50 protein-coding genes and 1 pseudogene (1 of these 51 running past the window's edge) are annotated in these 57,671 nt (G+C 66.0%); 38 read left to right on the plus strand and 13 right to left on the minus strand.

Features of this window, described 5'->3' with window-relative positions; translation table 11 throughout:
• The first annotated feature begins 671 nt into the window (after window positions 1-671).
• On the plus strand, window positions 672-2,342 hold the full coding sequence (locus tag AMD30_RS14140) for an HNH endonuclease signature motif containing protein (protein WP_055476054.1): 1,671 nt from the start codon (window positions 672-674) through the stop codon (window positions 2,340-2,342).
• A 39-nt stretch (window positions 2,343-2,381) separates the two neighbouring features.
• Here the strand turns inward: AMD30_RS14140 and tgt are convergent, their stop codons facing one another.
• A complete protein-coding gene (gene tgt, locus AMD30_RS14145) occupies window positions 2,382-3,656 on the minus strand; it encodes a tRNA guanosine(34) transglycosylase Tgt (protein ID WP_010844702.1) in 1,275 nt (424 codons plus the stop codon).
• A gap of 91 nt (window positions 3,657-3,747) precedes the next feature.
• On the opposite strand from tgt, the gene AMD30_RS14150 reads away from it, so the two are divergent.
• The 3 genes from AMD30_RS14150 (at window position 3,748) to AMD30_RS14160 (ending at window position 6,568) form a co-directional block, all read left to right on the plus strand.
• Entirely contained in the window at window positions 3,748-4,254 is a 507-nt protein-coding gene (locus tag AMD30_RS14150; protein ID WP_197282786.1) for a hypothetical protein, read from the plus strand.
• Between the two features lie 79 nt (window positions 4,255-4,333).
• The gene (locus AMD30_RS14155; protein WP_055476055.1) at window positions 4,334-5,098 is read left to right on the plus strand and encodes a MerR family transcriptional regulator; all 765 of its coding nucleotides are present in this window, start codon (window positions 4,334-4,336) and stop codon (window positions 5,096-5,098) included.
• Between the two features lie 45 nt (window positions 5,099-5,143).
• Window positions 5,144-6,568, plus strand: coding sequence for a glutamate decarboxylase (locus AMD30_RS14160; RefSeq protein WP_055476056.1), 1,425 nt, complete (start codon window positions 5,144-5,146; stop codon window positions 6,566-6,568).
• Window position 6,569: 1 nt separating this feature from the next.
• Here the strand turns inward: AMD30_RS14160 and AMD30_RS14165 are convergent, their stop codons facing one another.
• A complete protein-coding gene (locus AMD30_RS14165) occupies window positions 6,570-7,715 on the minus strand; it encodes a UDP-N-acetylmuramoyl-tripeptide--D-alanyl-D-alanine ligase (RefSeq protein WP_231632724.1) in 1,146 nt (381 codons plus the stop codon).
• A 117-nt stretch (window positions 7,716-7,832) separates the two neighbouring features.
• On the opposite strand from AMD30_RS14165, the gene AMD30_RS25275 reads away from it, so the two are divergent.
• From AMD30_RS25275 to AMD30_RS14265, 20 genes are all read left to right on the plus strand, one after another.
• Window positions 7,833-8,588: an alpha/beta fold hydrolase gene (locus tag AMD30_RS25275; RefSeq protein ID WP_055476057.1), complete on the plus strand. Its 756-nt coding sequence runs from the start codon at window positions 7,833-7,835 to the stop codon at window positions 8,586-8,588.
• Window positions 8,588-10,096 (plus strand): Mur ligase family protein, encoded by a 1,509-nt coding sequence (locus AMD30_RS14175; RefSeq protein ID WP_055476058.1) that lies wholly within the window; start codon window positions 8,588-8,590, stop codon window positions 10,094-10,096. The genes AMD30_RS25275 and AMD30_RS14175 overlap by 1 nt, the downstream gene beginning before the upstream one ends.
• Before the next feature lie 42 nt (window positions 10,097-10,138).
• Entirely contained in the window at window positions 10,139-11,263 is a 1,125-nt protein-coding gene (locus tag AMD30_RS14180) for a D-alanine--D-alanine ligase family protein (RefSeq protein ID WP_055476059.1), read from the plus strand.
• A 28-nt stretch (window positions 11,264-11,291) separates the two neighbouring features.
• Window positions 11,292-12,476, plus strand: a complete 1,185-nt coding sequence (locus AMD30_RS14185; protein ID WP_156354259.1) for a hypothetical protein — start codon at window positions 11,292-11,294, stop codon at window positions 12,474-12,476.
• 5 nt (window positions 12,477-12,481) lie between these two features.
• The gene (locus tag AMD30_RS14190; RefSeq protein WP_084817265.1) at window positions 12,482-13,186 is read left to right on the plus strand and encodes a M15 family metallopeptidase; all 705 of its coding nucleotides are present in this window, start codon (window positions 12,482-12,484) and stop codon (window positions 13,184-13,186) included.
• Window positions 13,187-13,266: 80 nt separating this feature from the next.
• Complete coding sequence (locus AMD30_RS14195; protein ID WP_055476062.1) at window positions 13,267-13,674, plus strand: hypothetical protein; 408 nt, start codon at window positions 13,267-13,269, stop codon at window positions 13,672-13,674.
• A 160-nt stretch (window positions 13,675-13,834) separates the two neighbouring features.
• Window positions 13,835-14,239, plus strand: coding sequence for an NADH-quinone oxidoreductase subunit A (locus tag AMD30_RS14200; protein WP_010844709.1), 405 nt, complete (start codon window positions 13,835-13,837; stop codon window positions 14,237-14,239).
• A gap of 40 nt (window positions 14,240-14,279) precedes the next feature.
• Window positions 14,280-14,834 carry a NuoB/complex I 20 kDa subunit family protein gene (locus AMD30_RS14205; protein WP_010844710.1) on the plus strand — a complete coding sequence of 185 codons (555 nt, stop codon included), beginning with the start codon at window positions 14,280-14,282 and terminating at the stop codon, window positions 14,832-14,834.
• The gene (locus AMD30_RS14210; protein WP_055476063.1) at window positions 14,831-15,538 is read left to right on the plus strand and encodes an NADH-quinone oxidoreductase subunit C; all 708 of its coding nucleotides are present in this window, start codon (window positions 14,831-14,833) and stop codon (window positions 15,536-15,538) included. Before AMD30_RS14205 ends, AMD30_RS14210 begins: the two co-directional genes overlap by 4 nt.
• Window positions 15,538-16,851, plus strand: a complete 1,314-nt coding sequence (nuoD, locus tag AMD30_RS14215) for an NADH dehydrogenase (quinone) subunit D (protein WP_055476064.1) — start codon at window positions 15,538-15,540, stop codon at window positions 16,849-16,851. The genes AMD30_RS14210 and nuoD overlap by 1 nt, the downstream gene beginning before the upstream one ends.
• A complete protein-coding gene (nuoF, locus tag AMD30_RS24580) occupies window positions 16,848-18,914 on the plus strand; it encodes an NADH-quinone oxidoreductase subunit NuoF (protein ID WP_084817266.1) in 2,067 nt (688 codons plus the stop codon). The genes nuoD and nuoF overlap by 4 nt, the downstream gene beginning before the upstream one ends.
• Window positions 18,911-21,337, plus strand: coding sequence for an NADH-quinone oxidoreductase subunit G (locus AMD30_RS14225; RefSeq protein ID WP_055476065.1), 2,427 nt, complete (start codon window positions 18,911-18,913; stop codon window positions 21,335-21,337). The genes nuoF and AMD30_RS14225 overlap by 4 nt, the downstream gene beginning before the upstream one ends.
• Complete coding sequence (gene nuoH / locus AMD30_RS14230) at window positions 21,334-22,668, plus strand: NADH-quinone oxidoreductase subunit NuoH (protein ID WP_055476066.1); 1,335 nt, start codon at window positions 21,334-21,336, stop codon at window positions 22,666-22,668. Before AMD30_RS14225 ends, nuoH begins: the two co-directional genes overlap by 4 nt.
• Window positions 22,661-23,224, plus strand: a complete 564-nt coding sequence (gene nuoI / locus AMD30_RS14235) for an NADH-quinone oxidoreductase subunit NuoI (protein ID WP_055476067.1) — start codon at window positions 22,661-22,663, stop codon at window positions 23,222-23,224. Before nuoH ends, nuoI begins: the two co-directional genes overlap by 8 nt.
• Window positions 23,221-24,009, plus strand: coding sequence for an NADH-quinone oxidoreductase subunit J (locus AMD30_RS14240; protein ID WP_055476068.1), 789 nt, complete (start codon window positions 23,221-23,223; stop codon window positions 24,007-24,009). Before nuoI ends, AMD30_RS14240 begins: the two co-directional genes overlap by 4 nt.
• On the plus strand, window positions 24,006-24,305 hold the full coding sequence (gene nuoK, locus AMD30_RS14245) for an NADH-quinone oxidoreductase subunit NuoK (protein WP_010844718.1): 300 nt from the start codon (window positions 24,006-24,008) through the stop codon (window positions 24,303-24,305). The genes AMD30_RS14240 and nuoK overlap by 4 nt, the downstream gene beginning before the upstream one ends.
• 10 nt (window positions 24,306-24,315) lie before the next feature.
• Window positions 24,316-26,229, plus strand: coding sequence for an NADH-quinone oxidoreductase subunit L (gene nuoL / locus AMD30_RS14250; protein ID WP_055476069.1), 1,914 nt, complete (start codon window positions 24,316-24,318; stop codon window positions 26,227-26,229).
• Window positions 26,226-27,830 (plus strand): NADH-quinone oxidoreductase subunit M, encoded by a 1,605-nt coding sequence (locus AMD30_RS14255; RefSeq protein ID WP_010844720.1) that lies wholly within the window; start codon window positions 26,226-26,228, stop codon window positions 27,828-27,830. Before nuoL ends, AMD30_RS14255 begins: the two co-directional genes overlap by 4 nt.
• A complete protein-coding gene (gene nuoN, locus AMD30_RS14260) occupies window positions 27,830-29,614 on the plus strand; it encodes an NADH-quinone oxidoreductase subunit NuoN (RefSeq protein WP_055476070.1) in 1,785 nt (594 codons plus the stop codon). Before AMD30_RS14255 ends, nuoN begins: the two co-directional genes overlap by 1 nt.
• A 396-nt stretch (window positions 29,615-30,010) precedes the next feature.
• Window positions 30,011-30,346 carry a hypothetical protein gene (locus AMD30_RS14265; RefSeq protein ID WP_231632725.1) on the plus strand — a complete coding sequence of 112 codons (336 nt, stop codon included), beginning with the start codon at window positions 30,011-30,013 and terminating at the stop codon, window positions 30,344-30,346.
• Between the two features lie 538 nt (window positions 30,347-30,884).
• Here the strand turns inward: AMD30_RS14265 and AMD30_RS14275 are convergent.
• Window positions 30,885-31,727, minus strand: a complete 843-nt coding sequence (locus tag AMD30_RS14275; protein WP_055476073.1) for an alpha/beta fold hydrolase — start codon at window positions 31,725-31,727, stop codon at window positions 30,885-30,887.
• Window positions 31,728-31,782: 55 nt separating this feature from the next.
• Here AMD30_RS14275 and AMD30_RS14280 point away from each other — a divergent pair, with 55 nt between their 5' ends.
• The 3 genes from AMD30_RS14280 to AMD30_RS14290 all read left to right on the plus strand — a co-directional run bounded on the left by AMD30_RS14280 (window position 31,783) and on the right by AMD30_RS14290 (window position 35,456).
• Entirely contained in the window at window positions 31,783-32,661 is an 879-nt protein-coding gene (locus AMD30_RS14280) for a LysR family transcriptional regulator (RefSeq protein ID WP_014925067.1), read from the plus strand.
• Window positions 32,658-33,584 (plus strand): serine hydrolase, encoded by a 927-nt coding sequence (locus AMD30_RS14285; RefSeq protein ID WP_055476074.1) that lies wholly within the window; start codon window positions 32,658-32,660, stop codon window positions 33,582-33,584. Before AMD30_RS14280 ends, AMD30_RS14285 begins: the two co-directional genes overlap by 4 nt.
• Before the next feature lie 99 nt (window positions 33,585-33,683).
• Complete coding sequence (locus tag AMD30_RS14290) at window positions 33,684-35,456, plus strand: penicillin-binding transpeptidase domain-containing protein (protein WP_055476075.1); 1,773 nt, start codon at window positions 33,684-33,686, stop codon at window positions 35,454-35,456.
• Between the two features lie 70 nt (window positions 35,457-35,526).
• On the opposite strand, the pseudogene AMD30_RS14295 reads toward AMD30_RS14290, so the two are convergent.
• Window positions 35,527-37,125 (minus strand): annotated as a pseudogene (locus AMD30_RS14295) (alkaline phosphatase D family protein).
• 132 nt (window positions 37,126-37,257) lie between these two features.
• Between AMD30_RS14295 and AMD30_RS14300 the strand changes: the two are divergent.
• The 5 genes from AMD30_RS14300 to AMD30_RS14320 all read left to right on the plus strand — a co-directional run bounded on the left by AMD30_RS14300 (window position 37,258) and on the right by AMD30_RS14320 (window position 41,217).
• Window positions 37,258-37,482, plus strand: coding sequence for an amphi-Trp domain-containing protein (locus tag AMD30_RS14300; RefSeq protein WP_010843269.1), 225 nt, complete (start codon window positions 37,258-37,260; stop codon window positions 37,480-37,482).
• A 395-nt stretch (window positions 37,483-37,877) separates the two neighbouring features.
• Entirely contained in the window at window positions 37,878-38,099 is a 222-nt protein-coding gene (locus AMD30_RS14305) for a PASTA domain-containing protein (protein ID WP_055476103.1), read from the plus strand.
• Between the two features lie 744 nt (window positions 38,100-38,843).
• Window positions 38,844-39,362: an OsmC family protein gene (locus AMD30_RS14310; protein WP_055476076.1), complete on the plus strand. Its 519-nt coding sequence runs from the start codon at window positions 38,844-38,846 to the stop codon at window positions 39,360-39,362.
• A gap of 274 nt (window positions 39,363-39,636) precedes the next feature.
• Window positions 39,637-40,128 carry a 5' nucleotidase, NT5C type gene (locus AMD30_RS14315; protein WP_055476077.1) on the plus strand — a complete coding sequence of 164 codons (492 nt, stop codon included), beginning with the start codon at window positions 39,637-39,639 and terminating at the stop codon, window positions 40,126-40,128.
• Between the two features lie 9 nt (window positions 40,129-40,137).
• Entirely contained in the window at window positions 40,138-41,217 is a 1,080-nt protein-coding gene (locus AMD30_RS14320; RefSeq protein WP_055476078.1) for an HNH endonuclease, read from the plus strand.
• A 49-nt stretch (window positions 41,218-41,266) separates the two neighbouring features.
• Here AMD30_RS14320 and AMD30_RS14325 read toward each other — a convergent pair whose 3' ends face one another.
• Window positions 41,267-42,940 (minus strand): alpha/beta hydrolase, encoded by a 1,674-nt coding sequence (locus AMD30_RS14325; RefSeq protein ID WP_055476079.1) that lies wholly within the window; start codon window positions 42,938-42,940, stop codon window positions 41,267-41,269.
• A 5-nt stretch (window positions 42,941-42,945) separates the two neighbouring features.
• Window positions 42,946-43,545 carry an LppA family lipoprotein gene (locus tag AMD30_RS14330; RefSeq protein WP_084817267.1) on the minus strand — a complete coding sequence of 200 codons (600 nt, stop codon included), beginning with the start codon at window positions 43,543-43,545 and terminating at the stop codon, window positions 42,946-42,948.
• A 588-nt stretch (window positions 43,546-44,133) separates the two neighbouring features.
• On the opposite strand from AMD30_RS14330, the gene AMD30_RS14335 reads away from it, so the two are divergent.
• Window positions 44,134-44,460, plus strand: a complete 327-nt coding sequence (locus tag AMD30_RS14335; RefSeq protein ID WP_055476081.1) for a WXG100 family type VII secretion target — start codon at window positions 44,134-44,136, stop codon at window positions 44,458-44,460.
• A gap of 37 nt (window positions 44,461-44,497) precedes the next feature.
• Here the strand turns inward: AMD30_RS14335 and AMD30_RS14340 are convergent, their stop codons facing one another.
• Window positions 44,498-45,097: an LppA family lipoprotein gene (locus AMD30_RS14340; protein WP_084817271.1), complete on the minus strand. Its 600-nt coding sequence runs from the start codon at window positions 45,095-45,097 to the stop codon at window positions 44,498-44,500.
• 71 nt (window positions 45,098-45,168) lie between these two features.
• Window positions 45,169-45,771: a hypothetical protein gene (locus tag AMD30_RS14345; protein WP_055476082.1), complete on the minus strand. Its 603-nt coding sequence runs from the start codon at window positions 45,769-45,771 to the stop codon at window positions 45,169-45,171.
• Window positions 45,772-46,040: 269 nt separating this feature from the next.
• Here AMD30_RS14345 and AMD30_RS14350 point away from each other — a divergent pair, with 269 nt between their 5' ends.
• A complete protein-coding gene (locus AMD30_RS14350; RefSeq protein WP_055476083.1) occupies window positions 46,041-46,766 on the plus strand; it encodes a GNAT family N-acetyltransferase in 726 nt (241 codons plus the stop codon).
• A 19-nt stretch (window positions 46,767-46,785) separates the two neighbouring features.
• Here the strand turns inward: AMD30_RS14350 and AMD30_RS14355 are convergent, their stop codons facing one another.
• Complete coding sequence (locus AMD30_RS14355; protein ID WP_055476084.1) at window positions 46,786-47,742, minus strand: hypothetical protein; 957 nt, start codon at window positions 47,740-47,742, stop codon at window positions 46,786-46,788.
• 151 nt (window positions 47,743-47,893) lie between these two features.
• Here AMD30_RS14355 and AMD30_RS14360 point away from each other — a divergent pair, with 151 nt between their 5' ends.
• Complete coding sequence (locus AMD30_RS14360) at window positions 47,894-49,645, plus strand: DUF3556 domain-containing protein (RefSeq protein ID WP_055476085.1); 1,752 nt, start codon at window positions 47,894-47,896, stop codon at window positions 49,643-49,645.
• A gap of 35 nt (window positions 49,646-49,680) precedes the next feature.
• Here the strand turns inward: AMD30_RS14360 and AMD30_RS14365 are convergent, their stop codons facing one another.
• Window positions 49,681-50,640, minus strand: coding sequence for a DMT family transporter (locus AMD30_RS14365; protein WP_055476086.1), 960 nt, complete (start codon window positions 50,638-50,640; stop codon window positions 49,681-49,683).
• Between the two features lie 36 nt (window positions 50,641-50,676).
• Between AMD30_RS14365 and AMD30_RS14370 the strand changes: the two genes are divergently transcribed.
• The 3 genes from AMD30_RS14370 to AMD30_RS14380 all read left to right on the plus strand — a co-directional run bounded on the left by AMD30_RS14370 (window position 50,677) and on the right by AMD30_RS14380 (window position 53,661).
• A complete protein-coding gene (locus tag AMD30_RS14370) occupies window positions 50,677-51,273 on the plus strand; it encodes a TetR/AcrR family transcriptional regulator (protein ID WP_055476087.1) in 597 nt (198 codons plus the stop codon).
• 101 nt (window positions 51,274-51,374) lie between these two features.
• Window positions 51,375-51,851 (plus strand): hypothetical protein, encoded by a 477-nt coding sequence (locus AMD30_RS14375; protein ID WP_044507520.1) that lies wholly within the window; start codon window positions 51,375-51,377, stop codon window positions 51,849-51,851.
• A gap of 73 nt (window positions 51,852-51,924) precedes the next feature.
• A complete protein-coding gene (locus tag AMD30_RS14380; protein WP_014925055.1) occupies window positions 51,925-53,661 on the plus strand; it encodes a SulP family inorganic anion transporter in 1,737 nt (578 codons plus the stop codon).
• 22 nt (window positions 53,662-53,683) lie between these two features.
• Here AMD30_RS14380 and AMD30_RS14385 read toward each other — a convergent pair whose 3' ends face one another.
• The 3 genes in view from AMD30_RS14385 to AMD30_RS14395 are tightly spaced (each overlapping or abutting the next) and all read right to left on the minus strand, a layout consistent with a single transcriptional unit that may run on beyond the window.
• The gene (locus AMD30_RS14385; RefSeq protein WP_055476088.1) at window positions 53,684-55,009 is read right to left on the minus strand and encodes a PucR family transcriptional regulator; all 1,326 of its coding nucleotides are present in this window, start codon (window positions 55,007-55,009) and stop codon (window positions 53,684-53,686) included.
• Window positions 55,006-56,427 (minus strand): phytoene desaturase family protein, encoded by a 1,422-nt coding sequence (locus tag AMD30_RS14390; protein WP_055476089.1) that lies wholly within the window; start codon window positions 56,425-56,427, stop codon window positions 55,006-55,008. Before AMD30_RS14390 ends, AMD30_RS14385 begins: the two co-directional genes overlap by 4 nt.
• A protein-coding gene (locus AMD30_RS14395) for a DUF3556 domain-containing protein (RefSeq protein WP_055476090.1) crosses the window boundary here: on the minus strand, window positions 56,424-57,671 show its 3' portion. 615 nt of this gene lie beyond the right edge of the window; 1,248 of the gene's 1,863 nt are visible here — the last part of the coding sequence; its start codon lies beyond the right edge, outside the window; it ends in the stop codon at window positions 56,424-56,426. The genes AMD30_RS14390 and AMD30_RS14395 overlap by 4 nt, the downstream gene beginning before the upstream one ends.

Here is a 57,671-nt window from a genome sequence, read left to right on the forward strand (position 1 = left end):
CCACTACTTGGGACTTGACCGTATCAGCGTGCCCACCTACACAGGGGCCCATGACGGCGGAGACGACATCTAAATGAGAGCCGGAATCGAACTCTCCCAGCAATACGGCACCGACCTGACCCAAGCCGACGTCAACAATAAGATCACCCGAGTGATCGACCGCACATCGAACGAGCACAACTAAACGGCGACAGCACAGGCCAGGCCCGGCACCGATGACTCCCGGCATCCAGCGCACGCCGAGGACCCACTGGCTTCCCCTGTGGATGATGGCCTTCGCAATTGGAATCCCTCTCGGGATCATTAACTTTGAGATCAATGAGGCTGTCCGGGACAAGTGTGCAGACGGTAACTCCAGTGGTTTCGCGTACGGCGCCGACTTCATCCTCCATTCGAGCTTTCGATCGTGATCTCCTGCACCATTCCCGGGATTGCCGCAGTGGCTTATCTCTCGCGGCGCATCAACCTGTGGGTCGCCCTGCTGATCGCAACAAATTGCGGTGTAGGGATGCTGTGGTTCGGAGTAGACAGCATGGAGAGCACGCTATGGCCAACCGGGCTACCCTCAGGATGGCCAACCTGGTTGGCCTAAATCCACGCCCGATGGGCCCCGGGCGAGATTCGGGGTAGAAACCGCTTGACTCGAACGTATATTCGAGTAAAGTGGATTTATGTCATCGGGGGCGGGGGCGGAATCCACCACATCGGTGGATGCATCACGCGATTCCGTCGAACCGCGCCTGCGCGCCGACAATGAGCTTTCTGCCGCCGAACTCGTCGAGGTTCTGAATCACTGTGCGGGACTGGCTGCGTCGGCGGCGCATCGGATGATGACCGTGGCCAGCCTCATTCACGACGAACGTGCGATGGACTACGCCCAGCGGCGCGCCGAGGTGCACAGCGGTGAACTCGACTCCCTCGAAGCGTTCGACGCGTTGTCGGCGCAGGTGGCCGCCGGTGAGGACCCCTACGAACAGTTCGGGCCGGACGGGCTCGAGCAGGCCATCGCCGAAGTCGGCGCCACCCTCGCAGTGACCCCGGCCGAGGCGAAAGACCTCATCATGGCCGGTGACGCCCTGCGCTACCGACTGTCCTTCACCGGACATGCCTTGGCCTGCGGACGAATCGACAAGCGCCGCTTCCTCATCGCACTCAAACGCACCGACCTGATCACCGACGCCGACGAGATGCAAACAGTGGACGCCCACCTCGCCGAGGCGATCTTCGCCCGCGCACCCATGTCCACAGCACGCTTCACCGCCATGGTCGACGCCATCGTCGCCGCGTGGGCACCTGATGCGCTCCGGCGACGCAAAGAGCGGGTGAACGCCGACCGCAACGTGTCGATCACCCCGGATCGGTTCACCCCCGGCCAATCCCGGATCTCGGGTACCTTGCCCGACGCCGACGCCGCCGAATTCAACGCCCGCCTCTCAGCGATGGCCGCAGCGGTGCACCCCGGGGACCCGCGCACCCTGCCCATGCGACGCGCCGACGCCCTCAAAGCACTCGCCCGCGGCGAAGTCGCCCTGACATGCCGCTGCGCCGACTGCGACGCTGCCGCAGCCGAACCCGACACCACTGCGGGACAGGAGCTCGACGAAACCAGGGGCGACACCGACACTCTCGCCGACGCACCAGCCGTCGACGCGATCGTCGCCGAGCCGCACGAGCCGGCCGCTTCGTCGTCCCCGCCGCACGCTCCGCGCGCGACCTTCCACATCGTGGTGAACCTGTCGACGCTGATCGGCCTCGACGACGACCCCGCGTTCCTCGACCGGCACGGCATCATCGACGCCGACACCGCCCGCCGGCTGCTCGCCGAAGCCCGACGCACCTACATCCAGCCCACCCCCGCCGACCCCGACGCGCCACCGGGACCCGCCGCAAACAGTTCAGTGACCCGGTACACCCCGTCGAGAAAGCTCCAGGCTTTGGTGCGGGCGGGCGAGTTGTGCTGCACCTTCCCGGGCTGCAATGCGCCGGTGTGGCAGATCGACCTCGACCACACCGATCCGTTCGACCACACCGACCCACGTCGCGGTGGCCGCACCGAAGCGCGCAACCTCAAACCGCTGTGCCGGTTTCACCACCGGATCAAGACCTTCACCAGCTGGCAGGACCACCAGGACGAGTTCCTGACGGCCTGGTTCACCACACCCACCGGCCACATGTTCGTCGGCAACGCCTACAACGGACGCGACCTGTTCAACCGGCTCGCTCCCGGCCGGCCTCCCGACCACCCGGCACGCGACACACTGAACCAGTTGCGCACCAACGACTTCCGACGCCAACAGCGCGCCGAGAAGCGCTGGAACGACGCCAACCCGCCACCCTTCTAGACACCGCCGGTCACGACAACACCGACGCGGTGGGCGAGGTCATGAATTCCGGGAAGCTCCGTAGTAGCGGCGCAGGAACTCGTCGCGGTACTCGGTGTAGGTGCCGTTCTCGATGGCTTCGCGGGCACGGTCGACGAGGGTGACGATGAAGGACACGTTGTGCAATGTCGCCAGGGTTGCGCCCAACCCCTCCTTGGCCTTGAACAGATGGTGCAGGTAGGCCCGGCTGTATTGCGACGTGTAGTTCTCGATCTCGGGGTCGAGCGGCCGGAAGTCGCTGCGGTACTTGGCATTGGTGACGTTGTATCGACCGTCGAGTGAATAGATCGCACCGTTGCGGGCGACCCGGGTCGGCGACACGCAGTCGAAGGTGTCCACGCCGTTCTCGATGGCGGTGAAGATGTCGTCGGGTTCACTGATCCCGAGCAGGTGTTTCGGCGAGTCCTCGGGGAGCTCGTCGTTCACCCAGCCGACGATCGTACCGAGGTTGTCCTTCTCGAGCGCCCCGCCGATGCCGTAGCCACCGAAACCCTTTCCGCCGACCGCGCGGTCCGCCTCGCTCAACGCGACGAGATCGCGGGCCGCCTTGCGACGAAGGTCCTCGTACTGGGCGCCCTGGATGACACCCCACAGCGACTGCTGGGGACGATGAGCGCGCTCGACACTCAACCGGTTGTGTTCGTCGAGGCACCGGATCGCCCACAGGCGGGTCCGCTCCAGCGAATTGACCTGGTACTCGCGGGTGTTCATCAGCGTGGTCAGCTCGTCGAAGGCGAAGATGATGTCTGCCCCGAGCTGGTGCTGGATCTGCATCGACACCTCCGGCGTGAACCGGTGGGCCGACCCGTCGAGGTGCGACTTGAAGGTCACCCCGTCGTCGTCGACCCGCGAGAGCCGTTCCTTGCCGTTGGCGGTGAGGTCGTCGTCGGGGGTGCCGGTGGCCTCCATCGAGATGACCTTCTTGAACCCCGCACCCAGCGACATGACCTGGAAGCCGCCGCTGTCGGTGTAGGTGGGACCCCGCCAGTTCATGAACGCCCCGAGCCCGCCGGCAGCGTCGATGATCTCGGGACCCGGCTGCAGATACAGGTGGTAGGCATTGGCAAGCACCGCCTGGGCGCCGAGGGCGGAGACAGATTCCGGCAGGACCGTCTTGACCGTCGCCTTGGTACCGACGGGAACGAACGCGGGGGTGCGGATCGGTCCGTGCGGTGTGGTGATCGTCCCCGTGCGCCCGCGGGTGCCGGCCAGGGTGGTGCCGACGACGTAGGTCGGGTCGGCGATATCGGTTCCGGTACTGCTCACGTCCAGCATCTTCGCAGGTCGAGGGGGCCCACCCCAAACCGGCGCGAGACACCGGCGACCCGTTCGGCCGGTGACATCCCATTCGCTACGGTGGTGAACCATGTCGCGCAGAACTCGTCCCACCGGTGCCACCACGAGCCACTCTCGCCGATCGATCAGGGTTGCCGCGGCGACCGTCGGACTCGCCGCGGCGATGTCGACGCTCCTCGCATGCGGCGCGGAACAGGACATGACCACCGCGTCGTCGACAACTCAGGCCGGCGCCGCGGAGTCGGGACCACAGTCCGCAGAACAACCCGCCACCTCGCCTCCGGTGGTCCCCGGTCGCAAACCCGTGTCGTCGACGCCGACCTCCAGCGCGACGCAGTCCGACGACTCCGACACCACCTGCGGCACCATCCCCGGCCCCGACGGCGCGCTGCGCGTGCTGATCCTCGCCGGCGACGTCGCCTGCGACTCGGCGACGAGCATCGCCGCCCAGTACGGCCCGAAGATCGCGAGCGGCCAGCAGCAGTCGGTGGCCGGATGGACCTGCGCACCATCCCAGCTCGAAGGCGTCCTCGCCGCCTGCCAGAAGGGCACCGCGGTCATCGGTTTCGCACCCTGATCCTCGCAATGGGCTTGACCCTCACGTGACGTCAGGCAGCAGGGTTGTCGGTGTGAGCGAGGAAAAGCACACTTCGAAGATGGATGCCCGGGAGCTGACCGTGGGTGTCGTCGCCGGCATGGTCGGCGTCAGCATCCGCACGCTGCACCACTACGACCAGATCGGTCTGGTGGTGCCATCCGGCCGGACCCCGGCCGGATACCGGGTGTACGACGACACCGACGTCGAACGACTCCACCAGGTACTCACCTATCGAGAGCTGGGCTTTTCCCTCGAGCAGATCGCGACCCTGCTCGACGACCCCGATGCGGACCCGCTGAGTCATCTGCAGACCCAGCGTGCGCTCCTCACCGACCGGATCGACCGCTTGCTCCGGATGGTCGCAGCACTGGAGGAGATGATGAACGCCAAGAACGAGGGCATCTCGCTGTCGGCGAGCGAACAGGCCGAGATCTTCGGGGACGACTGGCTCGGGGACGAGTACGCCGCCGAAGCCGAGGAGCGCTGGGGGAACACCGAGGCGTGGACGCAGAGCCAGAAGCGGTCCGCCCAGTACTCCAAGGACGATTGGCAGCGGATCAAGGACGAGACCGACGATCTCGAGCGCCGTCTCGCCGAGGCGATGCGTCGTGGGGTGACACCCGGCACCGCCGAGGCGAATTCACTCGCCGAGGAGCACCGTGCACAGATCGGCCGCTTCTACGACTGCGACCACGACATGCAGGTCTGCCTGGCCGACATGTACGTCGCCGATCCGCGCTTCACCGAACACTACGACGCCCAGGCTCCGGGCCTGGCTGTGTATCTGCGGGAGGTGATCCGCGCAAACGCGGGCCAAGCGTGAAGATCGCCGCCCGCCGGGCGTCGTGGTCGATTAAGTTACCTGTTCATGACCACTGACGAGGGCGTCCACAACCAATCCGGCGGAGCACGCGCGACGACCAACATCGGCGATGCGATGTCGTTGCGGACCGTCTTCACCCGGACGGGCGAGGCCACCGAGCTCCCCAAGTTCTCCCTCAGTGACTCGATGTTGTTGCCGGAGACGGCATATCAGATCGTCCACGACGAGGCGATGCTCGACGGCAATGCGCGACTGAACCTCGCGACCTTCGTCTCGACGTGGATGGACGGCGAAGCGCAGAAGCTGTACGCCGAGACCGTCGACAAGAACATGATCGACAAGGACGAGTATCCGCAGACCGCCGCGATCGAGGACCGCTGCTGGCGCATCCTCGCCGACCTGTGGCACAACCCCGACGTCGAGAATGCCATCGGCACCTCGACGATCGGGTCGTCGGAGGCGTGCATGCTCGGCGGACTCGCCCTCAAGCGGCACTGGCAGACGCGGCGCCGCGCCGAGGGCAAGTCGACCGAGAAGCCCAACATCGTGCTGTCGACGGCGGTGCAGGTCTGCTGGGAGAAGTTCTGCAACTACTTCGAGGTCGAGCCGAAGTGGGTGCCGATCAGTCCCGACCACCTCGTCCTCGACGGTCACGAACTCGAGAAGTACGTGGACGAGAACACCATCGGGGTCGTCGCCATCATGGGGCAGACCTACACTGGCATGTACGAGCCGGTGACCGCGATCGCGGCCAAGCTCGACGAGATCCAGGCCGACACCGGCCTCGACGTCAAGATCCACATCGACGGTGCGTCAGGTGCGATGATCGCCCCCTTCTGCCAGCCCGACCTCGAATGGGACTTCCGCGTCGACCGTGTCGTCTCGATCAACACCTCCGGCCACAAGTATGGTCTCGTGTACCCGGGCGTCGGGTGGATCGTGTGGCGCGACACCGAAGCACTACCGGAGAGCATGGTGTTCCACTGCTCCTACCTCGGCGGTGACATGCCGACGCTGGCGCTCAACTTCTCCCGACCCGGCGCCCAGGTCCTGCTGCAGTACTACATGTTCCTGCGGCTGGGCCGGGACGGCTTCACCCAGGTCCAGCAGGGCTCCCTCGATGTGGCGCAATGGCTTTCCTCGCAGATCGCCCAGATCGACGGGCTCGAGTTGGTCAGCAAGGGCGACACCATCCCGGTCTTCGCATGGAAACTGAAGGCCGGGCACACCGAGAACTGGAATCTCTACGACCTGTCCGACCGGCTGCGCATGAAGGGCTGGCTGGTTCCCGCCTACCCGATGGCCGACGACCTCGCCGACCTGACCGTGCAACGAATCGTCGTGCGCGCCGGGCTCAGTCACGATCTCGCGCGTGCACTCATCGCCGACATCGAGACCGAGGTGAAGTTCCTCGACCGCCTCGAGAGCCCGATGCCGCGCGAGGGCGACGGGTCACACTTCCACCACTGAGCTAGTCCAGCAGTGCCTGCGCCACGCGCTCGAGCGCGGCGACCCGACTGCCCTTGACCAGCACCGCGGCGCCCTCCTCGAGGGTGCCGAGTTCGGCCGCCACGCCGTCGACGTCGGAGACGTGCCGGGCGGAGTCGCCGTAACCGGCCTCGGCGACCGCGATGACCTCGATCCCGAGGTCACGGGCCTCGAGCGCGATCGCGTGATGCTGGGCGGGTGAGTCGGCGCCGAGTTCGGCCATGGTGCCGAGGACTGCCACCCGTCGCGTCGCGGGCAGGGCGGCCAGCGATCGTAGTGCCGCCGACATCGACGTCGGGTTCGCGTTGTAGGCGTCGTTCAGCACCACCACGCCACGCGACGAGGTCGTCAGTTCCATTCGCAGGCCGGACAACTGCGCACCGAGCAGGCCGGTCGCGATGTCCTCGACAGCGACCCCCAGACCGCCGCCGGCAGCCGCGGCGGCCAGCGCGTTGGGGACCTGATGTTCGCCGCGTGCGCCCAACCGGACATCGGTCGATCCCCACGGGGTGTGCAACCGGAACGACGCGCGTAGTTCGTCGTCCATCACGATGTCGGAGGCGTACACATCGGCGTCCGGTGAGAGTCCGTAACGCAGGACGCGAGCCGAGGTGCGGTCCGCCATCGCCGCGACGTACCGGTGGTCGGCGTTGAGCACCGCGATCCCGTCGGCCGGTAGCGACTCGACCAGTTCACCTTTCGCGCGCGCAACGGACTCGATGTCGCCGAACAGCTCCAGGTGGACGCCCTCGACGCGGGTGATCACGCCGACCGTCGGATGCGCGATGGAACACAGCAGGTCGATGTGCCCGATTCCGCGTGCGCCCATCTCGAGGACCACCGCCTCCACATCGTCGGCGGCCGCGGCGAGGGTGATCGGGAGTCCGAGCTCGTTGTTGAACGACTTCTCGCTGGCTGCGGTCCGGTAGGTGGTGCCGAGAACTCCGGCGAGCAGATCCTTGGTCGAGGTCTTGCCGACCGAGCCGGTGATGCCCACCACGCGATCGGGGATCCGGGTGCGGACGGCCCGCCCGAGGTCGGCGAGCGCGAGTGCGGTGTCGGCGACGCGGATGGCGGTTCCGCCGACCGGATCGTGCCGAGCCCTGGCGACGAGCCTGCGCGAGGTCATCGTCGCGAGCAGCGACGCGCGGCGGGGCTGTCACCGGGTGATTGCAGACCGTCAGTGCCCATCACGACGGGCACACCTCGGGTCGTCTCACCAGCCCTCGGTGTTACCCTATGCATCGTGCTCACGACCCTCCTCGATGGCGAACTCCTGGCTGAACGCCACGGTGACCCATCATTCTCTGTGGTTGCATTACACGGTTGGGGCCGAACGAGAGCAGACTGGAACCCGGTACTCAACGGACTCGACGCGATTGCCATCGATCTGCCTGGGCACGGCGCGACACCGGCTCCAATCACCGCGTGGGGCAGCCCGGAGTACGCCGAACACATCCTGGCGGCGCTCGCTCGAGAGCTCGACGACGAGGACCGCAAGCTCGTCCTGCTCGCCCACTCATTCGGTGGTCGTGTCGGCATTCACATGGCCGCCCGCAGGCCCGACCTGTTTTCCCGGCTCGTCTTCACCGGGGTTCCCTTCATTCGACCAACCGGTTCGGGAAAGTCGCCAGCGCCGTTCCGCATCGCAAAACGACTCCATCGCCTCGGACTGCTGCCCGATTCGCTCATGAACGAATACCGCCAGCGATACGGCTCCGCCGACTACCGGGAGGCCCACGGAATCATGCGTGAGATCTTCGTCAAGGTCGTCAACGAGAACTACGATGCTGAGATCGCGGCCGTCGCAGACGCGCGGATCCCAATGGACCTTGTGTGGGGATCGGAAGATACCGCGGCACCTTTGTCGGTCAACGCCGTCGTAGCCGATCAGGTGCCGAGCGCGCAGCTTGAAGTGATCAACGGCTCCGGCCATCTGCTCGATAACCCCATGCGCGGCGCACTCATCACCGCGGTGAAGAAAGGCGTAGCGGACTCCTGATGGCGACGATCATCACCATGGGCCTGTGGGTTCTGGTTGCTGCCGCGCTCGCCACCTGCAGTTACCGGTGGCTTCGGGTGGCCCAGAGGGAGCACTACGCGACAGGTCGCATGTCGGCGATTATGCTGATCTGGTTTCGCGCCCGGCCGCTCAACGTTGCCCTCGGGATCGCTGCGCTGACCCTCCTGATCGCCGGCCTATTCGCGTGGCCCGCGACGATCGCCGGATTGGTCGTCGCTGTCGCATTCCCTTGGAATCTCGCGATACACCCCAAGGAAAACCGTCTTGTCGTCACCGGCCGAGTGAAACGACTTGTTGTGGTTGCGACCGTACTGCTCGTCGTCGCGTGTGCGTTGTGCTTCAAGCCGGTCGTCGCGGCCATCCTCGTGCCGTTCACCTTCCTGATCATCGACCTCGCCCTGCTCATCACCGGTCCGATCGAACGCGCGGCGGCCAACAAGTACGTGGTGCAGGCTAAGCGGAAACTCGACGACATTGGCGCCGAGGTTGTAGCCATCACCGGCTCGTACGGAAAGACATCCACCAAGAACTACGCCGCACAGATTATCTCCACCACGCGGCCTACCGTCGCGAGTCCCGCTAGCTTCAACAATCTTCTCGGGCTCTCATCGACGGTGAACAATCACCTTCATCGCGGTACCGAGGTGTTCGTCGCCGAGATGGGCACCTACGGACCGGGCGAGATTCGGCGTCTGTGCGAAATATTCCGCCCGCGAATCGCGGCGATCATCACTATCGGCGACGCGCACCTCGAGCGGATGAAGAACCGGGATACCATCGTGCGCGCCAAGAGCGAGATCGTCGAGAACGTCGAGACCGCGGTTCTCAACATCGACGTTCCAGAGCTGGCCGATCTCGCGCAGGTCAGCACAGCGCGGGTCATCGGGGTCAGCGTCGAATCTCCCGAAGCCGAAGTCTACGTCGACGAACGTAACGGCCGGTGGATCGTGCATCATCGGTCCGCCGAGATCGCATCGGTAGAGGCGCCCCCGGCGGGACATCCGATCAACCTCGCGGTCGCCGTCGGCCTTGCCCTTGCTGCCGGGGTGCCCGCCGAACGAATTGGCCCGACCCTGACCCACCTACCCAAGGCGCCGCATCGGGCCGAGGCTATCACCGACGCCACCGGGCGAGTCGTGATCGACGACACATATAACGCGAACCCGGTCGGGGCGGCTGCGGCGCTGCGATCAGCGTCCACCCTCGCGGCCGGCAATCAAGTGTGGACGATTTCACCCGGCATGATCGAGTTAGGCCCCGACCAGCGGGTTCGGAATGAAGAGTTCGCGCGAGCGGCCACGGCGACCGACAATGACCACCTTGTCGTGGTCGGATACACCAACCGTGCCGCGCTGCGGGCCGGCGCCGATCCCGGACGCGTCGAGTTCGTAGAGTCTCGGCGTGCCGCCACCTCGTTCGTGACCAAACGTGCACAGCCCGGCGATGTCATTCTCTACGAAAACGACTTGCCCAGTCACTACCCGTAGGGTGAGCAGCGTTCCAGATGACTGAGTAGAAGGACCTCCTTGGTGACCAATCACGTTTCCATTGTCTTCGGCGGGCCCTCGCCCGAACACGAGATCAGCATCCTCACAGGCCTGCAATGTGAGCGGGTTCTCCGCGGCGCAGGTGCTGAGCAGATCAACCCGATCTACGTCGACCAGGGCGGACGGTGGCACCTCGTGCCGGCAAACACTGAGGCTCGCGATTTCACCGCGGGCGCGCCGGCGGGGAGTCGTGAGCTGGCTGTACAACTCTCACCCGAGCCGGGCGTCTGGACCAAAAAGGGGCTACGCTCCCAGCGGGTCGACCTCGGTGTCGTGATGAATGCCACGCACGGCAGTCTCGGCGAAGGGGGCGGGTTCGCGTCGATCTTCGAACTGATGGGGGTGCCTGCGACCGGAGGTTCGGCGTGGGCGGGTGCGTTGTCGATGGACAAGTACGCGTTCGGGACCGCGCTGCGCGCGGCCGGGATTCCGACTTTGCCAAGGGAACTGCTCACCGAGACGTCGACCCACGCCATCGAGGGCCCGCTAATCGTGAAGCCGCGTTTCGGTGGATCGTCGATCGGTATCGAGGTCGCCGACGACATCGAAACAGCCAGGACGCTGCTTCGGAGCAGTATCCATTTGCGCAACGGTGCAGTGGTGGAGCCCTATCGCAGCGACCTGCGTGACTACAACGTCTCCTTCCGCACCTACCCGGCGTTCGAGTTGTCGGAGATCGAGCGGCCACTGCGGCCCGAGGTCGGTTCCACCATCTACTCCTACGAGGAGAAGTACCTAAACGAATCCGGTTTGCAGGGAGCACCCCGGGAAATGCCCGCGGTGATCTCCCAGAAGACCCGCGATGCGATTCACTCGTATGCACGCGAGGTCGCCGATGTCACCGGCATCACCGGGATCGTCCGCGTGGACTTTCTCTCCAACGACGACGAGGTCTTCGTCAACGAGGCAAACACCATCCCCGGCGCGATGGCGCTTTACCTGTGGACCAAAGTGCCAGTCGACCGGCTCTTGCTCGACGCGATTGAGGAGGTGCGCAAGAACCCGCCTCGGTCCTCTGCGACGACCACCCACAACCGGAGTTCGGCGCTGCAAGCCGCAGGCGGGATCGCGGGCAAGCTGGCCGGACTGAACGTTGAACGGCACTAGCGTGGGCAACCGCGGGACGCATCTGCCCATGGGCAGGATTCGCCGGTATTTCCTGCATCTGACAAGGCAGCGCGCCCGTATCGCGTTGCTGGTCGCCGGATCGGCGATTGCCCTCTACGCGGTGCTGACCGTCGCTCAGTGGCCCGCCAACGCCAACGTTCGCGACCCGATCCAGCAGATCCTACTGATCCTGGCCGGCACCGCGGCCAGCGCCGTGTTCCTGCCCGAGCTGAGCTCGGACCTGTGGAACCTCAAGGCCGTCGACATTCGTCGGCTTATTCCGACCGAGAAACGTGCTGCGCTGGCACGGTCACTGATCGAGGCGGAATCCGCTGGCGACCAATCCGAGTGGAATAAGCTGATCTATGAGCAGGCCCTGGTACCCCTGATCGCCGCCAGCCATGAACCCGCTCAGATGATCCGCAACATGAGCTACTCGGTCCAGGCTCATCTCAACGAAGAGTTTGACCAGTTCGCTGAATCGACGACCACGGTGCAGTATCACGCGGTCCAGACGCTCTCCCGCAGCGAGCGGGTCCTACCCCCGATCGGTGAGGACCAGGACTACTGGATCAGCGCGGCTCGCACGGTGTCCGCGCTGCACCAAGAGTTCCGGAACCCGAACTGTATTGCTCGGGAGGTGGTGACTCTCTTCGACAGTGACGGCCACGAGTTGAGTGCTCAGCTCTGGCGGGAGGCCGTGGTGCGGCTGTGCACCGTCGGGGTCAACGTCAACGGCGAAACCCAGCGAATCATGCGGGAGGTGCGCAGCCCCCGCCGTGACGAGCCATCCGGCACCGCAGATTCGACACCCGATTCGCGCGCGGGTTCGGCCACGCTGCCGGTCGTCGAGGCTGGCGAGGACTACAATGAGGACATCTTGCGATGGCGCTTCCGGCCCGCCGAGGAGGACCTGCGCGAACGCGTTCCAGTGCAGATCGCTTTCGACTTCCCCGTGGTACGCGAGGATCGGTTCCTCGTCTACTTCAACTACTACTGCGCCGGGGCCACGTCGGTGTCGATGAAAGTCTTCAACTTGAGTCCCACGGCCGAGCTACGTTGCGACGCCTTCTTCGGACGGGCCAAACGTGCCGAGGCACGCAACGAGGAAGAGTATGTGCAAGGACTGCTGGCCAGTCAGCGATCGATCTCCACCGGTCGAGATTCTCTCCTGTGGCCCGGAAGTGGCGCCCTGTTTAGCTGGCACGGGTAGCGCCGATGGTATCACCGTTCCTGGTGCCACCTGATCCTCGGGCATTGTCTAGCGCCGCGATCTCGGTTCCCCCGATCAATTTCCGTGGCTGGCCGTCGGATCCCGGTGGAATCGAAATCGGTTTCAGCACAGAAGAGCTCACCGAGCCTCCAGCGACCGTCGCGACCATGCCGTACTACCGAATGCTTGCCGTTGGTCACCCGCCGGCACTGACCTTGCTCCGCACCGGCGTCTGCGGACGCCTCTCCGTGGCATCGGCGGCGTTGCCGGGCGCATTCGGACTGGTCATCCTCGATGGCTGGCGGACACGAAAGTTCCAGCGTGAACTGGTCAATTACTATTCGACCGACCACGACCCAGTCGGTGCAGGATTCGTGTCGTCGGCCGACGACCCGGACTTCGCGCCACCGCACGTAACTGGCGGCGCAGTCGATCTCACCATCTCTTATAACGGCATTCCTCTCGCACTCGGCACCGACTTCGACGAGTTCACTCCTGCCGCTGCGACGGACTGGTATGAAACACACGCTGTGAAGGGAGCCGATGCCGTGCTCATCCGCGATCTGCGTCGAATGTTCGGAAACGCGATGCTTAAGGCCGGCTTCGCCCCTTATCAACAGGAGTGGTGGCACTGGTCTTACGGCGACCAGATCTGGGCGAGGTTCTACGGGCTGCAGCACTCGATCTATCCCGCGATCGACGGGCCATGATGGCTTGTAGATCACGGTCTGCCGCGAATCACTCCGCCGAGCTGCCGTAGCCGACCGGTGCATGTCGTAGCATCAACGGCGTGACCCACCCCCTGGCTCCGCGAACGCTGCGTGTGCTGGTCTATTCCGACGATTCCGATACCAGACGGCAGGTCATCGGCGCCCTCGGAACCCGCCCCGATCCCGACCTGCCTGATCTCACCTTCGTCGAGGTCGCCACGGCGCCGATGGTGTTCGCGCAGCTCGACGCCGGTGTCATCGACGCCGTGATCGCCGACGGCGAGGCCACCCCGGCCGGCGGCATGGGCCTGGCCAAGCAGATGAAGGACGAACTCGATCCCAGCCCGCCGGTGCTCGTCCTCCTCGGACGCGCCGACGACCGGTGGCTCGCTGACTGGTCGCGCGCCGACGCCGTGTCCGTGCTGCCGGTCGATCCGATCGCCCTGCCCCGTGCGTTCGTCGAGATGGTCGGAAACGCCGAACTCTAGAAAACAGTGACTCGCGCCACACACTCACCTAGGCTTGTGTTGCAGCTCACATTCGTACTGGCGGACCAGATCGGCAGCCGGCGCGGATAGGACGAACACCCGGGCCGGCCGCACCGAACAGGTGCACTCCGGTCGCCACAAGCGAGGAGGGGTCCGCGCTTTGAACGCCTACGTCCCGATCATGATCCTCGGGGCAATCGGCGTGGCGTTTGCCGTTTTCAGCGTCTTCATCGGCATCGCGATCGGTCCGAAACGGTACAACCGCGCCAAACTCGAGCCCTACGAATGCGGCATCGAGCCGGTCGAACAGAGCCTGCTCTACCCGACGCGACGCACCGCGGGCGGCGCCGTGGCGACCGGTTCGGTCCAGCGCGTGCCGGTCAAGTACTACCTCACCGCGATGCTCTTCATCATCTTCGACATCGAGATCGTGTTCCTCTACCCGTGGGCCGTTGCCTTCGACTCACTCGGGTGGTTCGGACTCATGGCCATGCTCTTGTTCATCGTCAACGTGTCCGTCGCGTACGCCTACGAATGGCGCCGCGGCGGACTGAGTTGGGACTGAGAGCATTTCGCACGATCCGACACCGGCAAGGAGGTCACCCATGGGACTCGAGGAGAAACTCCCCAGCGGATTCCTGCTGAGCACCGTCGAGGATCTGGCGGGCTTCATGCGCAAGGGCTCGCTGTGGCCGGCGACATTCGGGCTCGCCTGCTGCGCCATCGAGATGATGGCCACCACGTCGGGGCGCTATGACCTCGCACGCTTCGGCATGGAGGCGTTCCGGGCATCGCCACGTCAGGCCGACCTCATGATCGTCGCCGGCCGGGTCAGCCAGAAGATGGCACCCGTCCTGCGGCAGATCTACGACCAGATGCCGGAACCCAAATGGGTTCTCGCCATGGGGGTCTGCGCGTCGTCGGGCGGGATGTTCAACAACTACGCGATCGTCCAGGGCGTCGACCACGTGGTCCCCGTCGACATCTATCTGCCGGGCTGCCCGCCGCGTCCGGAGATGCTGCTGCACGCGATTCTGAAACTGCACGAGAAGATCCAGGAGATGCCGCTCGGGGTCAACCGCGAGGAGGCCATCTGGGCGGCCGAACGCGCAGCCCTCCAGGCCACCCCGACGATCGAGCTCAAGGGGTTGCTCCGATGACGACGCCCGCAGGCCACCAGGATCCCGAGAATCCGGCGCCTCCGCCCCCCGATTCCGAACAGATCGGCGTCCGGCACGGCCTGTTCGGCCCGCCCGGAACCGGCGACACGTCGGGATACGGCGGGCTGGTCCGGCCGGTCACGCTGCCGCCCAGCTCGTCCCGTCCGTACGGCGGCTACTTCGACGAGATCTCCGATCGCCTGCGAGACGAACTGGGCGATCGTCACGACGACGCGATCGAGAAGGTCGTGGTCTTTCGCGACGAGATGACCATCCACGTTGTGCGCCGGCATCTCCCGGCCGTTGCATTGGCTCTTCGCAATGCGCCCGCCCTGCGCTTCGAACTCTGCCTGGGGGTCAGCGGGGTCCACTACCCCGGCGATGCGGACCGGGAACTCCACGCCGTCTATCCCCTCGCATCGCTCACGCACGGTCGACGAGTGCGGCTCGAGGTCGCGGCTCCGGACGCCGATCCGCACATCCCGAGCATCTGTGACATCTACCCGACCAACGACTGGCACGAACGCGAGACCTACGACTTCTTCGGCATCGTCTTCGACGGCCATCGATCTCTGACCAGGATCGAGATGCCCGACGACTGGGAAGGGCATCCCCAGCGGAAGGACTACCCGCTCGGCGGAGTCCCCGTGGAATACAAGGGAACCCGCATCGACCCGCCCGACCGGAGGAGGTCGTACAACTGATGACCGACACCCACACACGCACCTACACCGTGTCCGGGCAGGACTGGGACTCGATCGTGTCCGACGTCCGCACCCGCGCCGAACAACAACCCGGTGACGAACGCATCGTCGTCAACATGGGTCCGCAACACCCGTCGACACACGGGGTCCTGCGTCTGATCCTCGAGATCGAGGGCGAGACCGTCACCGAGGCCCGCTGCGGAATCGGGTACCTGCACACCGGGATCGAGAAGAACCTGGAGTACCGCAACTGGACTCAGGGCGTCACGTTCGTCACGCGGATGGACTACCTGTCGCCGTTCTTCAACGAGACCGCCTACTGCCTCGGTGTCGAGAAACTCCTCGGCATCACCGACGACATCCCGGAGCGTGCCACCGTCATCCGGGTGATGCTGATGGAACTCAACCGCATCTCCAGCCACCTCGTCGCATTGGCCACCGGCGGAATGGAACTCGGTGCCGTCACGGCGATGTTCCTCGGATTCCGCGAACGGGAGATGATTCTCGACCTGTTCGAACTCATCACCGGCCTCCGGATGAACCACGCCTACATCCGGCCCGGGGGTGTCGCACAGGACCTCCCGGCGGATGGTGTCGAACGTGTCGCCGAGGTGATCCGCCAGCTCCCCGGCCGCCTGGACGAACTCGGAGATCTGCTGACCGACAACTACATCTGGAAGGCGAGGACCCAGGGCGTCGGTTACCTGGATCTCACCGGCTGCATGGCACTCGGGATCACCGGCCCGGTGTTGCGGTCGGCCGGTTATCCGCACGACCTGCGTCGGGCCGAACCATACTGCGGTTACGAGGACTACGAGTTCGACGTCATCACCGAGGACACGTGCGATTCGTACGGCCGCTACCTGATCCGCGTCCGGGAGATGCGCGAATCGATCCGCATCGTCGAACAGTGCCTGGAACGCCTGCGTCCGGGGCCGGTGATGGTCGCCGACCGCAAACTCGCCTGGCCTGCCGACCTCGCGCTCGGGCCGGATGGACTGGGCAATTCGCCCGAGCACATCGCGCGGATCATGGGGACCTCCATGGAGGCTCTCATCCACCACTTCAAACTGGTCACCGAGGGCATGCGCGTCCCGGCCGGCCAGTGTTACATCGCCGTCGAATCACCGCGGGGCGAACTCGGCGCCCACATGGTCAGCGACGGCGGCACCCGTCCGTACCGCGTCCACTTCCGCGACCCGTCGTTCACGAATCTGCAAGCGGTCGCCGCGATGTGCGAAGGCGGGATGGTCGCCGACGTCATCACGGCGGTGGCCAGCATCGACCCCGTGATGGGAGGCGTGGACCGATGACCGATCCCGTGTTCGTGGACCTGAGCACCGCACCGCCGCCGGAGGGATCGGCGCCGGCGCACGCCACCCCGGTCCCACCCATCGTCTTCGACGGACCGACGGACTACCCGGTCGAGGTCGCCGAGCACCTCGAAACACAGGCCCGGCCGATCGTGGCCCGCTACCCGCAGGCTCGATCGGCGCTGCTGCCGCTGCTGCACCTGGTCCAGTCCCAGGACGGCCGCCTCACGCGCGCCGGCATCGAGTTCTGCGCCGCGCTACTGGATCTGACGCCCGCACAGGTGGCCTCGGTCGCCACCTTCTACTCGATGTACCGGCGCACACCCACCGGCGAGTACCTGGTCGGCGTCTGCACCAACACCCTCTGCGCGACCCTCGGCGGCGACGAGATCCTGCGCTCGGTCTGCGACCACCTCGGCGTCGAACCCGGGGACACCACAGCCGACCACCGCATCACCGTCGAACACGTCGAGTGCAACGCGGCCTGCGATTTCGCGCCGGTGGTGATGGTCAACTGGGAGTTCTTCGACGACCAGACCCCGGAGTCGACCATCGAGCTGATCGAGGACCTCCGTGCCGGCGTCGAGGTGACGCCGGCTCGCGGAACCGGTCCGGTGCGATCGTTCCGAGGAACCGAACGGGACCTTGCCGGGGTGGTCGCGCCGGCCCCCTCCCCGCTGGTTGAGCCGGCCCCGAGCGAAGCGAGGAGCCGAGTCGAAACCACCTCCCAGCCGACGAGTGCAGCACCCGACCCCGAGCCCGAACCTCCGGAGGCCCCGGTCCTGTCCCGCCACTGGAGCGAGCCGGAATCCTGGACCCTCGACAATTACCGACGCCACAACGGCTATCGCGCGTTGTCGACCGCGTTGCGGACTCCGCCCGACGACATCATCGAGATGGTCAAGGCCGCCGGACTCCGGGGCCGCGGCGGCGCCGGCTTCCCGGTGGGCATGAAGTGGTCGTTCATCCCCCAGGGCGACGAGACCATCCCGCACTATCTCGTGGTCAACGCCGACGAGTCCGAGCCCGGCACCTGCAAGGACATGCCGCTGATGCTCGCCTCGCCGCACACCCTCGTCGAGGGCGTGATCATCGCGGCCCATGCCATCCGCGCTCACCACGCGTTCATCTACGTACGCGGCGAGGTCGCCTCGGTTCTCCGGCGATTGCGCACCGCCGTCGACGAGGCCTACGCCGCTGGTTATCTCGGCGCCGACATCCTGGGTTCGGGCTTCGACCTCGAACTGGTCGTCCACGCCGGCGCGGGTGCCTACATCTGCGGCGAGGAAACCGCACTGCTCGATTCGCTCGAGGGCCGACGGGGACAGCCCCGCCTGCGCCCGCCCTTCCCGGCGGTCGCCGGGCTGTATGCGAGTCCGACGGTCGTGAACAACGTGGAGTCGATCGCGAGTGTCCCGTCGATCGTCCGTAACGGCGTCGACTGGTTCCGGTCCATGGGCACCGAGAAGTCGCCCGGGTTCACCCTCTACTCGCTGTCGGGTCATGTGACGCGTCCCGGACAGTACGAAGCGCCGCTGGGGATCTCGCTACGGGAACTGCTCGATCGTGCCGGCGGGGTGCGCGCCGGTCACGAGCTGAAGTTCTGGACGCCGGGCGGGTCGTCGACGCCGATGCTGACGCCGGAGCACCTCGACGTCCCGCTCGACTACGAGGGCGTCGCCGCGGCCGGGTCGATGCTCGGCACCAAGGCCCTGCAGATCTTCGACGAGACGACGTGTGTGGTCGGCGCCGTCCTGCGGTGGACAGAGTTCTACGAACACGAGTCCTGCGGGAAATGCACCCCGTGCCGCGAAGGTACGTACTGGCTGGTGCAACTGCTCCGTCGTCTCGAGCACGAGGGCGGAACCGCCGCGGACCTCGACACCCTCGCCGACGTCACCAACAGCGTCGTCGGCAAGTCGTTCTGCGCTCTCGGGGACGGCGCGGGCAGCCCGATCGTGTCCTCGTTGGAGTACTTCCGCGACGAGTATCTGGCTCACCTCGACCACGGGTGCCCGTTCGATCACTCACGGTCGACCGTCTGGTCGGGAGGCGTCCGATGACACTGGTTCACGGCAGCGGTCCGGCGACCGAGACAGACAACCTGGTGGGCATCACGATCGACGACCGTGTTGTCCGGGTTCCCAAGGGCACCTTGGTCATCCGTGCGGCCGAGCAGATCGGGATCACGATCCCGCGGTTCTGCGACCACCCGCTCCTGGAACCGGTCGGCGCCTGCCGGCAATGCCTCGTCGAGGTCGAGGGACAGCGGAAGCCGCTCGCGTCGTGCACGACCGTGGCCACCGAGGGAATGGTCGTGCGGACACAGCTCAGTTCCGAGATCGCGGCGGGAGCCCAGCGCGGGGTGATGGAGCTCCTCCTGATCAATCACCCCCTGGACTGTCCGGTGTGCGACAAGGGCGGCGAGTGCCCCCTGCAGAACCAGGCGATGTCGGCCGGGCGCGCGGAGTCCCGGTTCGACGGCGTCAAGCGGACCTTCACCAAGCCGGTCCCGCTGTCGTCGGAGGTCCTGCTCGACCGGGAGCGGTGCGTGCTGTGTGCCCGCTGCACCCGATTCTCCACGCAGGTCGCGGGTGATCCGCTCATCGAGCTCGCGGATCGCGGTGCGCTGCAACAGGTCAGCGTCTACGCCGACGAGCCGTTCGACTCCTACTTCTCCGGGAACACCGTCCAGATCTGCCCGGTCGGTGCGCTGACGGGCGCGCAGTACCGGTTCCGCGCGCGTCCTTTCGACCTGGTGTCGACGCCGAGCGTGTGCGAGCACTGCGCCAGTGGCTGCGCCCAGCGCACCGATCACCGCCGCGGCAAGGTCCTGCGACGGCTCGCCGGCGACGACCCCGAGGTCAACTCGGAGTGGAACTGCGACAAGGGACGCTGGGCGTTCGCGTACGCGTCGTCGGCGGAGCGGATCACCGCTCCACTCGTCCGGGACCGGCACGGCGAACTGCGTGAGGTGTCCTGGGCGCACGCGGTGCGCGTCGCGAGCGAGGGGTTGTCCCGATCGCTGGGCAACACCGGTGTTCTCACCGGCGGCCGGCTGACCGTCGAGGACGCCTACGCGTACTCACGATTCGCGCGGACCGTGTTGCGCACGAACGACATCGACTTCCGCGCCCGCAGCCACAGCGCCGAGGAGGCCGCCTTCCTCGCCGCCCGCGTCGCCGGGCGCGGGCTCGAGACCACCTACGAGGACCTGTCGAGCGCGCCCGCGGTGCTGCTCGTCGGGTTCGAACCCGAGGAGGAGTCCCCGATCGTCTTCCTGCGTCTCCGGCGCGCGGTCCGCACCTCGGGTCAGCGCGTCGCGACGCTCGCCCCGTTCGCGAGCCGAGGCGCAACCAAACTCGACGCCACGCTCTTCCCGACCGTGCCGGGTGACGAGGCCGGGGCGCTGCGGTCGGAGGCGGTGCTCGCCCACCTCGAGCCACCCGGTTCGGTCATCGTCGTCGGCGAACGGCTCGCCACCCGGCCCGGTGCGCTGCTCGCGGCCACGCAGCTGGCCGAGCGCACCGGCGGCCGACTGGCGTGGATCCCGCGACGCGCGGGCGAACGGGGCGCACTCGAGGCGGGAGCCCTGCCGGGACTCCTGCCCGGAGGGCGCCCGCTCGACGACGACGCCGCCCGTACGCCGGTGGCCGACATCTGGGGCACCGACCTCGACCCACGGCCCGGCCGAGACACCGCCGGGATGATCGATGCCGCGCGCTACCACGGACTCTCGCTGCTGATCGCCGGTGTGGACATCGACGACCTCCCCGACCCCACCGCGGCGACCGAGGCGCTCGCCGCCGCCCCGTTCGTCGTCGGCCTCGAGCAACGCCACAGCGCTGTCACGCGGTCCGCGGACGTGGTGTTCCCGACCGCCGTCGTCGCCGAGAAAGAGGGCACGTTCGTCGACTGGGAGGGCCGCCCGCGGAGCTTCACCACCGCCCTGAAGGATTCCGGCCATCTGTCCGACCACCGCATCCTCGACGAGATCGCCCGGCAGATGGGTGTCGACCTCCGATGTGGCGATGTGGCGACCATCCACATCGACCTGCGACGGATCGGTGGGTGGTCGGGCCGGCGGCCCGCCGTCGACGCCGTCGACATGCCGCAGCGCACTCCGGCCGCCGGCCAGGCGGTCCTGGCCGGATGGCACATGCTGCTCGACGAGGGACGGATGCAAGACGGGGAGCCGTACCTCGCCGGTACCGCCCGCCCGCCGGTGGCTCGGCTGGCGCGCTCCACCGCCGCCGAAGCCGGTGTCGCGGCGGGTGACCGTCTCCGCGTCAGCACCGCCGACGGCGCCATCACCCTTCCGGTGGAGATCACCGACATGCCTGACCGGGTGGTCTGGCTCCCGCTGTTCTCACCCGGCTCGCACGTCCACGCGGCGCTCCGCGCGCAGGAGGGGGATCTCGTCGCCCTCGCGCCCGCTCCAGCACCGGTCGACATCACAGATGACACCGCAGGGGGTGCCCCGTGACACTCGCCGTCGACTACCCCACCCTCGACGACTTCGGGCTCGATCCGATCTGGCTCGTCGTCGCCAAGGCGGTGGCGGTGTTCGCGTTCCTCGTCGTCAATCCGCTCGTCGCGATACTGCTGGAACGAAAGATCATGGCCCGCATGCAGACCCGGATCGGTCCGAACCGGGTCGGCCCCAGGGGAATCTTGCAGAGCCTTGCCGACGGGGTCAAGCTCGCGCTCAAGGAAGGGATCATCCCCACCGGCGTCGACAAGGTGATCTACCTGCTGGCGCCGATCATCGCGGTCGTTCCGGCGGTGATGGCCTTCGCGGTCATCCCGTTCGGGCCGATGGTGTCGGTGTTCGGTCACCAGACACCGTTGCAGCTCACCGACCTCCCGGTCGGGGTCCTGTATGTCCTGGCCGTGACATCGGTGGGCGTCTACGGGATCGTGCTGGCCGGCTGGTCGTCGGGCTCCACGTATCCACTGCTCGGTGGCCTCCGGTCGACGGCCCAGGTCATCTCCTACGAGATCGCCATGGGACTCACCTTCGCCGCGGTGTTCCTCGACGCCGCGACCATGTCGACATCGGGAATCGTTGCCGCGCAGGAGCACCACTGGTATGTACTGCTGCTCCTGCCCTCGTTCGTCATCTACGCCATCTCGATGGTCGGTGAGACCAACCGGGCACCCTTCGATCTGCCCGAGGCCGAGGGCGAGCTGGTCGGCGGGTTCCACACCGAGTACTCGTCGTTGAAGTTCGCGATGTTCATGCTCGCCGAGTACATCAACATGGTCACCGTCTCCGCGCTCGCCACCACGCTGTTCCTGGGCGGTTGGCAGGCGCCGTGGCCGGTGAGCGCCTTCGACTGGGCCAACTCCGGTTGGTGGCCCGTGCTCTGGTTCACGTTGAAGGTGTGGGTGTTCCTGTTCGTGTTCATCTGGCTGCGAACCAGCCTGCCGCGCTTGCGGTACGACCAGTTCATGAACCTGGGCTGGAAGGTCCTGATCCCCATCTCGCTCACCTGGGTGATGGTCGTCGCGATCATCCGGGCCGCGTTCGCCGGTGAGGACGCCGACCTCACCCGGGCACTCGTGTCCGCGGGAGCCGGGCTCGTGGTCACCGGCCTGATCGCCTACGCGGTCTTGCGGCTGATGAGGATTCCCGACACCCCTGATGCGGCGGATGAGTCCGGAGACCCGGCCGCACCCGACGAGTTCGACCCGATGGCAGGCGGATTCCCCGTTCCGCCGATGCCCGGTCAGGTGCTACGACCGGGGACCACATCCGAGCCGGGCACACCCGTCACCGATCCGACAGCGAACCGGGAGACCACCGATGCCTGACTTCCTGAAACCCGTGAGCGGTTTGCGTGTCACCTTCGGCGGCATGTTCCAGCCGACGATCACCGAGCAGTATCCAGAGGAGAAGCGACCCACCGCCGCGCGATACCACGGCCGCCACCAGTTGAACCGGCATCCCGACGGCCTGGAGAAGTGCATCGGGTGCGAGCTGTGCGCCTGGGCCTGTCCGGCGGATGCGATCTATGTCGAGGGCGCCGACAACACCTCCGAGGAGCGCTACTCACCTGGCGAACGGTACGGCCGCGTCTACCAGATCAACTACTTGCGGTGCATCGGTTGCGGGCTGTGCATCGAGGCGTGCCCCACGCGAGCGCTGACGATGACCAACGACTACGAGCTCGCCGACGACAATCGCGCCGACCTCATCTACGAGAAGGACCGTCTGCTCGCTCCGCTGGAACCCGGCGTCGAGGCGCCGCCGCATGCGATGGCACCGGGCTCCACCGAGGAGAACTACTACCGGGGTGAGGTGAGTGCCGACGGCCGCGTGGACCTGCCGGTTCCGACGGTCCGGGGTCACCGGGAGACGCAGCCATGACCGCCACGGACACCCTGTGGCTCGCCGACGAGGCGGTTCGCACCTCAACCGGTGAGGCGATCCAGTTCTGGGTTCTCGGAACCGTCGCCGTCGCAGGCGCTCTGGGCGTCGTCTTCGCCACCAAAGCCGTCTATTCGGCGATCTCCCTGGCCACCACGATGATCGTGCTCGCGGTCTTCTACGTCGCGCAGGGGGCACTGTTCCTGGGTGTGGTGCAGGTGGTGGTCTACACCGGCGCGGTGATGATGCTGTTCCTGTTCGTCATCATGCTGATCGGCGTCGACTCGTCGGACTCGTTGCGCGAGACGTTGCGCGGTCAGCGGGTGTCCGCCGCGTTGATCGGACTCGGCTTCGGGGTTCTGCTGATCGCCGGGATCGGCAGCGCCACCGTCGGAGTCGTCACCGGAGCCACCGCCCCCGACGCGATGGCCGCGGGGAGCGACGACGCCGTCGAGGCCATCGCCGAGCTGATCTTCGTCCGCTACCTGTGGGCCTTCGAGCTCACCGGCGCGCTCCTCATCGCCGCCACGCTGGGCGCCATGGTGCTGGCGCACCGGGAACGCTTCGGACCGCGGCTCACCCAGAAGGAACTGTCGCAGGCGCGGTTCCGCAGTGGGGTGAACCTGACCCCGCTGCCGACACCTGGCGTCTATGCGCGACACAATGCGGTCGACGTGCCGGCACGCCTGCCCGACGGCTCCCCGTCGGACTTGTCGGTGAACGCCATCCTGGCCGCGCGGACACTTCGCGCCCACACACCCGAGGAGCCGGGGGGTGGCCGGTGAACCCGGAGAACTACCTCTACCTCGCGGCGCTGTTGTTCACCATCGGCGCCGCCGGAGTACTGCTGCGACGCAACGCGATCATCGTCTTCATGTGCATCGAGCTGATGCTCAACGCGGCCAACCTCGCCTTCGTCACCTTCGCTCGGATGAACCAGTCGTTCGACGGCCAGGTGATCGCCTTCTTCACGATGGTCGTCGCCGCGGCGGAAGTGGTGGTCGGACTGGCGATCATCATGACCATCTTCCGATCGCGCCGGTCGGCGTCGGTCGACGACGCGGATCTGCTGAAGCGGTAGAGGAGGATTGGTGAACGCCGAACTCACTGCGTCACTGCTGTGGTCGATCCCCGCACTGCCGCTCGTGGGTGCCGCGATCCTGCTCCTCGGCGGACGCGCGACCGACCGGTGGGGGCACCTGCTCGGTACGGGTCTGGCGATCGCGTCGTTCGCGGTCGCGCTGATCATGTTCACCGGCATGGTGTCCCGTTCCGCCGACGACCGCGCCGTGTCGGACGTCCTCTTCAGTTGGGTACCGGTGGGCGAGCTGCAGGTCGACTTCGGGTTGCGCCTCGACCAGTTGTCGATGTGCTTCGTCCTGCTGATCACCGGCGTCGGTTCACTCATCCATGTCTATTCGATCGGCTACATGCAGCACGATCCCGATCGTCGTCGATTCTTCGCCTACCTCAATCTGTTCCTCGCGGCCATGCTGGTGCTCGTCCTCGCCGACAACTACCTGGGTCTGTATCTCGGCTGGGAAGGCGTCGGGCTCGCGTCCTACCTGCTGATCGGCTTCTGGCAGTACAAGCCGTCGGCGGCCACCGCCGCCAAGAAGGCGTTCGTCGTGAACAGGGTCGGCGACATCGGGCTGGCCGTCGGCCTGATGATCATGTTCGCCACGTTCGGGTCGGTGTCCTTCACCGCCGTCTTCGACGGCGCCTCGCAGGCGGGCGAGACCACGCTCACCGCACTGGGTTTCGTGCTGCTCCTCGCCGCGTGCGGCAAATCGGCGCAGGTACCGCTGCAGTCCTGGCTGGGCGACGCGATGGAGGGTCCGACACCGGTGTCGGCCCTGATCCACGCCGCGACCATGGTGACCGCGGGCGTCTATCTCATCGTCCGCTCGGGCCCGATCTTCGACCTCGCCCCCGCCGCCCAGGTCGGAGTCGTGGTCGTCGGCGCGGTCACCCTGCTGTTCGGTGCGGTCATCGGTTGCGCGGAAGACGACATCAAGAAGGCGCTGGCCGCGTCGACGATGAGCCAGATCGGGTACATGGTCCTGGCCGCCGGGCTCGGGCCGGCCGGTTACGCGTTCGCCATCATGCACCTGCTGACCCACGGCTTCTTCAAGGCGGGGCTGTTCCTGGGCGCAGGTTCGGTGATGCACGGGATGAACGACGAGACCGACATGCGCCGCTACGGTGGCCTGCGCACCCTGATGCCGATCACGTTCGCCACCTTCGGTGTCGGCTATCTCGCCATCATCGGCGTACCGCCGTTCGCCGGCTTCTACTCGAAGGATCACATCATCGAGGCGGCGTTCGGAGCCGGTGGCGCCAAGGGGTTGATCCTCGGTGGCGCCGCACTTCTCGGCGCCGGGATCACCGCGTTCTACATGACCCGGGTCATGCTGCTGACCTTCTTCGGCGACAGGCGCTGGCACGACGGCACCGACGCGCCGGTACCGCATCCGCACGAGTCGCCGCGGGTGATGACCGGTCCGATGATCCTGATCGCGCTCGGCTCCGTCGCATCAGGCGGCCTCCTGGCCATCGGCGGATCGCTGGAGACGTGGCTCGAACCCGTTGTCGGAGAACACACCGCGCACCACCTCATCCCGGTGTGGGCGATGACCGCGATCATCCTCGTCGTGGTCGCCGCCGGCGTTGCCGTCGCCTACCGTCAGTACGCGACCCGTGCGGTGCCGGTGACCGCACCCGAGGACGTGTCCGTGCTGACCGTCGCCGCCCGCCGCGATCTCTACGGCGATGCCGTCAACGAAGAGCTGCTGATGCGGCCGGGCCGGCGCCTCACCTCCGGGTTGGTCGCGGTCGAGTCCGACGGGGTCGACGCACTCACCAGCGGCGTCGGCGATGCGGTGACCGGTGCGTCGGGTCGAATACGGGGCTGGCAGAACGGATATGTCCGGTCCTACGCCCTGTCGATGTTCGCGGGCACCACGGTGATCGTGGCCCTGGTGATGGCGGTGAACGTCCTGTGAGCATCCCCTGGCTGACCGTCCTCTGGGTCGCGCCCGCGGTCGGCGCGGCGCTTGTCCTGGCGGTGCCGGCGCACCGGGCGACCGCCGCGAAGTGGTTCGCTCTCGTGATGTCCGTGGCGGTTCTCGTCCTGGCGATCGGCCTCGCGATCGGTTTCGATCCCGGTGGCGAGCGCTACCAGTTCGTCGAGGATGTCAGCTGGATACCGGCGCTGGGCACGCGGTACGCGCTCGGTCTCGACGGCATCGGACTGGTGTTGGTGCTGCTGACCGCGGCGCTACTGCCGCTGCTGCTCGTCGCCGGCTGGCGCGATGCGGAATCCGTCGGCTCGCTGGACAGCTCGGGCGGTCGCGCGCAGAAGGGCCCGCACATCTATCTGGCACTGTTCCTCGCGACCGAGGCGATGGTGCTGATGAGCTTCGTCGCCCTCGACGTACTGCTGTTCTACATCTTCTTCGAGGCGATGCTCATCCCGATGTACTTCCTGATCGGCGGGTTCGGCACCGGGCCGAACCGATCGGCCGCGGCGGTGAAGTTCCTGCTGTACAACCTCTTCGGCGGCCTCCTCCTGCTGGCCGCGGTGATCGGGCTCTACGTGGTGACCGCGCAGGACGGGGTGGGCGCGGACGGTGGCGGGACCTTCGCGCTGCAGGACATCGCCGCCGCGGTCGCCGGCGGACAGATCGACGATTCGACCGGGCTGGCCAAGCTGCTGTTCCTCGGCTTCCTGTTCGCATTCGCGGTGAAGGCGCCCCTGTGGCCGCTGCACTCGTGGTTGCCCGACGCCGCGGTCGCAGCCACTCCCGCCTCGGCGGTACTGATGATGGCCGTCATGGACAAGGTCGGGACCTTCGCGATGCTGCGGTTCTGCATGCAGCTGTTCCCGGATGCGTCACAGTATTTCGCGCCGCTCGTCTGCGGACTCGCCGTGGTCGGCATCGTCTACGGCGCGATCCTGGCGATCGGCCAGACCGACGTGATGCGGCTGATCGCCTACACATCCATCTCCCACTTCGGCTTCATCATCCTCGGGATCTTCGTGATGACCGACCAGGGCCAGACCGGCTCGGCCCTCTACATGGTCAACCACGGGATCTCCACCGCGGCACTGTTCCTCATCGCCGGGTTCCTGGTGTCGCGCCGTGGGAGCACCCTGATCGCCGACTACGGAGGGGTGCAGAAGGTCGCACCGGTCCTCGCGGGCACCTTCCTGGTCGCCGGGCTCGCCACCCTCTCGCTCCCCGGGCTCGCCCCCTTCATCAGCGAATTCCTGGTTCTCATCGGCACATTCACCCGATACCCGGTGGCCGCGGTGGTCGCCTGCTCGGCGCTCGTCCTCTCGGCGATCTACATCCTCTGGACCTATCAGCGCATGATGGGCGGGCCGCCTAAGACGCCCGACGCCCGCTCGTCGCCGATGCGGGACCTGGCGGGACGCGAGCTGGTGGTCGTCGCACCGCTCCTCGCCCTGCTCATCGGGCTGGGGGTGTACCCGAAACCGATGATCGATCTGATCGATCCCGCGGTGCAGGCAACGCTCACCACCGTCGGCGTCGAATCGCCCGAACCGGCTGTGGCCGAGCCTGATGCGGAGGGCAACTGATGAATCCGAACACCCTCGTCGGAGACTCGATGACGCTCGCTGCCATCGACACCCCCAGCGTCGAGTACGCATCACTGTCACCGATGCTCATCGTGTTCGGCGCCGGGGTCGTCGGGGTGTTGGTCGAGGCGTTCGCGCCGGGCCGCCTGCGCTATCCCATGCAACTGTCTCTCTCGCTCGGCGGACTGGTCGTCGCATTCGCTGCACTGATCACGCTGGCGGTCGCGCAGACACACGATGGCGCGAACGGTGAGTTCGCGATGTCCGGCGCGGTCGTCGTCGACCGGCCGGCACTGTATCTGCAAGGACTGCTGCTGATCATCGCGATCGTTGCGGTCGGGTTCATGGCCGAACGTCGGCTCGAGCGCGTCGTGGCGCCCGTGACGATGCGCAGACTCGCCGGGGTCGGCGGGGCCGAGTCGGCGGCCGGCGCAGGCACCGCCGGCGTCGGTCCGAACGGTGGTGGGGTCGACGCGGACATGTTCACCCCCTCGGGAGCCTCGGTGCCCAACACCGACGCCGAGTTCGAGGCCACCCGCGCCGGTGCGGTGACCACCGAGGTGTTCCCGCTGGCCCTGCTCGCGGTGGGCGGGATGATGTTGTTCCCGGCGTGCGGTGATCTCCTCACGATGTTCATCGCGCTGGAGGTGTTCTCGCTCCCGCTGTATCTGCTGTGCGGACTCGCGCGGCGGCGGCGCCTCATCTCGCAGGAGGCCTCGCTCAAGTACTTCCTGCTGGGTGCGTTCTCGTCGGCGTTCTTCCTGTTCGGCTCGGCGTTCGTGTACGGCGCCACGGGTTCGCTCAACCTCTCGACGATCGGTGCGTCGATCTCGGCGGCCGCCGACGGTGGCGGAGACACCACGCTGGCACTCATCGGACTGGCCCTCCTCGCCGTCGGCCTGCTCTTCAAAGTGGGTGCGGTGCCGTTCCATTCGTGGATACCGGATGTCTATCAGGGCGCCCCGACGCCGGTCACGGCGTTCATGGCCGCAGCAACCAAGGTCGCCGCCTTCGGCGCGCTGCTACGTGTGTTCTACGTCGGCTTCCCCGCACTCCGCGAGCAGTGGGAACCCGCACTGTGGGCGGTGGCGATCGCCTCGATGGTGATCGCCTCGGTGATGGCGGTGACCCAAACGGACGTGAAGCGCATGCTGGCGTACTCGTCGATCGCGCACGCCGGGTTCATCCTGCTCGGCCTGATCGCCTTCGACGACGCCGGACTCGGCGCCACGCTGTTCTACCTCGCCGCCTACGCCTTCACCACTCTCGGCGCGTTCGCCACGGTCGCCGTGATCCGCGAGCCCGACACAGACACCCGGACCTCCGCTCGCAATGCCGTCATCCACGGCGCGACACCGACACCGCGCAACCCCCACCTGTCCGGCCGCGAGGCCACCGACCTCACCCAGTGGTCGGGGCTGGGCCGCCGATATCCGCTTGTGGGTGCCATGTTCGCGGTCTATCTGCTCTCGTTCGCGGGCATCCCACTGACCAGTGGCTTCATCGCCAAGTTCGACGTCTTCGCCGCAGCAGCCGGTTCCGGCGGCGGCGTACTCGTGGTCATCGGCGTCATCAGCAGCGCGATCGCCGCATACGTTTACATCCGCATCATCGTCGCCATGTTCTTCGACGACGTACCCGCCACCGGCGCCCCGCACGTGGTGAAACCCAGTGTGCTGACGACGTCCGGCATCGCCCTGTGCACTCTCGCCACGGTGGCCCTCGGCGTCTTCCCCCAACCGCTGCTCGATCTCGCCGATTCGGCGTCGGTGTTCTTGCGCTGATCTGGCGACAAGCGTCCGTCGGGGGATCGCTCTGATAGCAGCGTGAAGTGGCGGGGGTCCTTCGGCGGGGGTGGGAGGGCGCCGAGTACGGTGCGTTGGCAGGCGCAGCGTGTTCCTATTGGTCGGCATCGGGGTAGTCGCCACCGGACCAATCGGAAGAACGTTCGGAAGCAGATTGGCGGCTTGTTTCGATTGGGCGAGAATTGGACTCTTCACGACAGACTCGAGCGGATGGCTGTAGTGCGATCCCGCGTCACCGATCCTCGAACACTCCCAGGCGACGTGCGAATAGAGGTAGACGCTGACGACTACCGAGCCGACCCCTCGGGCACCCGATCCGGGTTCATAGGCCTGTACGTAGCACAGCAAGCTCCCGAAGAAGATTTCACGGACAACGTGGCCGTAATCCTGACACGCTTTGTGGTGGACGCGACGGTGGCAGTCAACGACCTGTTCGATCACGCATTCGCCGAGGCTCGCGAGCTTCCAGATTGGACCGAGCAACGCGCGGACCGGTATCCGACCAGCACGCGCACCGAGGGAACAACGCTACAAGCAGGCAGTCATCGTAGAGAAAACGGCAGCTGGCTCTACACGGTCACCAAACTCGAGGCATACCAACGGGGCAATGTGGCCTACCTCCTGCAGTGCACAGGTACCACCATTTCGACCAACCTCGCGACGCGGTCAACCCTGATCGATACGGTCAGTTCCGCGCGCTTCGACGATTGACCTCAGGAGCAAGAGTGGTAACACGCGCGTCCTGCGTCCCAGACCTCGACCGGGCACTCGCCACGCGAATCGACTTCGTCGCTGACCCGTCCGACAGCTCGTGGTACGTCGGGACGGTTGACGGCATCTCCATTTACGTGCGAATGGGCAACTTTCCGGACGAAGAGGCCTACTCGCTTTACCTAGGACATGGTCGGTGGATGGACTTCAGCCGAGTTCCCGACTACTGGACGATAACTACGCCGGCCGACGGGTGGCCATCGACGGCTCGCGAACGTCTACCCAAGGGCGAGTTTCATACTTGACAATGGCTCCCAACAGATTGCGTGAGCGACAGTTCGCGTTTCCGCTCACTGTTCCTGTCCCGGCTCACCGAACATCACCCGGCGGGATCGGATCTGGCGGCAACCGGCGGTCACTATGGAATTGTCAAAGGCGTGCACGGTCCCGGCTCTCGGGCCGCGATCGGGGTTGGGGCAGTTGTGTCCGGTATGCGGCGAAAACTGCCCCCGACGTCAGCCGGCCGCGGCCCGACAGCTCAGTCGGTGCTGACACTCGCGACGTGCCGAATGATGTTCTGCGTCAGCACATCCGGCTCGGACTCCGGTAGCCAGTGCCCACCGGCTATCTCGCGGACGTCCAGCCCGCGAACGACATCGGCAGTCTTGCACATCACGTCCACACTGAAGAACGGATCGTCCCGACCGTAGATGTACGTCGTGGGCACAGGCTGTTGTGATGCAGGTGGCCGGGGATGCTTCGGCGGCCGCAGTCGCTCGAACAGCATCCGTCGATACCAGTTGACCGCGCCTCGCGCGACGCCGTCCGACCTCATGCGTTGCTGATAGTGATTCGCACGTTCCGCGGAGAGGCCGGACCGTTCCAGAAACCGGGCCAGGTGCCGCGTCAGCACATGTTCCGGTACCGCAGGCAGCACCAACGCGAGCATGTACCAGCTCCGCACCGCCTGTCCTGTTCGTAGCATTCCCCATGCCAGGGCCTGCGGGTGCGGGGTCGACACGATCGTGGCGGTACGCAGTCGGTGCGGGTGAGTTCTGCGCATCGTCCACGTCAGAGCACCGCCCCAGTCGTGTCCGACGACATGAGCACAGTCCACGCCCGCGGCGTCGAGCAACGCGATGACGTCGGCAACGAGCCGCGGCGACCCGTACCGCGACACCGACCGCGGGCACGCCTCGGGCGAGTAGCCACGCAGGTTCGGGATGAGAACCCGAAAACCACATGCGGCCAGCGACTGCCCCACTTCGTTCCACGCCGTACGGTCCTGCGGGAATCCGTGTAGAAGTACTATCGCCGGGTCGTCGGCAGCTCCGAGATCGGTCACTTCGAAGGTGAGCCCGTCGGCTGAGAACGTGTCCACGTGGCATTTCCTCCTCGGATGATCCAGTCGTACCAACCATGCCATCCTGGAACCCGTGGATCTGATCAGGCACTTGCGGTTCTTCGTCGCCGTGGCCGAGGAGGGTCACTTCGGTGAGGCCGCTGCCCGTCTGGAGATGACGCAGCCGCCCGTGTCGCAGGGTCTGCGTCGCCTGGAGAAACAGCTGGGGCTCCAGCTCATCCGACGCACCACGCGCGGCGCCGAACTCACCGACGCCGGTCGCGAACTCCTCCCCCGCGCTCGCCTGCTCGTCGACGACGCTTCACGATTCATCGGCGAGGCCCGCCGGTTACACGAGCACACCGAGGTATTACGTTGGGGCGCTGCGTCACTGATCGGACCGACGATCACGGCCACCCTCGCACATCGCATCGCCGGCGTGGCGTCCGGGCAGGACGCCGTCAGCGCATCGACAGTGAATCTCGTCGAACAGGTGTCGGCCGGCTCACTCGACTTCGCCGTCGTCGAAGCCCCCTGTGTCACCGGATCCTTGACCAGCGGGCCGGTTGTCGTCGTCAAACGCTCGGTGGTGGTGCCTGCGACGCACCCGGCGGCATCCGCCGACCGGCCCCGCCTACGTCAACTGGCGGGTCTGCACTTCTGCCACACGCCACGGTCGTTCAACCCGCCCGCACACGACCAGCTGATCGACCGGTTCCGCGAGTCAGGACTCGACCCGCGGTTGTATCCGGTGACCTCAGCCGACCAGGTGCTGGCCGCGGTCGCTGCCGGGAACGCCTTCGCGCTGACGGTCGATCGCGACGTCCTCGCCGCGGTCGACGCCGTCCGCTGTCTTTCCATCGGCCGGGACGCCACGGCGCTACGCCTACGCGTCGTGTATCGCGAACCCGGTCTCAGCGAGGTGGCAGGAATCGTCACCGCCGCCCTCTACCGAATGGGCAAGGCCTCGTGAGCGCATCGACGTCCCTACCCGCGCCGGTCCGCGCCGAACTCGATCGCGTCATCCGCGAAACCTTCACCGATGCAGGGTGTTCGGGCTGCGTGCATGCACGGACGATCGGGCCGACACCGGTCGAGTTCAGCCACGATGCCGATGCGCCGGTCGTGCTGGCATCGGTGTACAAACTGGCGGTGTTGATCTCGTTGTGCCGCCTGGCAGATCGCGGTGACATCGACCTCGCCGCATCGATCACCGTCGAGCCCACGCGGTGGGCTCCGGGACCGACCGGGCTCGCGCTCTTCACCGACCCCGTGACCATGACCTGGCGCGACCTGGCCACGTCGATGATGACCGTCTCCGACAATGTCGCCGCCGACGTCATCCTCACCCACATCGGGTTGCCGCGGATCCACGCAGACCTGAACCAACTCGGCCTGGCGCACACCCGCATCGTCGGCGGCGTCGCCGAACTGCACGAGCGCCTGCAGCGGGAGACGGGCACGAGCACCGTCGCCGAGGCTTTCGCAGCACTGGCTGATCCCGACATCGACCCGTCGGTCAGCGCCTACGACGCCGCGTACTCCAGCTCCGCGACGCCCCGAGACTGTACGACGCTGCTCGACGCGATCTGGACCGACCGCGCAGCGTCCGCCGCGTCGTGCGAGTTCATTCGGCAGACGATGAGAAAGCAGGTCTTCACCTCGCGACTGGCATCGGGCTTTCCGTTCCGCCGGGTCAGCGTCGCGGGCAAGACAGGCACACTCGTCGCCGTCCGCAACGAAGTCGGCGTCATCGAGTTCCCGGGCGAACTGCCGGTCGCCGTTGCGGTGTTCACGATGAGCGCGAGGTCCGAGATGGCGTTGCCCGAGGTCGATCGCGCCATCGGGGAAGTCGCCCGCGCGGTGGTCACGGAACTACGTACGCCGAACGACTGACCACAAACCACCGTTTCAGCAGCGACCATAGCGAACCGCTATCGACCCATTGCGTGCCGAAACTTGGCATCGCGGAGCTTGGATGGGTTGGCTCGGGGCATGCGTCGATGGTGGGCACTCCTGAGTGCATGTGCGGTGATCGTGGGTACGGTGTCGGGCTGCTTCCTGTCGTCGGAGTCGCCGGAGGACGCGCTGCGGTCCTTCGCCGCCGCCCTCCAGGAGGGCGATCCCTCCGGCGCCGCTGTACTCACCGACGATCCGGTCGCGGCGAACGCGGCGATCGCAGCGATGTTCGACGGCATGGGTCAGACGCCGAAACTCTCGGTCACCGGCAGCCTCGTCGACGACAAGGAGGTCAGTGGCACCCTCGATCACCGGTGGCAGATCCGCGACCGCAGCGTCGCGTATCAGACCTCCGTCGTTCTCGCCGAGACAGATTCTGGATGGCGGGTCCGGTGGCAACCGTCCGTGCTCCATCGGCAGCTCCGTGCCGGAGAGTCGTTGTCGTACAGCGACGACCGCGCGTATCGAACCCCGGTTCTCGACGCCCGTGGTCGACCGCTCATGACGTGGCAGCCTGTCACACTGGTGAATCTGGAACGCGCGCAGCTCGGTTCGGCAGATGCGCTCGCACGTGTACTCCGGCCCATCGAACCGGGCATGACCGCTGCGGGGATCCGCGCGTCCTTCGACGGCAACACTGCTCCGCAACAGACCGTCATCCGACTTCGCAGCTCCGATCTCGTCCGGGTCGAGCGCGACGTCAAAACCATTCCCGGCGTCACGCTCAGTGAGCAGGGCGCACTGCTCAGCGCGACGAAAGCTCTTCACTCACCGGCGATGTCGGGACTCGAGGACATCTGGCGTACGACCATCGACGCCACGGCCGGCTGGTCCGTCCAGATCGTCGACGCCGAGGGCACACCCACCCACCTCGTGGACTCGGCGCAGCCTGGTGCGACGCCCCCGGTGCGTACCACCCTCGATCGGGACATCCAGACCCGCGCGCAGCTCGCCGTCGACGGTGAACGACGCCCGGCCATGATCGTCGCCCTCGAACCGTCGACCGGCGGAATTCTCGCCGTCGCGCAGAACGACGCAGCGGACAGGTCGGGATCGGTGTCGCTGTCCGGCCTGTACCCGCCCGGGTCGACATTCAAGACCATCACGACCGCCGCCGCTCTGGATGCCGATGCGGTTCAGATCGGTTCGCAGGTGCGCTGTCCGGGACGCGCCACCATCGAAGGCCGGACCATCCCGAACGAGGACGACTTCGACCTCGGGACCGTGCCACTGCCCACCGCGTTCGCGCGGTCGTGCAACACGACGATGGGCGCCCTCGCGAACAAGCTCTCCGACGATGCAATGACCACGATGGCGCGGCGATTCGGCGTCGGCGCGGACTTCACGGTCCCCGGCCTGACAACCGTGACCGGTTCGGTGCCCAGGGCCGACTCCCCCGCGTTGCGGGTCGAGAACGGTATCGGTCAGGGCACCGTGACCGTGAGCCCCTTCGGCCTCGCCCTCGCCGAGGCGAGCCTCGCTCGCGGCGAGACCGCGGTTCCCACCCTGGTTCAAGGGCAACGAACGACGGGAGACGTCGAACCCCAACAGATCTCCGATCGTGTTGTCCGAGCGCTCCGAAGTATGATGCGGGACACGGTCACTCGTGGCACGGCGACCGCACTCCGTGACATCCCCGGGCTCGGTGGCAAGACCGGCACCGCGGAATACGGTGACAACAAGAACCCGCATGGCTGGTTCGCCGGGATCGTCGGGGACCTGGCGTTCGCAACACTCGTCGTGGGCGGCGGGTCGTCGGGTCCTGCGGTCGAGGTCACGGGTGAGTTCCTGCGCCCCTTGCGAAATTAGAGGTGTCCTCGACAGTGCGTGATTCGTAACGGTTTCCGGCACTGATCCCGCACTCCGCGGGGCCCCGGTCTCAGCGCTCCGGTTCCAGCGCCTTGCGGTACAGCGTCCTGCCCGACGCGTCGACCAGATCCACGCTCAGCACCTTGGTCCTACCGTCGATCGTCACCTCTCCGAAGTGCTGGAATCCCTCGGCCGGTGACACATTCGACTCGGTCGGCGCGTGCACGAACTCGTACTCGGCGCCGAACGTGCCATCCAGCGGACTCTCGGGGAACGCCCCGGCATGCAGCGGTCCGGCGACGAATTCCCAGAAGGGCGAGAAGTCCTTGAACGACCCGCGATCCGGCTCGTACGAGATCGCTGCGGTGTAGTGGACGTCGGCGGTCAGGAACACGACGTTCGGCACGTTCTTCGTCTCCGAGAGGATTCGCGCGAACGCGATCTCCCGACCCAGCGGGTCACCGTCGTCGCCCTGGGCGACGGCCTCCATGGCCTTGGGGCCGTTCGCCGGTGTCGTGTTCTTGTCCCCGACAACAATACTCAGCGGCAGGTCGTTGGCGACGACCTTCCATGTCGCGCGCGAACCCCTCAGTCCGTCGATGAGCCACTGCGTCTGCTCGGCGCCGAGGAGACCGTTGACGTTGCCTCTCGACCAGGCTTCCGGATTAGGGTCCTTGTAACTGCGCATGTCGAGAAGGAAGACATCGAGCAGCGGGCCGTAGGAGATGGTGCGATACAACCGATCCGACGCGCCGACCTCGACGGGTTGCCACTCCTGCCATGCCTGGCGTCCGTTGCGCGCAAGTACGTCGACGCTCATCTCGGTGTAACCCTCGCGGCCTTGTCCGGACAGGCTCTCGCCGGGGAACCAGTTGTTGACGACCTCATGGTCGTCCCACTGCACGAGCTGCGGGACGGATCCGACGAAGCGTCGGAAATGCTGGTCGGTGAGGTTGTAGGCATAGTTGCCGCGGAACTGATCCACGGTCTGTGCCACCTGTTCCTTCGCCGGGCTGGTGATGTTCCGGTAGAGCGTGCCGTCGTTCTGCTCTTGCGTCGGCTCGACGGGGTTGTCGGCGTAGATGGCGTCGCCGGAGTGGATGAAGAACTGCGGTTCGCGGTCGGCCATGGTGGAGAAGATCGTCAGGCCGCCCATGTCGGGATTGATACCTCAGCCCTGGCCGACCACATCGCCGGACCACTGGAACCTGATGTCGCCTTCGCGCACCGGCGCGGTCGTGAAGGTGCCACTCACCGGTTCGGAGCGCGCTCCGTTCTCACCCTCGAGGGTCACGCGATAGTGCACGACCTGTCCCGGTTCGAGGCCGGCGAGACGTAGCCGGCCGGTCCCGTCGGTTGCTGGAGTCAACATCGGACCTCGCAGCGTGCGTGCACCGCTGAAGGATTCGGTCGAAGCAGTCTCGACGATCATCGTCGCCGGCCGATCCGACCGCGCCCACACCAACGCTCCACCACTGGTCACTTCCCCGGTGGCCACGCCGTGGGTGAGAACGGGCCGGTTCCTGACCAGGCTCGGCGCCGCCGCGCTCGGGTTCGACGATCCGCAGGCCGCGAGTGCCGATCCGACCGGGACGAGGAGCGCGCCCGCAGCGGCGGTCCGGAGGATCGCGCGACGTGACGGAGTCCCGACTCGTTGAGATTGGGTCATGGTCGTCAGGGTCGCGAAACACTTCCAATGCACCGTGAAGCGCGGGTGACGAGAAGGTGTCCGCACAGCGATCCGGCGTTTCCGGCACGCCTGCCGCTTGACCGGACATACCCGGTCGGCTCAGATGGACTGATGAGCGACGAACTGTTCGAGCACAAGACCAAGACCGAGCTGTCCCGTGAAGAGGCCGCGAAGAAGATCCACGAACTCGCGGACGCGATCGCCCGTCACAACGAAGTGTCCTTCGTGGAGAACAACAAGACCGTGCGCGTCGACATCCCGGCCACGGTGCAACTGAAGATCGAGATCGAACGCGGTGAGGACGAGTCCGAACTCGAGATCGAGATCACCTGGTAGACAGACGACAACGGCACGCGATGCGTGCCGGAGTTGTGCGACGTCGGACGATCAAGCCACCGGTGAACCTGGTCCTCCGAACAAACCAAATCGCGCTGACCGTCTGTGCAGTCATCCCTTGTCGTCCTACAGTTCGGGTTCGCAGTTTCGTGAGTTTGCCGAATCGAGGACCCATGCGCGCTCGACACTTTCCTCTGACGGTTGCCCTCGTCGCGATTTTCGCGGTCAGCGCCGCATGCAGCACAGCGGAACCGGAGGCGGAGTTGCCGACATCGACTCGGTCGGCCACCGAGGAGGCACCGACGACAACGACTGAGGTGACGGACCCATCGCCACCTGCGCCCGCTTCTCAGCGCACTACCGGAACCCCGCCGCCCGTCGATGAGGTGTCGATCATGCCGAACGTCGTCTGCATGAATCTTCAAGATGCACAGAACGCGATCCAGGCCGCTGGAGTCTTTTTCTCCCGCAGCGAGGACGCCAGTGGCCGTGGTAGGTCGCAGATGATCGATAGCAACTGGATCGTCGTCGGGCAAACGCCAGCCGCTGGAGCAACATTCACCGAGGGTGAGGCCGTGCTGTCCGCGGTCAAGATCGGTGAATCAAACCAGTGCTGAACCATGTCGCCTGGGGGCTTCGCGTCGTAGCGGCGGCCGGACTGGCACTCCTGGTGGTGTCCGGGTGTTCCGCCGATCGACCAGCGGTAACCGAATCCAGTGCACCTAGCCCAGTCACATCCGCGACTGTGTCGAGTGTCCGCGTTGCCCAATCACCCGCCACCTCATCGAGTTCGACATCCGTCGCCTCACCAACTGTCCCTCCCCAGGTAGTACCCGTTGTCGTGGAAGGCGCCGAGTGCGGTCCACGAGGGGCGACGGCTCAGTTCTCGGACGGCGCCATGGCCTACTGCTCACGACTCGCCGGCACCGACGGTGCCGCGTGGTCTCGCTCGCCCGGCGTTGCTCCGAATCCTGGCGTGCCGACGACCCCTGTCGGACCGTCCCTTGGGGATCGGTGTATCGGCGCAGATATCGGACGCACCGCGACAGACGCCGCTGGGAACTCGATCGTTTGTGACAACTACCAGTGGCAACTCGACACCGGCCAGGAACCCAGTCATCCGTGGGCGGACGAGCAGCGGAAGTGGACAGAGTGTCTCGAAACCAACAGTGTCGAGCGATGTCGCGAGATCCACGGGAATTGAACGAATCCCAATCGGACGTTGGACGGCCCATCCGTCCGCGCAGGATGCTCCTCCCGGTAGCAACATCCAAGTGTTCCGCTCACACTGACGCAGAACGTCGTCGTACTGGGCGGTGGCAGATAGCTTCGTCGGCAAACCGCACTGTCGAAGGAGCACCATGACCGAGACCGCCACCCGCCTCAATGACGTGGACATCGCCGCTGTCGGCGAACTGGTCGAGGCGATCCAGGGCGACGCCACCAAGGCGCAGACGACGTGGGCCGCGCACGTCCAGTGGAACGGCTCGTTCGCATCCGAGGCGCGGATTCGCAACTTTTCGCCGGTCGCGTCCGACGAGCCCGCCGCGCTCGGCGGCAGCGACACGGCACCCAACCCGGTCGAGCAACTGCTCGGCGCCCTGGGCAACTGCCTCGCCGTCGGCTATGCAGCGAATGCCACGGTGGCGGGCATCGAACTCAAGGACCTGCGGATTGATGTGAAGGGCGACGTCGACCTCCACGTCTTCCTCGGACTGGCGGAAGGACATGCCGGCTTCCAATCCATCACCGCGAAGGTGACAATCGACTCCGACGCCCCGCGCGAGAAGCTCGACGAGCTGCACGCCAAGGTCCAAGCCAGCTCACCTGTCGGACACACTCTCGGCAACGCGGTGCCGGTGGAGATCGTGTTGAACTGAGTTTCGGAGTTCTCGGACTCGGCGACCGTCTGGTCGAGATCCGAAAGAGGTTGGGCGAGTGTACGTCAACGTGCGCTCGCCCAGTCTTGTTTGTGCGGACGGGGTGCAGCCCGCGGCCGGGCAATCGCCAACAGTCAGGCTGTCGGACCCTCGACTTATCCTGTGGCTGTCGAGTGATCGAAGTTTCTTCCCGAACGCGAGTCCGACGCGAAACGTTGTGTGAAGGAACGAACTACTGCCACAAGTAATCCAACAGAGAAGGAACCGCACATTCATGACAGATGCTCCCGCGGGTGCCGCAAGGAAAATCCTTTACATCGACATGGACAACACGCTCGTCGACTTTCAATCCGGCATCGACAGACTCAGCACGGTCGAGCGCCGGAAGTTCGAAGGCAGCCTCGACGATGTCTCCGGCATCTTCTCTCTCATGGACCCGATGCCCGGCGCCGTCGAGGCGTTCCATGATCTGTCGAGACTTTTCGACACCTACATCCTGTCGACGGCGCCCTGGGACAATCCCCTCGCCTGGACCGAGAAACTGCTGTGGGTGAAGATGCACCTCGGACGAGACGAGAATTCGCCCGCTCACAAGCGCCTGATCCTCTCGCACCACAAGAACCTCAACCGGGGCGAGTTCATCATCGACGACCGGACCGCACGTGGCGTGGATCAATTCCAGGGAACTCATATCCACTTCGGGCAGCCAGACTTCGAGAACTGGGAAAAGGTTGTCGCGCACCTCCGACCGTTCGCGGAGTCGTAGACTTCGCTCGTGCCCGCCCCCGCCGATCCCCTGGCTCTCGGTCAGAAGCTCGTTGCGATCCTCGAGAGCGGAAGGCGCACAGCCACGTACAAGCTCGCTGTCCTGGTGGCGCTGCTCGACCTCGCCGTCGAATCGGTTCCCGAGAATCCCGAGGCGCCGGTGGACATCGATCTCGACGAACTCACAAGCCGCGTGATCGAACTGTATTGGCGTCAGATGCGGCCCCTCGACGGCAACCAATTGCGGCAGTCCAGCGACGGTCGAGGCGTCATCCTCGACGCCGTCGCCGGCCTGAGGTCCCAGACGACCGGGCCACGCGAGCTCGGTGTCGGACTCATCGCGTCGCGCGATTCAGGAGCGTACATGGCGGCCCACTCCAGGGTGAAGCGCACTCTCATCCGGTACCCGCTGAAACTGTTGCAGAACCTGACATTCGGCGACGAGAACGAACGCTTCCTCTACGACGACTCCTGGATGGGGACCGACTCGCGCACAGCGGTTGCCAGTCACGGCAATCGGCTCACACTGTTCCCTGGTGTCTGCCTCACCCTCGCCCGCCTCGCACCGCTGTTGAAACCAGCCTTCCAACTCGCCTGGGTCGACGATGTCCGACGCATGAACAAGGCCGTCCTCGACGACGGTCCGGACCTCGCCGGTCACCTTTTCGGCGCCGACCGAGTGTCCCTACAACGAGCGGGTGACGCGTTGGCGGACAAGTTCGGTCCGTCGTGCTTCTACTGCGGGACAACGACAACGCGTGTTCGGCACATCGATCACGTCTTGCCGTGGTCGCGCGTCGGCATCGACGGCCTGACCAATCTCGTGACCGCCTGTCAGAGTTGCAACATCAACAAATCCGACCGCCTGCCGGCTCCTGTCCATGTGGAGAGAGCGCTCGACCGTGGACGCAAGGTACTCGACGAGATCGCCGCCGAGATCAACTGGCCGAGCCACTACGACCGCGTCGTCGCCGCAGGTCACGGGCTCTACGCGACACAACCAGTCAACACCCCGGTCTGGCTGAGCCGCAACAACATCACGACACTCTCACGCACTGACATCGACTGGCGTCGACCGGAGACGAGCTGAATCCACTGTCACGCCGATGAACCCGATTGCCGGCGCCCCGGGGCCGCGCTCAGTCCGGGGACAAACCGGCCAGAATTCGAGCCATCAGGTAGCCGGACACCCGCAACTCACCGTTCTGCCCGTTCCGGGGATAGTCAGAGTGGATGTACGCACCCTCGCGTTCGACGCCGTCGGCGGTGGTCCTGCTGTTCACATCAAGGTGCTCGAGTTTTGTCTCTATCGGCGCCGGGCCGTTCGGCCCGCCGCCGACATGCTCGATGAAGTCGCTCGTGCCCATCATCACGTATCCGTGACCGTCGTTCAGCCCGAGTTCGGGTTCGTCGTTGGCCTCGAAACCAGGAGATCCGTAGAAGACGGCCTCATCAACTGGGTGGCCACCGGGGTCCTGTAGTGCAAGTCCCTGTGTCAGCGACCCGTAGGAATGACCCAGCGCGACGATATGCGGATCATCTTTGGTCGATGTGGCGTCGATCGCCCGGTAGAAGTTCGCGAGGTCAATCGCACCATCGCTGGCACGGTCCTGTTGTGCAACCTCGAGATAGGGGATCCCAGAAAAGCGGCTGCTGTCGTTGTCTGGCGGCTCGAAATCGAGCCACGAAATTGTCGAGACCTTTTCGTTGCCGCGACCTGCGTCTCCCAGCCCCTCAAGCGTCTGTCGACGGAGTGCTGCAGACTCGTCAAGCATGGAACCGAAACTGTTCCGAATGTTGGTATCCAGGCCGGGCGTCGTTACCGACACGTGGTCGGCATCATCCGGATTGCCCAATGCTATTGCAGCCTTACCCTGTTCGCCGGAGAACATGTCCAGCACCAAGAGCATTCGCCCGTCTGGGTTGCTCACGGAATCCCATTCGCCCTGGCCGATCAGTTCTTGCAACTTCCTGACGTCGTCGATCTTCTTCTCGACCTGCTCGAGCTCCGCATCTTCATTGCTAAACAGACCCCACAACTTGATCTGTTCCTTCAGTTGATCTCGACGATCCTCGAGTTGCTTCAGCACCGAGCCCAGTCGGGCGACATTCGCCTCGTGCCGGACTGGGGAGGGGATGCCATCAACATTTCCCAGCAGTTCGGGGCGATCGCGTAACAGATCGTGCTGCTGTTCGGGAGACAGCGCGTCCCAGTACGCCTTCACCTCGTATGGAGTCTTGTCCTTGGGCGGTTCGAGGGCGGTCAGTCCGCCCTGTTCAGCGCCGGCCTTCATGGCTTCGTCTACTGAGGCGGCTCCGTGCGTCGAGATCGTGCCGTTCCGGATCGCATCGAACACCCTGGCGGCGTCACCATCGATGTCGGCCGCCTGCGTGATCAGTGCTTTTGCCGCTGTCTCCAAGGACTTGCGCAGATCCTCGCGGGCCTCGTCATCGTCCTGCTCTGACGTCGGCGCCGCGGTGACGGACCCGTCGTTGTGGATGGTCATCCGAGCACCCGAGGCTTGAGCGCGAAGGCCGGCCAGCCGACCTTTCAGGTGATTGACCGCTGAGGATGTCTCGACCGCGAGGTGCCGCGCTGCGCCAAGGACGGCGGCCTCGTCTCGGAGGTCGTCGGCGGTGAGGGTGTAGAGCTGGCGAGCGGAGTCTGCTCCCTCGCTGTACCACCCTGGCAATCGACTCGCTGTTCGGAGAGCGTCGTCGACCTCAGAAACCGTGGTCACCCTCTTCCCGAGCGAGTCGGCCATCGTGTCCAGCGCCCCGGTGTTCCAGGCATCGATGGTGGCCAGATCCATCGGCTTCAGCCTTCACCTGCGGGTGTCACGTTCGTCTGCAATCTGGGTGGGGTCGGCACCGCCGGACCTTTCGGGAGCCGGCACGACGTTCGGATCGACAGCACCGCTGCCTTGAACGACGAAAGATTTATCGTGGCGTTCTCCGAGTTGGAGAAGCGGATCTCTCGGTCACCTGGCACGCTATTTATTGCCGACTCATAAACAATCCCGCGGTCGCTGGCAGCCTTCCGGACAATCGCGACAGCTTGCAGCCACGCCTCCTCGCCGATTGGCACGTCGGACACCCACATAGCGAGGTCCACGCTCATCCCGTCGGTATCCAGCCACTCCCCGGAACACGAGCGACGGTCGTCCGGGTAGTGATCGCCAGGCTCCGTCGTCGACTCGAACCGCACCCCCGGCGCGATCGCCTCGATTTGCTCGACCAGCGACGCCCGCACCCCGCGGTACTCCTCAAGAGTCGCCTCCAAACTCGGCAACTCACGAAGCTGACCATTCAACTCAGCAAGCCGTTCAGCCGACACCTCCTCGGTCGGACCGAACGTCGCCTGATTGACCGCCGAACACCCCGAGACGAGCACACCGACCACCAACAGCGCACTCAAACATCGCCTACGCATCAACAGGCCCCCTGACCCTGTCCGACGAGGCTCACCTCCGCCTCCGACACCGTTCAACGCAGCAGACTCGGAGAGAGTTCACCGCACTGCAGAGAATGTACATGCTGGCGACGGGGGGTCGGATGTCTACTAACCGGGTTGAGGTCGATCCAGAAGCTCTGTGGTCGGCAGTTCACACAGTCTCGACCACCGGCGACGTTGCCCTCACGCAACTGGAGAGCAGCGTTACCGCGATGGCTGGGTGCCGCGCCGGCTGGGCAACAAGTGCATCCCAAGGTTTCGCTTAACCCGCTGATATTTCCGCGCGCCATACGTCGATAGAGCCGGATCCTTCGCGGTTAGCCCTGGCCGGCGACAGGGGAACGAGGCTGTGAAGCAGGCGGTGTCGGAACCGCCGGGCCATCAGGCAGTCGGCAGGCGTACGGACGCACTCACCAAACGCCCACGCATCATCGAGCCCCCTGACCCTGTAGGCGGGGACTACCCGCTGCCCGCCGACCTCATCACACGCAGCACCTCGGGTAGAGTTCACCGCACTGCCGAGAAGGTACATGCTGGCGACGGGGGTGTCGGATGTCTACTAACCGGGTCGAGGTCGATCCAGAAGCTCTGTGGTCGGCGGCTCGTACAATCTCGGCCACCGGCGATGTGGCCAACACACAACTGCAGAGCAGCGACACCGCGATGGCTGGGTGCCGCGCCGGTTGGGCGACGCGTGCGTCTCACGGTTTCGACGAGTTCATGGACCGTTCCGAACGCTTCACCAGGGACTTGTCACTCAAGCTGGCGGACATCGAGCAGGCCACTCGGGCGGCCGCCGCCCACTACGAACGCAGCGACAGCAAGTCCGGCCGGCGGATCGCCGAGTCGACCGGTTCCCCACGACTGCTGGATCTCTGACCCGCGAGCCATTCGTCCTATATCGAGACCATCGCCGTCAGCCCTCGCCCGGGACAGGAGGACGAGGCTGAGAGGCTGGTGGGGTCGGCACCGCCGGACCTATGGGGAGCCGGCACGGCGTGCGGATCGACAACACCGCCGCCTTGTTCGACATGAGCTTCAGTGAGGCGTTCTCTGAGTTGGCGAACCGAATCTCCCGGTTACCCGGCGTGTTCTTGAACGACGACTCGTACTTAATCCCACGATCCCTGGCCGCGATACGTACCAAAGCAACCGCCTGAGGCCAGACTTCCTCACCGATAGGCACATCCGAGACTCGCGCATCCAGCTGGACGGTCACACCGTCAGTGTCCAACCACTCGCCGGAACACGGCCTACGGTGGTCTGGGTAATGGTCTTGCGGGTCCATGGTCGACTCAAACCGCACCCCCGGTGCGACCGCCTCGATCTGCTCAACCAGCGAGGCCCGCACCGCGCGGTAGTCATCAAGCGTCGCTTCCAGGCTTGGCAGCTCACGAAACTGCCCGTTCAACTCCGCAAGCCGTTCGGCCGACACCTCCTCTGTCGGGCCGAACGTCGCCTGGTTGACCGTCGAACACCCCGATACGAGCACACCGACCATCACCAGCGCACTCACCAAACGTCCACGCATCAGCGATCCCCTGACCCTGTACGACACCTCACCGACATGAACTTCGACACGAATGGTCAACCACGCGCATCCGAGAGACAAAGCAACCGGTAATGCGCCTCGTGCTCCCCGTCCACCGCTCCCTCGGCCCCGTAGTAGAACATCAGCGTCGAATCAGCGGCTCCCGCGTTGATGCAATCCTGTTTGGCGTCGGGATGGTTCTGCGGCAACGGGTGGTCGACTCGCGCGTCCACCTTCCTCGCGCCGGGTTCGGTGCACGTCACCCGCTGTGGCCGCTGCGGTGGCAACTCAGACGAGATGCACTCGCCCCGTTGCACATTGTTGATGGATTTCGAGGGATCGATGTCTTTCGGTCCCACGCACAGGGCTACGCGCTCCGGCGACGTCAGGGTCACCGTGCGCTCGACCCCGTCCACCTCGACACATCGAGCGAACTCCGTCAGCTCGACCACCGCGTAGACCTTGTTCACCGCACGCGGCGACGAGCACGGGACGCGGTCGAACACTGTCCCCGTCGCGTTCCACACCACACAGTCACCCACAGCGAACGTTCGTTCCCTGTCCGCCCCGCTCTGCCCGTCGCGGAATGCCGTCATGAGTCCGACGGCAAGAACGACCACGCCGAGGACGATTCCACCACCGATCAGCAGTGCGACCATGCATCCGCTCCCCTGCTTCCTCGGCGGCGGAGTACGGTTCACCGGGGCGCCGAAACCGGGATGCGGGCCGGGATATTGGGTAGGCCAGGGAGTTCCGGGATTTGGTCGGTGAGAGTATCCCGGTGGATAAGGCGAATTCACACGGCGGACAGTAGCAGCGCGCGCCGAGCACGTTCCCGAATCCATCCACAGACTTCAGCACCCACGTGCAACCCCGCATCCGATGTGCCACCTCGGATGTCCCCACGTTGCAGGCGTATCGTCGCCGTGTGACCGACCGCATCACCGACGAACAAGCCCCCGAACACGGGGCTGCAGGTCACCCGCTGCTCGACAACCCGGCCCTCGCGGCCCTCACCGGACCGCACGCCCGCTTCGCCCAGCGGCACGGCGGGGCCCTGCGGTATCACCCAGACGTCTGCCCCATGGCGGCACTCCCCGACTCTCCCACCGAGCAGGACTGGTCAGATGCCGCCGAACTCGTCGGCCCGAGCGGTTCTCTGTTCCTGCCGGTGGTCACGAATCGCCCACCCGCCGACTGGGATACGACAATGGACCTGCCCGGCGTCCAGATGATCGACGTCGGCGCCGACGCGAGACCAGACGACGAAGCCGTCATACTCACGGCCGCGGACGTGCCGGAGATGACCGACCTGGTCCAACGCACCCGCCCTGGACCTTTCCGCCCGCGCACCATCGAGATGGGCACCTACCTCGGCATCCGACGCAACGACCGGCTCATCGCGATGGGCGGCGAACGGTTGAGCCTTCCGGGTTACACCGAGATCAGCGCCGTCTGCACCGCCCCGGAATTTCGCGGTCTCGGGCTCGCCTCACGACTCGTACTCGATCTGGCACACCGCATTCGGAATCGCGGCGACACCCCGATCCTCCACGCCGACGCCCGAAACGTCGGCGCGATCCGGTTGTACCAGCAACTGGGGTTCGTCGTTCGCCGAGAGGTTCTGTTCCAGGTCTTCACTGCACCACAGTGACCGCACCGACCGATCTCGATCAGTTCCGCTTCAACGACTTCGCCAGCGGGGCGATCTCATCGAGGTAGATGGAAGCCAGCACGTCCGATTCGTCGGCCATGTGCCGCACCCGATCGGCCTCCGCTCGATCCCATTCGGTGGCGACGACGTGCTCGAAATCGTCGATCCCACCGACACGGTCGAGCCACTCCTGCTTCTCCTGACGCTGCTGGATCTGCGCGACGATGTGCCAGTAGCCGGCGAACGCCTCCAGACGCCGTACGAGTTCGTCCAGTCGGCCTGACAGCAGGAGCGACTTCTCGGCAAAGGTGGAAACCACTTCCGGGTCCGAAGCCAGGTGCCCCGACGGGGCCTCGCCGAGTATCGCGAACTGGTCTCGGAGGCCGACGGCAGCGTTCGCGATCGCGGTGACCTCGCCGGTCAGGTCGACGCGCACGGAGTGGCGATCGAAGAAGTCCAGCCGCCACGCGGGGATGTCACTGATGCGCTCGGCAACCGCAGCCGTCATCCACGCGATCTGTCCTACCGGGTCAGATGACAGGCGTCCGAGTTCGTCCGCCCCATGTCCGCCTCGGCCATCGGCATCGTCGGGTCCGTCGTCGCCGCGTCCCACCGATCGACCACACCAGATGTCCAGCGCCAGGACGACGAACCCGCCGGCATCCCTCGCCCCTTCGTCAGCGCCAGGGTCAGCACTGTCCAGTCGATCCCGAATCGCCCGGCACGCCCCCTGGCGCCGGGCCTGCGCCGATCGAAGGGTGGCGTCGAGGTCGCCCAACGGGTCGACCGGGGACTTCTCGGGCCCCCGCGCCGGGAGTGGGTTGTCGGAGGTCACCCGTGCGGCCGACCTCCGGTTGCGGATGTCGTCACGCATACCGCTGAACATCGCCGAGAACGCGCCGATCGCCATGCCCAGCAAGACCACGAGAGCAGCCGCGAGCACCACCACGAAGACGGCGACCACGACGTAGGTCATGGATCCAGTGAACCACGACCCTCGGGCTCGGTGGTCGGATTGACAGCGAGGTCCGAGCCCTGTTCAGCGCGCGACCGAGAGCCGCGACCACGAACGAAGATCATCGCGAAGCGACACCAAGCAAGCACTTGGTTTGCTAGGTTCTCCGTCGATGGGATTCCTGAAACAGACCACCCCGGAGATCGACTTCCCGACGTGGAGTCGCGGAACGCGCGCGGAGAAGATCAAGCCGATGGCCCGGCACTGGGCCGAAGTCGGGTTCGGGACGCCGGTGGCACTGCATCTGTTCTATGTGGGCAAGATCCTCGCCTACGTCCTCGTCGGCTGGGTCATCGTGATCAGCACCCCCGGCATCGACGGCTTCTTCGACGTCACCACCTGGTACGACGAGCCGATCGTCTTCCAGAAGGTCGTGTTGTACACGATGCTGTTCGAGGTCGTGGGCCTCGGATGCGGATTCGGTCCGCTGAACAACCGATTCTTCCCGCCGTTGGGATCGATCCTGTACTGGTTGCGGCCGAAGACCATCCGGCAGCCGCCGTGGCCGCGAATCCCGCTGACAGCCGGCGACTGCCGCGGTCCCGGTGATGTCGTTCTCTATGGCGCGCTCCTCGTCGTACTCGTCATCGCGTTGTTCAGCCCGGGGTCCGGCGCGATCCCCGAACTGGGCACGACGGTCGGCGTCCTTCCCAGCTGGCAGATCTGGGCCGTCGTGGGTCTGCTCGCGGCAGTCGGGTTACGCGACAAGACCGTCTTCCTCGCGGCGCGCGGCGAGGTGTACGGCGCGTTCGCGGTGGCGTTCCTGTTCAGCGGTGTCGACATGATCATCGCCGCCAAGTTGGTGTTCCTCTGCATCTGGCTCGGGGCCGCGACGTCGAAGCTGAACAAACACTTCCCGTTCGTCATCGCGACGATGATGTCCAACAATCCGATCTGGCGGTCCCCGAAGATCAAGCGCAAGTTCTTCGAGCACTTTCCCGACGACCTGCGTCCGGGGCGCCGCTCGCGATGGATCGCCCACTTCTCCACGGCCGTCGAGGGACTCGTCCCGCTCGTCCTGTTCTTCTCGCACGGCGGGTGGGTGACCGCCGTCGCGGCATCGATCATGCTGATCTTCCACTTCGGCATCCTGTCGTCGATCCCGATGGGCGTGCCTCTGGAGTGGAACGTCTTCATGATGTTCGGCATCGTGGCGATCTTCATCGGTCATCCCGGCATCGGACTCACCGATCTCCAGTCACCCTGGCCGATAGTGCTCTTCGCAGCCTCCACAGGTACCGTCATCGTCGGAAATCTGCTGCCGCGCAAGGTCTCGTTCCTACCGGGTATGCGGTACTACGCCGGCAACTGGGACACGGGCCTGTGGTGCATCAAGCCGTCGGCGTCGGCCAAGATCGAGAAGGGCATCGTCGCCATCGCGTCCATGCCGGCCGCGCAACTCGAACGCTTCTACGGCAGCCCCGAAGCGGCCCAGATCCCGCTGTACATGGGATATGCGTTCCGCTCGTTCAACAGTCACGGCCGCGCATTGTTCACGCTGGCGCACCGCGCGATGCAACCGATGCGCGAAGAGCAGTATGTGTTGACCGACGGCGAACGCATCTGCAGCACCGCGATGGGGTGGAACTTCGGCGACGGGCACCTCTCGAACGAACAACTCATCGAATCCTTGCAACGGCGTTGCCATTTCGAGCCAGGCGAGGTTCGGATCGTACTGCTCGACGCGCAACCGATCCACCGCCAGACCCAGGAGTATCGACTCGTCGATCCGGCGGTCGGTGAATTCGAACGGGGATACGTGCGTGTGGCCGACCTCGTCACCCGGCAACCGTGGGACGACCAGGTTCCGGTCACGGTCACCTGGCGCGCCGACGAAGGCCAGGCGGACGAACACGCCGGGTGAGAGCGGCAGAGGCCTTCCTCACCGCCCCTCACGCCTCAGGGAGCAGCGGTTGCCGTACGCGCTTCCGCCTCGCGCCGATCGCGGGCTTTTGATGACGGCGGACGATTCACCACCCAGGTGGCGCTGCAGGCCATCGCCAGACCGAGACCCGTTGCCCATCCAAAGGGTTCGCCGTACATCGCCGTCCCCCACAATGCCGTGACGGGCGGCATGAGGAACATCAGCGTGTTGACCGAGGTGACGCCGGATCGTCGTAGGAGCACCCAGTACAACCCGTAGCCACCGAGTGTGGACAGAACAGTCAGCCAGGCGATCGCCAACCAGAAGGTGCCATCCGCGGGCGGTACCGCCACTCCCGCGAGAAGTCCTGCCGCGGTGAAGATCACCGCGGACGCCCCGCAGTGGATCGCCAGGACGACCGTGGGTGAGGGCGAGTCGTCGACGCGTCGTTCGAGAAAGGTGGCCGCGACGAGTGCAGCCATTCCGAGCAGGGGTATGAGGTAGGCCCACCAGGGCGCAGCTGCCGAGGATGCCGCGTCCGACCAGGTCACGAGAACGACACCCGCCGCACCGACGAGCAGACCCCACCACTGGCGTCGATGGGTGACCGCACCGAGCAGCGGACCCGCCAGTGCGGCGACGACGAGCGGTTGGACGCCGTCGATCAGTGCGGTCGTCCCGGTACTGACACCCAGCGCGATCGCCCAGTACACCGTGACCGTGTAACCCGCTTGGGAAAGACCCCCGACCACGAGCTGAGAACCGAACCACCTCAGTGACATCGGCGCCAGACCCCGCCGACGCCACAGGAAGTACACGGCGCCGCCGAGCACGGCCGCCACCACCAGGAATCGCCACATGAGGATGGTGAGCACCGACGCCTCGGCGGCTCCCAGCTTCGCCCCGATGAAGCCCGACGACCAACAGACGACGAACGCCGCCGACATCGCGAAGGTCACCCACCGCGCCGGTATACCGATCTGTGAAGTCTGCATGGATGCGACTTTACCGATCGGTGTAGTGTTTGTCATGTGACCGCTGAGACCGCACCCCCGACCGTGGACTGGACACCCAAGGCCCGACTCATCCTCGAGGCGGCCTCCGAGCTGTTCTACGAGCGCGGAATACATGCGGTCGGCGTGGACTCCATCGCGGAGGCCGCGGGAGTCACGAAACGCACGCTCTACGACCGCTTCGGTTCCAAGGAGCAGGTGGTCGTCGAGTATCTACGCGCCCGCAACGCCGCCTGGCAGGAGTTCCTCCGGTCCCGACTCGACGCAGCCGACCCGACGCCGAGCGCCCGACTCGCGGCGGTCTTCGACGCGACGCGGGACTGGTCGGCCGCCCGAGGCCACAAGGGGTGCGCGATGATCAACGCGCACGCCGAGATCAGCGATCCCGACCACCCGGCGTATCCGATCATCGTGGGGCAGAAGCACGATCTGCGTGACCTTCTCACCTCGATCGCCACCGATGCCGGGAGCCCCGATGCGAGCGCACTGGCACGACGGTTGTTCATCCTGCACGAGGGCGCGCTGGTGACCGCCGGGATGGGAGTCGAACCCGATGCCCTCGACGCCGCTCGGGACGTCGCGCTCGAGATGATCGGCGGGCCGCAGGCGAATTGACGAACTCTTAGCGGCGAGATGTGTTCCGCAACAACGCCGTGCGGAGTAGATCTGATCCGGTGACCTTGTTCGACCTACTGCCCTCACTGAAAGGCGTCACCGTGACCAGAACGTTCGAAACCGCAACGTGGGGAACCGAGCTGCGCTCCTGCGGCGCGGACGTCGTCGCCGGCGACCTCTCGCTCCGCGCGGAATCGCTGCATCGCAAGATCGCGTTCTACCTCGATGCCGATGGTGAACCGGTCTGCCAGTCCTTGTGCCCTACCTCGGTGTGGTTCCCCACGCTGGTCACCCGGATCACCTCTGCGGTCGTCGCACGCGGTCGCGTCGTCGTCCACGTCGACGCCACTCTCCCGCTCCACTCCGCGCTGCTCGACGTCGCGTTCCCCGGGTCGCACCTCGCGGGCGCCACCATGGCCGACATCACCGTGGTCGATCTCTCCCGGCATCGTCGCACCATGCACGCCGAGGTCCCCGCCCACCTCACGGTCACCGGCACCATCGCGCTGGCGCTGTCGCCCGTGATCCCGCCGCGGACACCGACCCAGCGGAACGTCTCTCGGTCCGTCACCGCCTGACCCGTTCGAACCGGGCACGATATCGACTCGGCAAAGAGAAGCCGAAACCGCCGCAAAGGCCCATAATCGCTTGATGCAACCGGAAACGGTGTCACGGTTCCTGCCCGGGCTGGGAGTACTCCGCGGCTACGAGAGGTCGTGGTTGAAGGGCGACATCGTCGCCGGCATCGTGCTGACCGCCTTGCTGATCCCTGCGGGCATGGGATACGCGGAGGTCGCCGGCCTTCCACCGGTGACCGGCCTCTACGCGACGGTGATCCCGCTGCTCGTCTACGCCGTCGTCGGACCGTCGCGCATCCTCGTCCTCGGCCCCGACTCGTCGCTGGCCCCGATCATCGCGGCGTCGATCATCCCGCTCGCGGCCTTCGACGCGGAGCGGATCGCGCTCGCCGGAGTCCTCGCCATCGAGGTCGGCGTGGTCCTACTGATCGGCGGACTGCTCCGGCTCGGTTTCGTCACCGATCTCCTGTCCAAGCCGATCCGGATCGGCTATCTCAACGGGATCGCGCTGGTCGTCGTGCTCAGCCAGTTGCCGAAACTGTTGGGCTTCGGCGTCGACGGCGATTCGGTCATCCAAGAGGCGATCAACATCGTCAAGGGCGTCGCGTCCGGTGACGCCGAATTGCTTCCGTCGGTCATCGGCATCGCCTGTCTCATCCTGATCTTCGGGCTCAGGTATTGGCGCAAGGCCATCCCGGGTGTACTCGTCGCGGTCGTTGCCTCGATCGTCGCGGTGGCGGTGTTCGGCTGGTCCGACGACCTCCCGGTCGTCGGCGCCATGCCTCGCGGCTTCCCGTCGCCGTCTCTGGAAGGCGTGACACTAGACGACGTCATCAGCCTCATCGGCCCGGCAGTCGGTATCGCGCTGATCGCCTTCGCGGACACCAGCGTGCTGTCGCGGACCTTCGCGGCTCGCGCCGGCGACCAGGTCGACGGCAGCCAGGAGATGGCGGCCATCGGCACCGCGAACATCGCCACCGGGTTCCTGAGCGGATTCGCGATCTCGGCGTCGTCATCCCGGACCCCGGTGGCCGAACAGGCCGGGGCCAAAACGCAACTCGCCTCGGTCGTCGGGGCGCTCCTGATCGTGGTGTTCATCTTCATCGCACCGGGGGTCACCGCCTACCTCCCGTCGGCCGCGCTGGCCGCCGTGGTGATCGCCGCAGCGATCTCTCTCATCGACATCTCCGGCGTGGTCGCGCTGTTCCGCGCCAACTGGGTCGAGGGCGCGCTGTCGATCGCCGCGTTCCTGGGTGTCGCGCTGATCGGTGTCCTGCAGGGCATTCTGGTCGCGATCGGCCTGTCGTTCATCGCGTTCGTGAACCTCGCGTGGCGTCCGTACCGGACGGAACTCGGCCGGGTTCCGGGAGTGCGCGGCTACCACGACGTGACCCGCCATCCCGAGGCCGAACGCATCGACGGCGTGCTGATCATCCGGTTCGACGCACCACTGTTCTTCGCCAACGGCGGCATGTTCGACGACTACGTCCGCGGCAAGGTCCGCGAGGCGAGAAAGGCCGGGCGAGAACTGCACACCGTGATCATCGCGGCCGAACCCATCGTCGACATCGACGCCACCGCGGTCGACGAACTCGTCGAGCTCGACGACTATCTCCGCACCCACGACATCACACTCGTCTTCGCGGAGATGAAAGACCCGGTGCGAGACATACTCCGACGCTATGACCTCCGTGTCGACGGCGAACCCCGGTTCGACGACTCGCACTTCGCGCCCACGACCGGTGCGAAGATCGACGAGATCACCGGGCAACCCCGGCGGGACATCGAGCGATCGGACGACCAGGCCTGACGCCACGACCGGCCACCGACACTCAGCGCGCGAACATCACCGGGCCGAGGAACTCGCAGACCGTCAGCGCCAGAGCGAGATCCAGGCGGTCACGGTCTCCCGGGACCTCGGCGAGTGCCTTGCCGATGCGGTACTTCACCGTGTTGCGATGAAGGTTGAGTCGTTCGGCGGTGTGGAGATGGCTCTCCTTGGTGGCGAGGTACACCGAGAGCGTCTCCCGCAACATGGAGGCGTTGGCGGTGTCCTCGGCGAGCCCACCGAGGACCTCGTGGACCCAGGCACGCGTCGACTCGAGATCCTGCGCCAGAAGAGACACCACGGCCACGCCCCGGTCACCGAATCCGATCACCCGGTCCGCCGCACCACCCGGCATGGACGCCACGGAGTAGGCGGCGCGCGCCTGCTCGTGCGTTCGCCGAAAGCCCCGTGCCCCGGATGCGGGCATCCCCACCGCGACGCGGACACCCGCCGGAACGGTTGAGCGAACCGTGATCACCGACGAGTCGTCGGTGACGTCCCTACCGGTCAGCGGAATCCACGCCCACACGGTCGAACGGTCGATGGCGGTGACGATCGGCGTGACGCCCCCGCCGAGTCGGGCGCCGAGTTCGCGGGCCGCATGGGTGAGCCCGATGAGTTCGCGCGGTTCGTCCTCGGACGACCAGAGGATCAGCGCAAGATGACGCCGGTCGAGCTGGTACCCGGTCTCGGACTCGAATGCGCGCTCGTCGGGTTCGGCACTGTCGAGGAACGAGAGGATGGCCGCTGACTGGACGTTCCCTTCGACCCCCAGCCATCGCCGACGCTCGTCCTCGTACGCCTCGAACACGTACAGGGAGATCCAGTCGATGTAACCGAACAACACGTCGGAGATGTGCCGTGTCAGCGCCATCGATTCCCCGGCATCGAGGTCGAGATCTTCGACCAGTCGATAACATTGGCGCATCACGCTGTTCTGCCCCAGATGGTAGGCCCGGACGAGCGAGTTCGAGGGCACGTCCCGTTGTGCCAGTCGCAGTGCGTATTCCACCGCGGCTGTGGTCGGTTGCAGGTGCTCGATCGGGATGTCGTTCGCGAGGACGTGGATGATCGTGGAGACGTTGCCGTGCACACTCGCCTCGAGCAGTTCCACGAGCTTGGGGTCTGTGTCGAGCTGATCGATCTCGCGGGCCATCATGGCACTCAATTCGGAGACGATGTCGGACACGTTGTCCTGCAGTGCCTTCGCGATCACAGCTGCTTGCTCGAGCAGTTCGGACCCGGCGGACGCGGGAACCCCTGCAAGCCGGTCGCGCGCGGCGTCCCCCGCCGGAGTCCGCAGCGCCCGCGACGGTCGCGAGGCGGTCATCGTGACGACCGCGCGTACCGCAGCGCCGACTCCGCGGCGTGGTAGCCGCACAACCCGTGGATACCGGCACCCGGCGGACTGGCCTGTGAGCAGATGTACACGCCCGGAACGCCGATCGCGTACGGATCGAGCGCTGCCCGGGGCCGCAGGACCATCTGCAGGCCGTCGTTCGCTCCGCCGATGATGTCCCCACCCGCGAAGTTGGCGTTGGATGCGTGAAGCTGTTCGGTACCCGCGCTCGCCGTCGCCACGATCCGGTCGCGGAACCCGGGCGCGAACCTCTCGATCTGGGCGACGACCTGTTCGGTGGCATCACCGTCGAAGCCACGAGGGACGTGCGCGTAGGCATAGATCGGATTGAGCCCGCCCGCGCTGCGACCGGGGTCGGCGATGTATTGCTGGCCGAGCAGGACGAACGGCCGCGGAACCATCACCCCTGCCGCTCGCTGTCGCTCCGCGTGCGCGATCTCGTCGAAACTTCCGCCGAGGTGCACTGTCCCGGCGCGCAGGCACTCCGGATTCGACCACGGGATGTCACCGTCGATCGCGAAGTCGACCTTGTATGCCGACGACCCGATTCGATAACGCCGGTACGAGCGGCGAATTCGGGTCGGCATCTCGTCGCCGAAGATCGAGAGAACCTGGGCCGGGGACAAGTCCAGCAGCGTGATGTCCGCCGGCGGCAGGTCGGCACGCGAGCTCACCCGGACCCCGGTCTCGATCTTGCCGCCCGAATCCCGCAGCGCCCCGACGATCGCCGCGGTGATCGCTCCCGATCCGCCTTCGGCCACCGGCCAGCCGTAGCGGTGTCCGCTCGCCGCGATCATCAGCCCGAGGGAAGCGGTGAGGGGCCGGTCCAAGCGGGAGAACAGGTGTGCCGCGATCCCGCCGTAGAGCGCACGGGCCCGCTCGGTGCGGAACCAGCGGGCGAGCGCGGTGGCCGGCAGGATGGCCCGGGGCCCGAACGACGCGAGCCGGATCGGGTGACCGGGTACGCGGACGATCGGGCGGAGCAGATCGTCGCCGAGGTCATCGAAATGCTCGGCGAGATCACCGAACATCGCCTTCCAGCGCGGTCCGTCGGCGCCCAATCCCGCCGCCGTGGCGTCGATCGACCGGAACAGCAGGCCGGCGTCGCCGGAATCGAGAGGATGTGCACAGTCGGCTTCGGGCCACTTCCACGCCAGCCCGTATCGTTCGAGACCCACCTCGGCCCAGAACGGCGAGCCCACGCCCAGCGGATGAAAAGCCGAACAGTGGTCGTGGATGACGCCCGGCACCGTCAGTTCCCCCGACCGTGCCCCACCGCCGACGGTGTCGGCCGCCTCCAGGACCTGCACGTCGACACCGTTGCGCGCCAGGTGCAGAGCGGCGGCGAGCCCGTTGGGCCCGCCGCCGACCACGACAGCTGTGGTCACTGCGGCGCCTGATCGGTCAGCCGGACCGGCGTCGCGCTGCGATCATCGGAGCGCATCTGCGGTTCATGCACCACCTCAGGATCGGTGACGGCGCGGTGAGCGTCAACGTCGAGGGTCCAGTCGACCTGGAACGGAATGGGGCCGTTCGGCAGCCACGGTTGCTCGTTCACCGCATCGGTCACCCGGTAGGTCCCGGTCTCGATCACGCCCAGCGCCGCGTCGATCACCTTGAATCGCTGTGTTCCCCGGTGGATCGGTTGGGACTCGATCCAGGCCACCGTGAACTCGCCCGGCGCGAAGTCACACCGCCTCTGCAGAGCCGCGATGAGCCGTTCGTCGTGGAGGTGACCGTCACCGAAGTTGAAGGCCACCAGGGAGTTACACGAGAACTCCGCCTCGCGCAGTGTGTAGGTGTCGATGTCCGAGCCGAGGTGACGGATCATCAGCGAATACAGCGCTCGGCCCTGACTGTGCAGAGAACGCCACGCCAGCAGCTGGTGCATCACGACGTCGGCCACGTCTGCCGGATACGACCCGAGCAGCTGGGTGCGGGTGTTCTTCGCGGGACGCACGATGTGCTGGTCGAGCTTCTCTTCGGCACCGGGTGCGAACGCCCAGGTGGCCGATGCCCAGTTACCCGCGTACTGCCGCATCGACGGAAGGAACGAGACCAGGTCTGGACGCAGGTTGCCGAGTACGGGGAAGAAGCAGAGCGCAACACCGATCAGCACCATCGCCCACGGCATCGATGTGTCGGATAGCGCGTAACCGTCCCAGGCCGGGAAGCCGAGGAACAGGAACACCGAGGCATACGCGAAGAGCAGGTTCCATTCGAGCGGAACGGCCAGGGGAAAGGTCGACAGGATGAACAAGTGGAAGCACACCATGAGGACGACCGCGGCCACGGTGAGCGTCTTGCTGGTCGAGAACAGGAGGACCAGCGGCGTGACGACCTCGACGATGGTGCCCAGGACGTGCCCGACGCCCCCGGCCAGCTTCGACGGCCGCATGTCCTCGGGGAAGTTGCGATAGTGCGCCCGCTTGATCTTCGTGCTCGGCACCCACGGGGTGTTCGACAGCATCGGTGGGATCACCATCGAGAAGTGATGTCCCAGCTTGGAGACACCGGCGCCGACCCACACCGACACGATGAGCAGTTTGAGCGCCAGGATCATGTCGAGGAACGGCAGGAAGCCGAAGAAGATCATCGCCGGGAGATACTGCTCGGAGCGCGCGGCGATGAA

It is taken from the genome of Gordonia sp. HS-NH1, assembly GCF_001418765.1.
In the GTDB taxonomy this organism is placed as follows: domain Bacteria; phylum Actinomycetota; class Actinomycetes; order Mycobacteriales; family Mycobacteriaceae; genus Gordonia.

Coding starts and splice junctions, on each gene's coding strand:
- AMD30_RS14140 (WP_055476054.1), top strand. CDS start 672: ATGTCATCGGGGGCGGGGGCGGAATCCACCACATCGGTGGATGCATCA.
- tgt (WP_010844702.1), bottom strand. CDS start 3,656: ATGCTGGACGTGAGCAGTACCGGAACCGATATCGCCGACCCGACCTAC.
- AMD30_RS14150 (WP_197282786.1), top strand. CDS start 3,748: ATGTCGCGCAGAACTCGTCCCACCGGTGCCACCACGAGCCACTCTCGC.
- AMD30_RS14155 (WP_055476055.1), top strand. CDS start 4,334: ATGGATGCCCGGGAGCTGACCGTGGGTGTCGTCGCCGGCATGGTCGGC.
- AMD30_RS14160 (WP_055476056.1), top strand. CDS start 5,144: ATGACCACTGACGAGGGCGTCCACAACCAATCCGGCGGAGCACGCGCG.
- AMD30_RS14165 (WP_231632724.1), bottom strand. CDS start 7,715: ATGACCTCGCGCAGGCTCGTCGCCAGGGCTCGGCACGATCCGGTCGGC.
- AMD30_RS14175 (WP_055476058.1), top strand. CDS start 8,588: ATGGCGACGATCATCACCATGGGCCTGTGGGTTCTGGTTGCTGCCGCG.
- AMD30_RS14185 (WP_156354259.1), top strand. CDS start 11,292: ATGGGCAGGATTCGCCGGTATTTCCTGCATCTGACAAGGCAGCGCGCC.
- AMD30_RS14190 (WP_084817265.1), top strand. CDS start 12,482: ATGGTATCACCGTTCCTGGTGCCACCTGATCCTCGGGCATTGTCTAGC.
- AMD30_RS14205 (WP_010844710.1), top strand. CDS start 14,280: ATGGGACTCGAGGAGAAACTCCCCAGCGGATTCCTGCTGAGCACCGTC.
- AMD30_RS14210 (WP_055476063.1), top strand. CDS start 14,831: ATGACGACGCCCGCAGGCCACCAGGATCCCGAGAATCCGGCGCCTCCG.
- nuoD (WP_055476064.1), top strand. CDS start 15,538: ATGACCGACACCCACACACGCACCTACACCGTGTCCGGGCAGGACTGG.
- nuoF (WP_084817266.1), top strand. CDS start 16,848: ATGACCGATCCCGTGTTCGTGGACCTGAGCACCGCACCGCCGCCGGAG.
- AMD30_RS14225 (WP_055476065.1), top strand. CDS start 18,911: ATGACACTGGTTCACGGCAGCGGTCCGGCGACCGAGACAGACAACCTG.
- nuoI (WP_055476067.1), top strand. CDS start 22,661: ATGCCTGACTTCCTGAAACCCGTGAGCGGTTTGCGTGTCACCTTCGGC.
- AMD30_RS14240 (WP_055476068.1), top strand. CDS start 23,221: ATGACCGCCACGGACACCCTGTGGCTCGCCGACGAGGCGGTTCGCACC.
- nuoN (WP_055476070.1), top strand. CDS start 27,830: ATGAATCCGAACACCCTCGTCGGAGACTCGATGACGCTCGCTGCCATC.
- AMD30_RS14290 (WP_055476075.1), top strand. CDS start 33,684: ATGCGTCGATGGTGGGCACTCCTGAGTGCATGTGCGGTGATCGTGGGT.
- AMD30_RS14300 (WP_010843269.1), top strand. CDS start 37,258: ATGAGCGACGAACTGTTCGAGCACAAGACCAAGACCGAGCTGTCCCGT.
- AMD30_RS14305 (WP_055476103.1), top strand. CDS start 37,878: ATGCCGAACGTCGTCTGCATGAATCTTCAAGATGCACAGAACGCGATC.
- AMD30_RS14310 (WP_055476076.1), top strand. CDS start 38,844: ATGACCGAGACCGCCACCCGCCTCAATGACGTGGACATCGCCGCTGTC.
- AMD30_RS14315 (WP_055476077.1), top strand. CDS start 39,637: ATGACAGATGCTCCCGCGGGTGCCGCAAGGAAAATCCTTTACATCGAC.
- AMD30_RS14325 (WP_055476079.1), bottom strand. CDS start 42,940: ATGGATCTGGCCACCATCGATGCCTGGAACACCGGGGCGCTGGACACG.
- AMD30_RS14335 (WP_055476081.1), top strand. CDS start 44,134: ATGTCTACTAACCGGGTCGAGGTCGATCCAGAAGCTCTGTGGTCGGCG.
- AMD30_RS14345 (WP_055476082.1), bottom strand. CDS start 45,771: ATGGTCGCACTGCTGATCGGTGGTGGAATCGTCCTCGGCGTGGTCGTT.
- AMD30_RS14355 (WP_055476084.1), bottom strand. CDS start 47,742: ATGACCTACGTCGTGGTCGCCGTCTTCGTGGTGGTGCTCGCGGCTGCT.
- AMD30_RS14360 (WP_055476085.1), top strand. CDS start 47,894: ATGGGATTCCTGAAACAGACCACCCCGGAGATCGACTTCCCGACGTGG.
- AMD30_RS14365 (WP_055476086.1), bottom strand. CDS start 50,640: ATGCAGACTTCACAGATCGGTATACCGGCGCGGTGGGTGACCTTCGCG.
- AMD30_RS14380 (WP_014925055.1), top strand. CDS start 51,925: ATGCAACCGGAAACGGTGTCACGGTTCCTGCCCGGGCTGGGAGTACTC.
- AMD30_RS14385 (WP_055476088.1), bottom strand. CDS start 55,009: ATGACCGCCTCGCGACCGTCGCGGGCGCTGCGGACTCCGGCGGGGGAC.